This is a genomic window from Escherichia sp. Marseille-Q3837, from assembly GCF_916618735.1.
In the GTDB taxonomy this organism is placed as follows: Bacteria; Pseudomonadota; Gammaproteobacteria; order Enterobacterales; family Enterobacteriaceae; genus Escherichia; species Escherichia ruysiae.
In genome coordinates this window covers 230,685-288,355 of the sequence record NZ_CAKAKC010000001.1, presented here as the reverse complement: position 1 = coordinate 288,355, position 57,671 = coordinate 230,685, and the positions used below count along the sequence as shown (strand labels likewise).

General features: G+C 50.6%; 51 protein-coding genes, 3 tRNA genes and 2 pseudogenes (2 of these 56 cut by a window edge). 23 read left to right on the top strand and 33 right to left on the bottom strand.

What is annotated here, in order from left to right; genetic code table 11:
- The 6 genes and pseudogenes from iadA to LG381_RS01280 all read right to left on the bottom strand — a co-directional run.
- On the bottom strand, nt 1-716 hold the 5' portion of the coding sequence (gene iadA, locus LG381_RS01305; RefSeq protein WP_032227042.1) for a beta-aspartyl-peptidase. 457 nt of this gene lie to the left of the window's left edge; 716 of the gene's 1,173 nt are visible here — the first part of the coding sequence; its start codon is at nt 714-716; the stop codon falls past the left edge of the window.
- A 12-nt stretch (nt 717-728) separates the two neighbouring features.
- A pseudogene (locus LG381_RS01300) lies at nt 729-890 on the bottom strand (hypothetical protein); the annotation flags it as partial.
- A 118-nt stretch (nt 891-1,008) separates the two neighbouring features.
- Complete coding sequence (locus tag LG381_RS01295; protein ID WP_000075229.1) at nt 1,009-2,187, bottom strand: MFS transporter; 1,179 nt, start codon at nt 2,185-2,187, stop codon at nt 1,009-1,011.
- Between the two features lie 66 nt (nt 2,188-2,253).
- Nucleotides 2,254-3,111, bottom strand: a complete 858-nt coding sequence (locus LG381_RS01290; RefSeq protein WP_225762963.1) for an SdiA-regulated domain-containing protein — start codon at nt 3,109-3,111, stop codon at nt 2,254-2,256.
- Between the two features lie 122 nt (nt 3,112-3,233).
- Entirely contained in the window at nt 3,234-3,410 is a 177-nt protein-coding gene (locus tag LG381_RS01285; RefSeq protein ID WP_170967959.1) for a hypothetical protein, read from the bottom strand.
- Between the two features lie 123 nt (nt 3,411-3,533).
- On the bottom strand, nt 3,534-4,814 hold the full coding sequence (locus LG381_RS01280) for a DUF445 domain-containing protein (protein WP_032227046.1): 1,281 nt from the start codon (nt 4,812-4,814) through the stop codon (nt 3,534-3,536).
- Nucleotides 4,815-4,998: 184 nt separating this feature from the next.
- Between LG381_RS01280 and LG381_RS01275 the strand changes: the two genes are divergently transcribed.
- Entirely contained in the window at nt 4,999-5,952 is a 954-nt protein-coding gene (locus LG381_RS01275; protein WP_085460281.1) for an Rpn family recombination-promoting nuclease/putative transposase, read from the top strand.
- 246 nt (nt 5,953-6,198) lie between these two features.
- On the opposite strand, the gene LG381_RS01270 is transcribed toward LG381_RS01275, so the two are convergent.
- Entirely contained in the window at nt 6,199-7,611 is a 1,413-nt protein-coding gene (locus LG381_RS01270) for a PLP-dependent aminotransferase family protein (protein ID WP_225761936.1), read from the bottom strand.
- A 176-nt stretch (nt 7,612-7,787) separates the two neighbouring features.
- Between LG381_RS01270 and LG381_RS01265 the strand changes: the two genes are divergently transcribed.
- Entirely contained in the window at nt 7,788-7,952 is a 165-nt protein-coding gene (locus tag LG381_RS01265) for a DUF1127 domain-containing protein (protein WP_085460283.1), read from the top strand.
- A 75-nt stretch (nt 7,953-8,027) separates the two neighbouring features.
- On the opposite strand, the gene LG381_RS01260 is transcribed toward LG381_RS01265, so the two are convergent.
- From LG381_RS01260 to LG381_RS01245, 4 genes are all read right to left on the bottom strand, one after another.
- A complete protein-coding gene (locus tag LG381_RS01260; RefSeq protein ID WP_225761935.1) occupies nt 8,028-8,741 on the bottom strand; it encodes a hypothetical protein in 714 nt (237 codons plus the stop codon).
- Between the two features lie 64 nt (nt 8,742-8,805).
- Nucleotides 8,806-12,069, bottom strand: a complete 3,264-nt coding sequence (locus LG381_RS01255; protein ID WP_225761934.1) for a DEAD/DEAH box helicase family protein — start codon at nt 12,067-12,069, stop codon at nt 8,806-8,808.
- Nucleotides 12,066-13,448, bottom strand: coding sequence for a restriction endonuclease subunit S (locus tag LG381_RS01250; RefSeq protein ID WP_225761933.1), 1,383 nt, complete (start codon nt 13,446-13,448; stop codon nt 12,066-12,068). The genes LG381_RS01255 and LG381_RS01250 overlap by 4 nt, the downstream gene beginning before the upstream one ends.
- The gene (locus LG381_RS01245; RefSeq protein WP_225761932.1) at nt 13,448-15,793 is read right to left on the bottom strand and encodes a class I SAM-dependent DNA methyltransferase; all 2,346 of its coding nucleotides are present in this window, start codon (nt 15,791-15,793) and stop codon (nt 13,448-13,450) included. The genes LG381_RS01250 and LG381_RS01245 overlap by 1 nt, the downstream gene beginning before the upstream one ends.
- Nucleotides 15,794-16,076: 283 nt before the next feature.
- Between LG381_RS01245 and LG381_RS01240 the strand changes: the two are divergent.
- A pseudogene (locus LG381_RS01240) lies at nt 16,077-16,418 on the top strand (DUF262 domain-containing protein); the annotation flags it as partial.
- A gap of 12 nt (nt 16,419-16,430) precedes the next feature.
- On the opposite strand, the gene yjiA reads toward LG381_RS01240, so the two are convergent.
- The 3 genes from yjiA to btsT are packed head-to-tail and all read right to left on the bottom strand — an operon-like array spanning nt 16,431 to nt 19,807.
- Nucleotides 16,431-17,393, bottom strand: a complete 963-nt coding sequence (yjiA, locus tag LG381_RS01235; protein ID WP_225761931.1) for a GTPase — start codon at nt 17,391-17,393, stop codon at nt 16,431-16,433.
- Nucleotides 17,394-17,403: 10 nt separating this feature from the next.
- Nucleotides 17,404-17,607, bottom strand: coding sequence for a YbdD/YjiX family protein (locus LG381_RS01230; RefSeq protein ID WP_000467859.1), 204 nt, complete (start codon nt 17,605-17,607; stop codon nt 17,404-17,406).
- A 49-nt stretch (nt 17,608-17,656) separates the two neighbouring features.
- Nucleotides 17,657-19,807: a pyruvate/proton symporter BtsT gene (btsT, locus tag LG381_RS01225; RefSeq protein WP_001314407.1), complete on the bottom strand. Its 2,151-nt coding sequence runs from the start codon at nt 19,805-19,807 to the stop codon at nt 17,657-17,659.
- A gap of 545 nt (nt 19,808-20,352) precedes the next feature.
- On the opposite strand from btsT, the gene tsr reads away from it, so the two are divergent.
- The gene (tsr, locus tag LG381_RS01220; RefSeq protein WP_225761930.1) at nt 20,353-22,014 is read left to right on the top strand and encodes a methyl-accepting chemotaxis protein; all 1,662 of its coding nucleotides are present in this window, start codon (nt 20,353-20,355) and stop codon (nt 22,012-22,014) included.
- 49 nt (nt 22,015-22,063) lie between these two features.
- On the opposite strand, the gene LG381_RS01215 is transcribed toward tsr, so the two are convergent.
- Together LG381_RS01215 and LG381_RS01210 are read right to left on the bottom strand one after the other, a co-directional pair.
- Nucleotides 22,064-23,425 (bottom strand): MFS transporter, encoded by a 1,362-nt coding sequence (locus LG381_RS01215; RefSeq protein ID WP_225761929.1) that lies wholly within the window; start codon nt 23,423-23,425, stop codon nt 22,064-22,066.
- 216 nt (nt 23,426-23,641) lie between these two features.
- Nucleotides 23,642-24,556 (bottom strand): GntR family transcriptional regulator, encoded by a 915-nt coding sequence (locus LG381_RS01210; protein ID WP_032227054.1) that lies wholly within the window; start codon nt 24,554-24,556, stop codon nt 23,642-23,644.
- A 138-nt stretch (nt 24,557-24,694) separates the two neighbouring features.
- Between LG381_RS01210 and LG381_RS01205 the strand changes: the two genes are divergently transcribed.
- The gene (locus tag LG381_RS01205; RefSeq protein ID WP_001124254.1) at nt 24,695-25,717 is read left to right on the top strand and encodes an alcohol dehydrogenase catalytic domain-containing protein; all 1,023 of its coding nucleotides are present in this window, start codon (nt 24,695-24,697) and stop codon (nt 25,715-25,717) included.
- Nucleotides 25,718-25,836: 119 nt separating this feature from the next.
- On the opposite strand, the gene opgB is transcribed toward LG381_RS01205, so the two are convergent.
- The 6 genes from opgB to LG381_RS01175 form a co-directional block, all read right to left on the bottom strand.
- Entirely contained in the window at nt 25,837-28,128 is a 2,292-nt protein-coding gene (gene opgB / locus LG381_RS01200) for a phosphatidylglycerol--membrane-oligosaccharide glycerophosphotransferase (protein WP_225761928.1), read from the bottom strand.
- Between the two features lie 254 nt (nt 28,129-28,382).
- Entirely contained in the window at nt 28,383-28,877 is a 495-nt protein-coding gene (gene yjjA / locus LG381_RS01195) for a DUF2501 domain-containing protein YjjA (protein ID WP_077629660.1), read from the bottom strand.
- 48 nt (nt 28,878-28,925) lie between these two features.
- The gene (gene dnaC, locus LG381_RS01190) at nt 28,926-29,663 is read right to left on the bottom strand and encodes a DNA replication protein DnaC (RefSeq protein ID WP_000799918.1); all 738 of its coding nucleotides are present in this window, start codon (nt 29,661-29,663) and stop codon (nt 28,926-28,928) included.
- 2 nt (nt 29,664-29,665) lie between these two features.
- Nucleotides 29,666-30,205, bottom strand: coding sequence for a primosomal protein DnaT (dnaT, locus tag LG381_RS01185; protein ID WP_010346632.1), 540 nt, complete (start codon nt 30,203-30,205; stop codon nt 29,666-29,668).
- A 106-nt stretch (nt 30,206-30,311) separates the two neighbouring features.
- The gene (locus tag LG381_RS01180; protein WP_032227057.1) at nt 30,312-30,785 is read right to left on the bottom strand and encodes a threonine/serine exporter; all 474 of its coding nucleotides are present in this window, start codon (nt 30,783-30,785) and stop codon (nt 30,312-30,314) included.
- Nucleotides 30,776-31,546 carry a threonine/serine exporter ThrE family protein gene (locus LG381_RS01175; RefSeq protein ID WP_010346629.1) on the bottom strand — a complete coding sequence of 257 codons (771 nt, stop codon included), beginning with the start codon at nt 31,544-31,546 and terminating at the stop codon, nt 30,776-30,778. Before LG381_RS01175 ends, LG381_RS01180 begins: the two co-directional genes overlap by 10 nt.
- A 617-nt stretch (nt 31,547-32,163) precedes the next feature.
- On the opposite strand from LG381_RS01175, the gene LG381_RS01170 reads away from it, so the two are divergent.
- Nucleotides 32,164-32,889, top strand: coding sequence for a response regulator transcription factor (locus LG381_RS01170; protein ID WP_000936647.1), 726 nt, complete (start codon nt 32,164-32,166; stop codon nt 32,887-32,889).
- A complete protein-coding gene (bglJ, locus tag LG381_RS01165) occupies nt 32,847-33,524 on the top strand; it encodes a DNA-binding transcriptional activator BglJ (protein WP_024165170.1) in 678 nt (225 codons plus the stop codon). The genes LG381_RS01170 and bglJ overlap by 43 nt, the downstream gene beginning before the upstream one ends.
- Before the next feature lie 36 nt (nt 33,525-33,560).
- On the opposite strand, the gene fhuF is transcribed toward bglJ, so the two are convergent.
- Nucleotides 33,561-34,349 carry a siderophore-iron reductase FhuF gene (gene fhuF / locus LG381_RS01160; RefSeq protein WP_225761927.1) on the bottom strand — a complete coding sequence of 263 codons (789 nt, stop codon included), beginning with the start codon at nt 34,347-34,349 and terminating at the stop codon, nt 33,561-33,563.
- A gap of 140 nt (nt 34,350-34,489) precedes the next feature.
- Here fhuF and LG381_RS01155 point away from each other — a divergent pair, with 140 nt between their 5' ends.
- Nucleotides 34,490-34,726: a DUF1435 domain-containing protein gene (locus LG381_RS01155; protein ID WP_225761926.1), complete on the top strand. Its 237-nt coding sequence runs from the start codon at nt 34,490-34,492 to the stop codon at nt 34,724-34,726.
- A gap of 38 nt (nt 34,727-34,764) precedes the next feature.
- On the opposite strand, the gene LG381_RS01150 is transcribed toward LG381_RS01155, so the two are convergent.
- From LG381_RS01150 to rsmC, 4 genes are all read right to left on the bottom strand, one after another.
- Nucleotides 34,765-34,851, bottom strand: a tRNA-Leu gene (locus LG381_RS01150).
- A 33-nt stretch (nt 34,852-34,884) separates the two neighbouring features.
- Nucleotides 34,885-34,971: transfer RNA gene (locus LG381_RS01145), tRNA-Leu, on the bottom strand.
- Between the two features lie 28 nt (nt 34,972-34,999).
- Nucleotides 35,000-35,086 (bottom strand) — tRNA-Leu (locus tag LG381_RS01140).
- A 300-nt stretch (nt 35,087-35,386) separates the two neighbouring features.
- Nucleotides 35,387-36,418, bottom strand: a complete 1,032-nt coding sequence (gene rsmC, locus LG381_RS01135) for a 16S rRNA (guanine(1207)-N(2))-methyltransferase RsmC (protein WP_225761925.1) — start codon at nt 36,416-36,418, stop codon at nt 35,387-35,389.
- A 102-nt stretch (nt 36,419-36,520) separates the two neighbouring features.
- Between rsmC and holD the strand changes: the two genes are divergently transcribed.
- From holD to LG381_RS01095, 8 genes are all read left to right on the top strand, one after another.
- Nucleotides 36,521-36,934, top strand: a complete 414-nt coding sequence (holD, locus tag LG381_RS01130) for a DNA polymerase III subunit psi (protein ID WP_000204010.1) — start codon at nt 36,521-36,523, stop codon at nt 36,932-36,934.
- A complete protein-coding gene (gene rimI, locus LG381_RS01125) occupies nt 36,903-37,349 on the top strand; it encodes a ribosomal protein S18-alanine N-acetyltransferase (RefSeq protein WP_001092448.1) in 447 nt (148 codons plus the stop codon). The genes holD and rimI overlap by 32 nt, the downstream gene beginning before the upstream one ends.
- 14 nt (nt 37,350-37,363) lie before the next feature.
- Complete coding sequence (gene yjjG, locus LG381_RS01120; RefSeq protein ID WP_000870704.1) at nt 37,364-38,041, top strand: pyrimidine 5'-nucleotidase; 678 nt, start codon at nt 37,364-37,366, stop codon at nt 38,039-38,041.
- Nucleotides 38,042-38,131: 90 nt separating this feature from the next.
- The gene (prfC, locus tag LG381_RS01115; RefSeq protein ID WP_000175941.1) at nt 38,132-39,721 is read left to right on the top strand and encodes a peptide chain release factor 3; all 1,590 of its coding nucleotides are present in this window, start codon (nt 38,132-38,134) and stop codon (nt 39,719-39,721) included.
- Nucleotides 39,722-40,123: 402 nt separating this feature from the next.
- Nucleotides 40,124-40,729, top strand: a complete 606-nt coding sequence (osmY, locus tag LG381_RS01110) for a molecular chaperone OsmY (RefSeq protein WP_032224325.1) — start codon at nt 40,124-40,126, stop codon at nt 40,727-40,729.
- 115 nt (nt 40,730-40,844) lie between these two features.
- Nucleotides 40,845-41,006: a DUF1328 domain-containing protein gene (locus LG381_RS01105; protein ID WP_000490275.1), complete on the top strand. Its 162-nt coding sequence runs from the start codon at nt 40,845-40,847 to the stop codon at nt 41,004-41,006.
- Between the two features lie 121 nt (nt 41,007-41,127).
- Nucleotides 41,128-42,201: a patatin family protein gene (locus LG381_RS01100; RefSeq protein WP_010345506.1), complete on the top strand. Its 1,074-nt coding sequence runs from the start codon at nt 41,128-41,130 to the stop codon at nt 42,199-42,201.
- Nucleotides 42,198-42,986 (top strand): metal-dependent hydrolase, encoded by a 789-nt coding sequence (locus tag LG381_RS01095; protein WP_085460292.1) that lies wholly within the window; start codon nt 42,198-42,200, stop codon nt 42,984-42,986. The genes LG381_RS01100 and LG381_RS01095 overlap by 4 nt, the downstream gene beginning before the upstream one ends.
- Before the next feature lie 114 nt (nt 42,987-43,100).
- Here LG381_RS01095 and LG381_RS01090 read toward each other — a convergent pair whose 3' ends face one another.
- Both LG381_RS01090 and LG381_RS01085 read right to left on the bottom strand, forming a co-directional pair.
- A complete protein-coding gene (locus LG381_RS01090; protein ID WP_001088440.1) occupies nt 43,101-43,964 on the bottom strand; it encodes a YjjW family glycine radical enzyme activase in 864 nt (287 codons plus the stop codon).
- The gene (locus tag LG381_RS01085) at nt 43,936-45,486 is read right to left on the bottom strand and encodes a YjjI family glycine radical enzyme (protein WP_032224330.1); all 1,551 of its coding nucleotides are present in this window, start codon (nt 45,484-45,486) and stop codon (nt 43,936-43,938) included. The genes LG381_RS01090 and LG381_RS01085 overlap by 29 nt, the downstream gene beginning before the upstream one ends.
- A gap of 257 nt (nt 45,487-45,743) precedes the next feature.
- Here LG381_RS01085 and deoC point away from each other — a divergent pair, with 257 nt between their 5' ends.
- The 4 genes from deoC to deoD all read left to right on the top strand — a co-directional run bounded on the left by deoC (nt 45,744) and on the right by deoD (nt 50,061).
- Complete coding sequence (gene deoC / locus LG381_RS01080) at nt 45,744-46,523, top strand: deoxyribose-phosphate aldolase (RefSeq protein WP_001298497.1); 780 nt, start codon at nt 45,744-45,746, stop codon at nt 46,521-46,523.
- 141 nt (nt 46,524-46,664) lie between these two features.
- Nucleotides 46,665-47,987 carry a thymidine phosphorylase gene (deoA, locus tag LG381_RS01075; RefSeq protein ID WP_000477816.1) on the top strand — a complete coding sequence of 441 codons (1,323 nt, stop codon included), beginning with the start codon at nt 46,665-46,667 and terminating at the stop codon, nt 47,985-47,987.
- 51 nt (nt 47,988-48,038) lie between these two features.
- Nucleotides 48,039-49,262: a phosphopentomutase gene (gene deoB, locus LG381_RS01070; RefSeq protein ID WP_000816471.1), complete on the top strand. Its 1,224-nt coding sequence runs from the start codon at nt 48,039-48,041 to the stop codon at nt 49,260-49,262.
- 79 nt (nt 49,263-49,341) lie between these two features.
- Nucleotides 49,342-50,061 (top strand): purine-nucleoside phosphorylase, encoded by a 720-nt coding sequence (gene deoD, locus LG381_RS01065; protein ID WP_000224879.1) that lies wholly within the window; start codon nt 49,342-49,344, stop codon nt 50,059-50,061.
- A gap of 148 nt (nt 50,062-50,209) precedes the next feature.
- On the opposite strand, the gene LG381_RS01060 is transcribed toward deoD, so the two are convergent.
- Genes LG381_RS01060 through LG381_RS01050 form a run of 3 tightly spaced genes read right to left on the bottom strand, consistent with a single transcriptional unit; the run spans nt 50,210 to nt 52,193 of the window.
- Nucleotides 50,210-50,473: a helix-turn-helix domain-containing protein gene (locus tag LG381_RS01060; RefSeq protein WP_000999212.1), complete on the bottom strand. Its 264-nt coding sequence runs from the start codon at nt 50,471-50,473 to the stop codon at nt 50,210-50,212.
- 31 nt (nt 50,474-50,504) lie between these two features.
- Complete coding sequence (gene lplA, locus LG381_RS01055; RefSeq protein WP_032224336.1) at nt 50,505-51,521, bottom strand: lipoate--protein ligase LplA; 1,017 nt, start codon at nt 51,519-51,521, stop codon at nt 50,505-50,507.
- A gap of 27 nt (nt 51,522-51,548) precedes the next feature.
- On the bottom strand, nt 51,549-52,193 hold the full coding sequence (locus tag LG381_RS01050) for a YtjB family periplasmic protein (protein ID WP_000124613.1): 645 nt from the start codon (nt 52,191-52,193) through the stop codon (nt 51,549-51,551).
- Between the two features lie 105 nt (nt 52,194-52,298).
- Here LG381_RS01050 and serB point away from each other — a divergent pair, with 105 nt between their 5' ends.
- The 3 genes from serB to nadR are packed head-to-tail and all read left to right on the top strand — an operon-like array spanning nt 52,299 to nt 55,951.
- A complete protein-coding gene (gene serB / locus LG381_RS01045; protein WP_225761924.1) occupies nt 52,299-53,267 on the top strand; it encodes a phosphoserine phosphatase in 969 nt (322 codons plus the stop codon).
- A 48-nt stretch (nt 53,268-53,315) separates the two neighbouring features.
- Nucleotides 53,316-54,698, top strand: a complete 1,383-nt coding sequence (gene radA / locus LG381_RS01040) for a DNA repair protein RadA (RefSeq protein ID WP_001029698.1) — start codon at nt 53,316-53,318, stop codon at nt 54,696-54,698.
- Nucleotides 54,699-54,718: 20 nt separating this feature from the next.
- Nucleotides 54,719-55,951, top strand: a complete 1,233-nt coding sequence (gene nadR, locus LG381_RS01035) for a multifunctional transcriptional regulator/nicotinamide-nucleotide adenylyltransferase/ribosylnicotinamide kinase NadR (RefSeq protein ID WP_000093819.1) — start codon at nt 54,719-54,721, stop codon at nt 55,949-55,951.
- Nucleotides 55,952-56,070: 119 nt separating this feature from the next.
- Here the strand turns inward: nadR and ettA are convergent, their stop codons facing one another.
- Nucleotides 56,071-57,671, bottom strand: the 3' portion of a protein-coding gene (ettA, locus tag LG381_RS01030) for an energy-dependent translational throttle protein EttA (RefSeq protein WP_000046760.1). The gene runs 67 nt beyond the window's last position; the window shows 1,601 of its 1,668 coding nt (coding positions 68-1,668); its start codon lies off the right edge, out of view — the gene reads right to left on this strand; its stop codon occupies nt 56,071-56,073.

Here is a 57,671-nt window from a genome sequence, read left to right as displayed (position 1 = left end):
TCAAACAAAGGAACGTTACGGTTAACGTGCGTCGGCAGTAACTTGCTGATTGGCACATCGCAGTTTTCCAGGAGGTCATAGATTGGCTGTAACGCCTTTTTGCTGTCGCCCATGTGGAACACGGTGACGCCAGGTTTACCGCCGAGCAAGCCACCAACGCGGGATTCCGCCGCCATATTGGCCAGATGATAAACATCCGGTGCGGCAGAGCGGTGATCAGAAATGGCACATTTCACACCAATCACCCGATCGATAATCGCCACATCTTTTTCCACGGAACCCGTAATGGTGCGGGAAGGTACATGATACGCACCGGTCAGCATCCAGGCGCTGATACCTTCTTCATTGAGCGCACGGGTCTTGGCAAGGAGGGATTCCGGGTGGCGAGAGATAGAGTCGGTGCCAAGCAGGCCAACCACCGATGTGACGCCCGCTTCCGTCAGGCGGCTTAACGCCACTTCCGGCGTGCGTGTCGTGGGACCAGCTTCGCCGCCGCCGCCAATCAAATGAACGTGTTGATCAATAAAGCCAGGGCAGAGGATCTGCCCACTGAGATCGACAACCGTGCAGTCCGGTACGATGTCAGAAGGGATATTGCTGGCAACGGCGATAATCTTGCCGTTAGCGATAAGGACATCGCAAACTCCCCGATCTTCCGGCGCATACAAATGCGCTCCCTGCAGCAGGATGAAACCGGCTGCGGAATAATCAATCATGTAAACTCCTTGTTAAATAATAAACTGCATAACCCAGATCGACAGAAAAGCGTTAATCACGCCGACCGTAATGATATGCAGATGGTATTTAGCATTCACTTCGGCTGTCTCCAGGCTGCGACCGACATTTTGCACCGTGCTGGCCATTAAATACATTGCGGGCAGTAAAACGGTGTTAATGGTCAGGCTGACAGCAACTGTTGCGGTTGAGTTTCTTGACTGGCAAGGGAAATGCCCCAAAGGAAAATACCAGGGCGCTCTTCTCTGGTATGGCGGGGAGAAAAATCCCCCCTTATGAAGTCGCCGTTTGCAGCTTAAATAATTGCACTGTGCTGATGAGCGCGGCAATAAACAGCGCCGCTGCGCCACAAAGCGTGGAGTTGGCGAGCGCCGACGTTCCGTTGCCGAGCATACTGGTCAGTGCCGGGCCGAGAATTTGCCCAATGCCATAAATAAGCGTCACAAAGCCTAACAGGTTGAGATTTCCCGGCACACTAAGCTGGCGGGCGATGGTCATCACCAGCGAGGTCGTGCCCATAAAGGTGCCGCCAAAGCCAATACTGCTGATGATGAGTAATAAAGGAGAACTGCTGGCGAGGGTTAACAGTACGCAGATAGCCTGTACCAGCAAATTCACCGTCAGGCAGGGTAACGCCCCCCAATGTTTTGCTGCCCACAACCAGCCAAAGCAGCCTGGCACAATCGACAAGCCGACCAGCGTCCAGAGATGGGCGGTCAGTAACGGCAGGCCGGCGTCTTTCGCCATGAGCGGCAGATAAGTGGCAACGATGATATAACCAAAACCCGCCAGACCGTACAGAATAGCCAGCAACCACCAGCTCATAGGTTGTTGATTGGTTTTTGCTAACGGCGCAGGCGTGATGGTGTTTTTTTTCGAGGGGATCAAAAGCGCCAGTACAATCAATATCATGCCAGAAAGCGCCCCGGCACCTTGCCATAGCGTTTGCGAGGAGAGGGCAAAATGCAGCCCAGCCAGCACATATTCATTGCCTAGTGCGATGCCAACACCAACGCCAGAAAACAGTGCCGCAAGTACAAAAGGATGGCGGGTATGTTGCATGATGAGCGTCGAGCCGAAAATCAACATCCCGGCGCTGGCGATACCCGCCAGAAAGCGAACCAACAACACCAGAATAAACGACGGCAACCACGCCATCGCGAGGATCAACAAGCCGGTTGCCAGGGCGCAAGCCAATAAAAACGGGCGCAGACGTGAGGGTAAATGAAATGCGCCGAATGAAAACAACAGGCTTCCAGCCAGATACCCAGCGTAGTTGCCGCTGGCAATCCACGATAGTTCGTTAAATGAAAACTGCCCCTCCGCCAGCATAACTGGCAGCATCGGCGTATAAAGAAAGCGACCTAACCCCATACCTAAGGTCAGAACCAGCATCCCGAAAAGCGCGGTGCTGAAGGAAAAGCGTTCTACGGGATGCGATGACGGGGACATGTTTTACCTTGCTTGTCTTTTTGTTGTTAACAAGTTAATAACAAAAAGGTGAAACATGCCAGTCTGTTAATGTGATGATGTAGGGGTAAAGCGATAAAAACGATTCGGTTCGCCAACGATATAAATATTGCCAGAGGCATCCATCGCAATCCCTTCAGCCTGTTTGATGTTATGTGACAAACCCCGACTGCCTTTGGTTAGTGACATTTCACCGATAACCTCGCCAGCCAGCGTTACTTCCTGGAGTGCGCGTGATTCATGAGACAGCACCAGAAGCGTATTTTTTTGTTGGTTAAATTCTGCGCCGGACACATCATCTAAAGTAAATTGACGTTGTAGTTCCTTGTCTTTGCTGATGTGCAATTCATTGCTACTTAGTAGCCCGTTAACTTTGTAGACCTCAATCGGATTTTTCTCTTTAAAAAACCAGAAGGTGTGATCCTGGCGAGAATAAGCCAGCCCTTCAAAACCACTATTGGTTGGCGTTTCCTGTAACGGAATTTTTATTTTTTTGAGGATTTTTACTTCTGACTTTTCATTAAGTGAAATCACATAAATGGCATAATCGCGTTCATCACTGATGACGAATTTATTATCACCAATATATTCGATAGTCTCGAGATCTTTCACAAAATCCAGAGAAATGGTGCGGAGCAGATCCCCATTCGTGGTCATTTCAACAATCGCCGCAGGTTTATTGATAGTGCTAAACAGGGTATTACTCTGCGCAGACCAGGTCAGTGAGGAGATATTATTCGTTACACCTGCAATCTCTTTGCCATCAATAGTCACGTGGTAATTTTGAAACCCTGCGGGATAACTGCTTTTGCGAGCGCAAGATTGCACGAAGAAAGCACACACTGCCACAATGGCAAAAAGAATAATAATGCTGATACGTTTACTTAACGAAAACCTTTTTGTCATGGCATATCCATCCAACAAAATCAATAAGATATCGATAAGTATACGTAGTGATCTTAATGAATCCTTAACGCGGAGCCAGAGCGTAATGCGCAATGCATTTCCTGTCGCTGTCTTTCTTCCTGTTACTGACGAATGCAGGCAGATATCGCATTCAGCTCGTTGCGCAATGACAAAGATTGCGCAGGCTCTTTCTCTGCTTCTTCGAGAGTTTCAGTTGAGGTGGAGCAACCGCATCGCAGGCCGTTAGCATCTTCTGCGGCATAAACGTGCAGTAAGTGCCGACCAGCGGAATGCCGCATTTCGGAGAACTGCTCGAAAATGGCGACAAATGGAATGATTTTCCTTCCCCGTACACGGGAGACAATGAAAAAGGCCGCATTATTACCATGATTTGAGTTTGCTTTATTTGTTCTCTCTCGCGGTTAAAAATTGCCGAGGGGTAACAAAGTCGGGATTTGCGATAAAAGATACAGTATCAATCCAATACAACCACCAACCAGCGTACCGTTGACGCGGATAAACTGGAGATCTTTGCCAATATTTAACTCGATTTGCCGCGACATATCCCGCGCATCCCAGCTTTTCACCGTGTCAGTAATGTGGCGTGTCAGGAATGCCGAAAACTCTGGTGCGACGCGGTGCGCAGCCTGTTCGAGATGACCATTTAACGACGCCCGCAAGGCATCATCGGCAATTAACGTCTCGCCAAACCATTGACCCGCCCGCGCGATACGTTCCTTCACGCGAGAATCTTCGCTATTGATATCGGCCTTCAACCATTCCCGCAAATCCCCCCACAATTCACCGAGATAGCGGTTAAACGCTTCATCTTCTTTCAGATACGCTTTGATATTGTCGGCGCGCGCCGCCATTTCCGGATCGTTTTTCAGCTTATCGATCAGCGCAAAGGTAGCGCGATCAAACGCATGGCGGATCTGATGCGCGCGATCGCGGCTGATATCATCAAGCAAAGAATTAACTGCGTCAGAAACCAGCTCTGCGCTATGTTCACCCAGCCATTCAGTCGGCAAAATTTTCGCTTTCAGCGGATGCTCGCTCTCCAGCCAGCGGACGATCTGTTGGGCGATAAATTTGCGTGATTTATCGCGCTGGAGCAGGGCGATCAGTTGTGCGATCAGAGTATCCAGCAGCACCTGATGACGATCGTTTTTGGTCATGCTCTCCAGCATTAACGCACTGGTGCCGGAAAGATCCACTTTATCAATCGCCCGATGCACCGCGCGCTTAAGCAGACGCTGAATACGCGCATCATCGGTAAGTTCGAGAAAACCACTCATGATCTGCAAAAGATGCTGCCCAACGCGGCGGGCGTTTTCCGGCTGACTAAACCAGTTACCGATTAACAACGCCGGTTCATGACGACGAATTAACGCCACCAGGGATTGGGTATCGAGAAATTTTTCCTGTACGAACTGACCGAGATTTTCGCCAATCCGGTCTTTATTACGCGGGATAATCGCCGTATGGCGAGAAATAATCGGAATCGGCACGCGGCGAAACAGCGCCACCACCGCAAACCAGTCAGCCAGAGCGCCGACCATTGCCGCCTCCGCAATCGCCTTCACGCCGCTCACCCAAAAATTGGGGGGCAAAAAAAGCGTAACGATAAAAGTCGCGGCAGCAACGAGCAGTAAAGAGAGCGCCAGCATTTTGGCGCGTCGGAGTTCAATGATTTTATTCATATCGTAAGAATAGAGCCTGACGGCAGGTTCACGCAAAAATCGAGATACCTTCCAGAAAAATGTATCGCTTGCAGGAGAACAAAAATAGCCTGGAAAGCGCCTCGGGGAATGAGATATTGCCGGGTGTGAGCGGAATTAGGAATCGCTAAAGTCGGACTATCTCTTCAACAGGTGACGGATCGCCATGACAAACTTCACGACCAGTACGCCGCATGACGCATTATTTAAATCCTTCCTCACGCATCCTGACACCGCGCGGGATTTTATGGAGATCCACTTACCAAAAGGTTTACGTGAACTGTGCGATCTCGACACCTTAAAACTGGAATCAGCCAGCTTTGTCGATGAAAAATTGCGGGCGCTGCACTCCGATATTTTATGGTCGGTAAAGACCCGCGAAGGCGATGGTTATATCTATGTGGTGATTGAACATCAGAGCCGCGAGGATATTCATATGGCCTTTCGCCTGATGCGATATTCCATGGCGGTGATGCAGCGTCATATAGAGCATGATAAACGCCGACCACTACCGCTGGTCATTCCGATGCTGTTTTATCACGGCAGTCGTAGTCCTTACCCCTGGTCTTTGTGCTGGCTGGACGAATTTGCCGACCCGATTACCGCTCGGAAACTTTATACCGCTGCGTTCCCGCTGGTGGATATCACTGTGGTGCCGGACGACGAGATTGTTCAGCATCGCAGAGTTGCCCTACTGGAGTTGATCCAAAAGCATATCCGCCAGCGCAATATGATGGGGCTGATTGATCAACTGGTAGCATTACTGGTTACAGAGTGCGCTAATGACAGCCAGATAACCGCGCTGTTAAATTACATTTTACTGGCTGGTGATGAAGCGAGTTTTAAGGAGTTTATCAGCGAACTTACCAGGCGAATGCCACAACACAGGGAGCGAATCATGACGATTGCAGAGCGAATTCATAATGCGGGATGGCTGTTGGGAAGGGAAGAAGGGAGGATCGAAGGCAAAGAAGAAGGGGAACAGCGCCTTCTCCGATTATTTTTGCAAAATGGTGCAGATCCTGAATGGATACAAAAGATTACCGGACATTCATCAGAGCAAATACAGGCATTAGGTCAGTCTTTGCCTGACAGTTACCGCGATTCAGGGATCGAATAATAATCAGAGACTGATGACAAACGCCAAACTTCCTGATGCGCTACGCTTATCAGGCTTACATAGCCCATGCAATATATTGAATTTGCAATATTCTGTATGCCGGATAAGGCGCTCGCGCTGCATCCGGCATGAACAAAACGCTTTTTGCCTAAGCCATGCTGGAACGTAGAGATGTTGCTATAGAGACAAAACGAGCCACAAGCTATTCGTCAGAGGAAATTCAGGCGCGTCGTCACGATGCCGTATTTATTCCATTGCCCGATACACGGCCTCGCCAATTTGCTTCAGTGCTTCGCGGTAGGTTTCGCTGAGCGGCAAAGCGCAGTTGATGCGCAGGCAATTACGGTATTTACCGGAAGCTGAGAAAATCGAGCCTGCCGCCACCTGGATTTTCATGCGGCACAATTGCCGCGCGACGCAGACCATATCGACCTGTTCAGGCAATTCTATCCACAGTAAAAATCCGCCTTTCGGGCGCGTAATACAGATTTCGCAGGGAAAATATTCCCGTATCCAGCAGGTATAAAGCGCCATATTGCGCTGATAATTCTGCCGCATCCGCCGGATATGGCGATGATAGTGACCTTCCTGCACAAACGTCGCCGCCGCCATTTGCGTGGACGGTACATTAAAGCTGCTGGTGGCGTATTTCATATGCAGCAGTTTATCGTGATATCGCCCCGGCGCGACCCAGCCCACGCGCAGGCCTGGCGCAATGCTTTTACTGAACGAACTGCACAGCAGCACCCGACCATCGATATCCCATGAATGAATAGTACGCGGGCGTGGATACTCCGTTGCCAGTTCGCCGTAGACATCATCTTCAAAAATCACAATATCATGACGCTGAGCGAGAGAGAGAACGGCTCGTTTGCGGGCGTCCGGCATAATAAATCCCAGCGGATTATTGCAGTTTGGCACCAGAATGATGCCTTTAATCGGCCACTGTTCCAGCGCCAGTTCCAGAGCTTCAACGCTGATACCGGTTTCTGGATCGGTTGGGATTTCAATCACTTTCACGCCCATACCGCGCAGCATCTGCATTGAACCGTAATAACACGGGGATTCGACCGCGACAATATCGCCCGGTTTACACACCGCCATTAACGCCAGCGACATCGAGTTATGGCAGCCGCTGGTGATGATGATGTCATCGGCGGTGACCACCGAGCCGCTGTCGAGCATCAGACGGGCAATCTGCTCGCGCAATACCCGCTGACCGGCTAACAAGTCATAACCGAGAACGGTTTGCAGATTATGCTGCACCACCCGGCTTAGCTCCCGCCACAGCGGTTTCAGGCTGGGCGTTTCGACATCCGGCGTGCTTTTGCTTAACGGAACAATGGAACTGTCGCTATGCGCCACCAGCATATCCAGCACCTGATCCCACTGGGTAATTTCCACCGGGCGCTGCACCGGACGCGTCATCGGCGGTACAGGCGGCTGGGCTTTACGTTGTGCGACAAAATAACCCGAACGCGGCTGCGGAGTGATGAGCTTCATCGTTTCCAGCGTCTGGTACGCCTGCTGCACGGTGCTGATGCTGACGCCGTGCTCCTGACTTAAGCTGCGCACCGACGGCAATTTCTCCCCGTGACGATACAGCCCTTGCTCAATCCGCTCGGCAAGTAGAGTCGCCAGATGTTGATAACGCGTCATGCTGTACTCCTTATTTGGACCATACAGAGAGAAAAACCGGTACAGATGAGGCTAAAAAACCGGATGCAGATGCTGTTTTAACCTGTCTGTATGTTAAATAAAAGTAATATTTGCATCTGTATTGTGAACTGCCAGAAGGCGGATGATTAAGCCTCTGAAAGATGAGGAGGCAGCAGATGGAATTTCACGAAAACAGAGCCAAAGCGCCGTTTACTGGCTTCGTACAACTCTGGCAGGCAGTGAGAAGCTGGTGGCTGAAAAAGCAGACCCGGCGGGTGTTACAGCAGATGAGTGATGAACGGTTGAGGGATATTGGGTTACGCAGGGAGGATGTGGAGTGATGGAGGATGTTGAGAATAAATCAGGATATTAACTTTTTATATGTACCCAGGAAGAAACCAGGGTACATATAGATATTAGTTGAATTTAATATCAGCAATCAATTTTTTGATATAATCTTCTGGTTTCATCTTTGTTTTTTCTTTTATTTGCTGATAAGTTTCTTTCTTAATATTGATTTCAATTGTTTTATTTTTATTGAGAGTGTACGTAATCGGTAATAATATCGATATTGTAATTATCACAATTATAAAAAATATTTTTGAGTTTCCATGTGAGTCAGATTCTTTAAGTTTTTGGAACGTTCTTCTTATTACTGGATTAACTGCTGAAGAAATTATAATAATAATGATAAAAGCAGCTAAAAAATTTAATGTATATTTTGCGTAGTAACTTTCATTATTCATATCAAAAAACAGCAACCACACCAGTGCACAAAACAAAGTCATGCCAAAGCATATAAATGAAATAATAAAGCCAATTTGTTGTGTTCTTTTATCAAGTTCAGAGAGGAATTTCTCACTAACTCTTTGACATTTATAAGATGAAATAAGAGCATGAACGGCATTGAAAAATATATTTGTGCAAATCAAAACAAAGAATATATTGATTGGCATAAATCCTATAAGTGTATCAAAGAAGAAGTCTTGTTGAAGATAGTACGGTAATCGATCATCAACTTCCATCAATAATGTTAATATAAACCCGAAAGAAACATAAAAAAACAAACCTTCCTCACGTAGTTTTTTAATGTAATTTTTGAATTTAAAATCTTTAATCATCTTCAGCATAGCTATTCCTTATTGTAAATAATATGGCCGGGGTAGAAAATGCGACCCCGGCTATCAACGTATTTTATGTTGGCAAAGCAATTTTCCCCGTTAGCATATCAAACATCAGATAAGCAAAGCCCTTTGCCCGAGCTGGATCGGATAAATATTGCAACATAAATTCTTGCCGAGCGTCATTACTGTCCATTACAGCATTATCAACTGCCTGGAGGAAATCACCAAGAATAGCTTGTTCTGGCGGATTGTTTTTAATTTGTGTCATAACATTTTCATTTTCAGTTATTTTGTTATACACCGCAAAAACATTGCTGATCATATCTTTGTCGGTCAAATGGTCGCTAATGAATAATTCATTCATCCGAGAAAGAACCTGAGATAAAAACTCCTCTTTTTTATCTTTCGCTTTTGCCGTACCAATATCATTACTTGCATCCAGCGTATAGTCAGGCGTTTCTTCCTGTAAGCGTAAATCTTGCTCATGGATTTTCGATAAACGATAGTGACTCATCTCCACATTACTGAGATCAATTTCATCCTCTTCCAGACGTTGCTCATGCAGCAGCGGGCGCAGGTGGCGGGCAAACAGACTTAGCTTTTCCAGATCCTTGTCATCGTACTCGACGATCTGTGACATAAATTCGTAGAAGCGAACAAAGCTGCCGAGATCTTTTTTGAATATTTCCAGACGATCCTTTTCCTGCTTACAGGATTTAAAACTGTTTTCCGCATTGGTAATTAACACCGTGTCGCCCGTTTTTTTGGTGCGCTCGAACATCTCTTTGGCAGTCAGATAAGCATCTATTGCCATCAGATAACGCTTTTTCCAGCGTTCTACCGCCGGTTTACAGATATTACTGATCGCCGCATTCGATTTATTTTTGGTGAAGAAAGCCTCGCAGAACTGCTCGACTTCATGCCACTGAAAAATCTGCGTGGCGCGCAGTTTTTCAAACAGATCGAATACTTGTTGCGGATCGCTGACATCGGTCAGTTCCGCCGTCTGGTAATAGGGCTGGAATGCGTCGAGGATCTCGTTCGGATCGTTATAAAAATCGAGGACAAAAGTGCCCGATTCCGCTTTGCCCGGATAGGTTCGGTTCAGGCGGGAGAGCGTCTGCACGCACTCGACGCCGCCGAGGGCTTTATCCACATACATTGCGCACAGCTTCGGCTGGTCAAAACCGGTCTGGAATTTATTGGCGACCAGCATGACCTGATAATCGTCGCTGTCGAAGGCTTCGCGCATATCCCGTCCTTTCAGGCCGGGGTTCATGTTTATTTCAGTAAATTTCTGGTTTAACAACGCGAGGCTGTTGTGGTCGCCTTCCTGAAATTCAACTTCCCCGGAAAACGCCACCATTGCGCTGATTTTCTGGTAATTGTTCTCTCTAAGGTATTTATCAAACGCCAGCTTGTAGCGCACGGCAGCTTTACGCGAACTGGTGACCACCATCGCTTTGGCCTGGCCGCCAAGCAGATGCATCACATGTTTGCGGTAGTGCTCCACAATCACCTTCACCTTCTGCGAAATATTGTGATCGTGCAGGGTCACCCACTGGTGAAGCCTGACCTTCGCCCGTTTGCTATCGACTTCGCGGTCTTTGTCTTCCAGCTTTTGCAGCAACTGATACGCCACTTTGTAGTTGGTGTAGTTTTTCAGCACGTCGAGGATAAAGCCTTCTTCGATTGCCTGGCGCATCGAGTAGACGTGAAAAGCCGCAGGTTTATTGGTTTTTGACGCCGGTTCATCCGGACGCGGGCGGCGGCCAAAGAGTTCGAGGGTTTTGGATTTTGGCGTAGCAGTAAAGGCGTAGTAGTTCAGGTTACTGCTGCCCTGACGTGCGGCGATGGTCGTATCCAGAACATCTTCTGACGAAAGCACCACGTCATCATCCAGCTCTTCGCTCATCAGCACTTCTTTAAGCTGACGGGCGGTGGAACCGCTTTGCGAGGAGTGCGCTTCATCGGCGATCACCGCATATTTACGCTGTTTCAGGCTGACGCTGTTTTCGATTGCTTTGAGTACGAATGGGAACGTCTGGATGGTGACGATAATTATCGGCTGCGAGTTTTCCAGCGCACTGGCGAGCTTTTCTGATTTGGAGCCGTCGCCCTCTTTGTTATTGATGCGCCCGACCACGCCGTCGACATGTTCAAACTGCCAGATGGTGTCCTGAAGCTGGTCGTCCAGCACCGTGCGGTCCGTCACCACGATAACGGAGTGGAACTGCTTTTCCCCGTTTGTGTCGTACAGACGAGAAAGCTGGTGGGCGGTCCAGGCAATGGAGTTCGATTTACCGGAACCGGCGCTGTGCTGGATCAGGTATTTATTGCCGGTTCCTTCAATCGTCGCGGCTTCCAGCAGTTTGTTGACCACATCCCACTGATGATAGCGCGGGAAGATCAGGCTCTCTTTCTTCGCTTTCAGCCCGTTCCACTCCTCTTTTTCTTCAATCTCCAAATGGACAAAACTGGCGAGGATTTTTAATAAGTTATCCGGTAGCAGCACTTCATTCCACAGATAATCCGTGGCGTAGCGGCTGGCATCTTCAGGGATTTCGTTGCCCGCACCGCCATCTTTGGTGCCTTTGTTAAACGGCAGGAAGAAAGTGCTGTCACCCGCGAGTCTGGTGGTCATAAAGACGTCATACTGGCTGACGGCAAAATGCACCAGCGCGCCGCGCTTAAAGGTCAGCAGCGGTTCGGGTTTATTGGTCGCGGGATCTTTCGGCAGGCGGGTCTTTTTGTACTGCGCAATGGCGTTCTGCACCGCCTGTTTAAATTCGGATTTCAGTTCCAGTGTGGCAACCGGCAGGCCGTTGATAAACAGCACCAGGTCGATGCGCCATTTTTGGGCTTTTACGCCCGTTTCTGCAAAGACGTTATTTGAGGCATACGGGCTGTAGACCAGTTCTGGCACGATACGGCAGATATTCTGCTGATAGCGCGCCAGCGTTTCCGGGTTGAGGTTGTGTTCTGGCTTAAACTGGCACAGCGAAAAACGGGCGTTGCGAATTTTCAGGCCGTGGCGCAGTACGCCAAGCGTACCCCAGGTGCGCGACTGGATATCGGTGGCGTTGCTGTCGGCTTTTTGAAGCTGCGCGACCAGCGCGTCGAGGAAATGGCGCTCGGTATCGTTGGGGTAAACGCGGGCGAATTTCTCCCACTCCTGCGGTTGGGTGGTTTGAACGAAGTTTAAGGTATCCTGTGCGTATAGTGCTCGTTCCCGGTCGTAGCCGTCACCTTTGCCGACAATCCAGCCTTTTGTCACCATCTGGGCGATGATGTCGTTTTGCAGGTTGACCTCTTTTGTAATGTCGTGGCTCATGCGCTGGCCTCCGTGGGGGCTTCTGCTTCGGGGATGGGGGCGGTCCAGTTGCGGAGGTCTATTTTGCCGGTGACGGCGGCAGAGATAAGGGCGGAGCGGCATTCTTTAAGAAGTTCGATTTGTTGGAGTTGTTTATCGATTAGGATGTCGATTTTTGTGGTTTGACTATCCAGATATACAACTATACGTTCCTGTTCTTTAGGTAAAGGGAACCATATTGAGATACCTTTTAGAATTGCTTGAGTAACACTAAATACTTTTACTCCCTTTACTGTATTGCGAATTTGTGTTCGCAACTCTTTGCTATCTAAGAGATAGGCGTAAAATCTAAAACATTCTTTATTTAGAGGACGAGTGATAATAGTGTGATAGCCTGCAAAAATTGTTTCTTCAATAATTAATTGTGTGAAATTCCCAGCACCTTCGGTATCTTCTGATGTGTCTGCAAAAACAATGTCACCTTTTTGGATTAATGATGATGAGTTATTTTTAAGATGAGATATGTCTACACATTTCAATGCATGGACTTGAGGGTTAACTTCAAATCTATATTTAGAGTGTATTTCACCATAATTCACACAAGGTATACCTTCATCCTGAAGGTTTTCTTTGGTAATTGTTAATCCCTTTCCAAAGCTAAACATGTAGCGCAGTTTGCTTAATCGCCAGTGCGCGGGTATTTCCCCCAACCACTCAACCCCAGAATCTTTCATCGGCACATCAGGATTTAGCCCTTTGGTCACCGCATGGCTAATCACTGCCTGACGTTTTTCTTTTAGTAGCTCAATAAGTTGTTGTTGTTTCTCGATCAGTTTGTCGATTTTTGCGGTTTCGTTGTCGAGAAATAGAGCAATTTTCTCCGCTTCGTTATGGCTAGGTGTAAGCAAAAAGGAGTTTCTTATAAGCTCCTGATTTAATATTTTAGCACCATAAATGTTGGTTGAGGAATTCTCTATTATGAATTTTGGAAGCGCATAATATAAGTATGATAGTGGAAGTTCTGCCTTATTTAGAAACGAGGCAATTGCTTCATTTGTATATAAATCACAGTCAGCAAATGAAATAGCACCAACAGATAATTTAAAACTGTATAACAGTGACCCTCTAGGGGTTATCTCCATAGAGGCTTCTTTTGCCGCTTGATCTGAGATGCATTTTGCTGTGCTCGAAATAAATTTACCTTGCAGGTCGGAGATGTTGACCCATAAATTATTACCAATAAAATTAGCATCATTTTTAGTCGAAGGAGTCCAGCCAACTTGAAAGGGAGCTATATGTTTTACTCGACTTAATTTCCATTGGTAAGGTATCTCCCCCAACCACTCCACCCCAGAATCCCTATACTCCGGATACGCCTGATACTTATTTAACCCCGCCATCAGGAATGTACCTCCTGCAGCAGTTTCATAATCTCGGCACTTACCGCATCCAGATCCGCATCAATCTCCTCCAGCGGCCTTGGTGGCTGATAAACATAAAAATGACGATTAAACGGAATTTCATACCCCACAATCCCGATATCTCCATCTTTCGCATCGCGCTTATCGGCGTTAATCCATGCATCCGCCACATGCGGCAACACTTCTGCTTTGAAGTAACCCTCGATCAACTCGCTGGTCGATACCGCCGGGTTCAGCGGCACATTTTCGTTATCGCGCAGGTCGCCATCCGGCTCAAACTCCACAACCTTTCCGTGGTACTCAAACGCGCCGTAAAGCGGTTGAGCCGCCTCTTTCAGTACCTTGCTGATTACCGGTTTGGCGTCCGGGTTTTTGCGGGTAATGGCATCGATAAACTGTTTGTTCTCTTTCGCATCCAGCTTCACGCCTGCGGTTTTGAACGCCTCTTTCAGCGTCAACTGGAACTGATTAAAGTCATTGCTGATAGCGTCTTTGCCACCCGTCTGCATACCCATCGCAACCTGAATACGCTGCGCTTTTTCCATTAACTCACGCTGGGCCAGCCATAATTTACTGTCGAGCAGATCTTTAATTTGCTTCTCTTTCAGCTCGGTGAAATCGGCTTTAAGAATGGCGCGGGCTTCACTTTCTATGCCAGTGAAGTCACCGTAGTTACCGTCATGCCACTGGAAGGCAAAGGCGTCATACAGTTGCACCATCGGTGCGTTAAACGGCTTCGGCGCAAAGCGCAATGTGGCAATAGCGTCATCGGTCATCTGAGCCGACAGGCGTAACGGGCGCTCAACGGTTATGCGACGATAGCCAAACTCTGTGCTGTGAAAGACTTTGCTGGCAAAGGTTTTTGCTGCCTCGGTTTTGGTTGTTGCGGACTGGCGTCCCCGGCTGGATTTTGGCTCTGGTGCTTTCTCCAGGCCTAACGCCGCAAGCGTGGTGGTGGCAACGGATTCGAAATCGCCAAACGTGCGGGTGATTAAGCGAATATCTTCATCCCCGAGAATATTGCGTTTTGACCCCAGCGATTTACGCATCTTGCCGCAAAGATTGCTGCCGTCAATTAGCTGAACTTTGCCTTTACGCTCTGGCGCTTTTTTGTTGGACAGCACCCAAACATAGGTGGCGATACCGGTGTTGTAAAACATGTCGGTGGATAGGGCGATGATGCCTTCCAGTAAATCCGCTTCCAGAATGTAGCGACGGATCTCGCTTTCGCCGCTGCCCGCGCCGCCGGTGAATAACGGGGAACCGTTAAGAATGATGCCGATCCGCCCGCCACCGCTTTTGGCATCGCGCATTTTGCTGATCAGGTGCAGCAGAAACAGCAATGAACCGTCTGAGACGCGGGGCAGGCCAGGGCCAAAGCGGCCATCAGCACCTTTGAGTTTGTGCTCGTCGTTGATGTCACCTTCGATCTTTTTCCAGTCCACGCCGAAAGGTGGGTTAGAGAGCATGTAATCGAATTTTTCAGCGGGGAGTTGATCGTTTGAAAGGGTGTTGCCGAGTTTGATAAGGCTGACGTCCTGACCCTTAATCAGCATGTCGGCTTTACAGATGGCGTAGGATTCCGGGTTTAACTCCTGACCAAACGCGCGCATCACGGCATTGGGGTTTTGTTTGTGGACGTACTCCATACCGGAAGAGAGAAAGCCGCCGGTTCCCGCCGTCGGGTCGTAAAGGGTGCGGATGATGCCGTCTTTGTTGAGCGCATCATCATCATCGAAAAACACCAGCGAGGTGGTCAGATTGACGATATCTCGTGGGGTAAAGTGCTCCCCGGCGGTTTCGTTAGAACTCTCGGCAAAACGTCGGATCAGCTCTTCAAATACCAGCCCCATGTCATGGTTGGTGACGTGCTCCGGGTATAAATCTGCTTTAGCGAATATTTGCACCACTTTAAACAGTAAGTTCGCATCAGCCAACTGCCCGACAAACTCGCTGAACTTGAAGTGTTCGAAGATCTCGCGGGCATCTGAAGAGAACGACTGGATGTAGTTTTCCAGGTTGTCCTGTATACCATTTTGCCCCATTTTGCTGAGATCCATCGCTGAGGCATTGAAGAACGTGAGGCCATTGGTCGCCCGCAGGATCATTTTCTCCTGGGCTTCCTCCGGCAGTTTCATAGCTTTTACTTTTTGCGCCTCGGCAATGACCGCGTCTTTACTTATTTCGAGTACGCATTCCAGACGACGAAGAAGTGTGAAAGGGAGAATAATTCGCCCATATTGTGATTGTTTAAAATCGCCGCGTAACAGGTCGGCGACAGACCAGAGAAAGGCCGCAATTTGGCTGAAATTAGGTAATGACATAAAAAGCATTCCTTGCCCTGCATGAGAGGGGATTTTCAATGTGAAGTGAATGCTTTGTTATATCAAATTACCATCAACAATATCAAAAATATGATCTTTTTCAATAGGTTATATGTATGTGTTTGGCGTATAAATTATTCCACTGAATGTGTTCTTGGGAATTTCTTAATATGCTTTGAATTATCCTGAAATATTGTCTTTGCAGCAGTAAAGTCGCTGACTTTTATTTTTTATTCGAAGCATAATGACGCAGTTTGCCAGCGCAATTTGACAGGCGTCATTCATGAAAGCCACCGAAGCCCGATTACTCGATTTTCTAAAACGCTCTCAGCAATTCGTTATTCCCATTTATCAGCGTACTTATTCATGGTCAGAGGAACAGTGTCGCCAATTCTGGGACGATGTAATACGGGCCGGACTACGCGAGGACATCTTGGCACACTTTATTGGCTCGGTGGTGTACATCGAACAGGGTCTGTATCAGGTTTCGGGGATTTCGCCGTTGCTGGTGATTGACGGACAACAACGTCTGACAACGGCGATGTTATTGCTGGAAGCATTGTCCAGACATCTTGGTGATGAAGAAGTGATGGATGGTTTCTCCACCATGAAATTACGAAACTACCAGCTCAACCTTTCACGCAGACTTCCTCAACCCCGCAAACGCCGCCCTTATCTCTTCCTCTGGCAGCTGAATCCCGATAAACACCATCGTGCTATGCGGTTTTTCATCGCCCCACGGGCGATCCCAGTCGGCGCTGTAGAGGCGCTGGACGCCCTGGAACAGCAGGCGGTTAGGTTCGCCGTCAATCCATAGCATCCCTTTGTAACGCAGTAGTTTATCCGCCGACTCCAGCAGCAGGTTTTCCATCACCCGTGAAACTTCGCTGATATCTACCGGGTAGTCCAGTTCCACCACAATCGACGAAATATCGTTTTGTTTATCAGCGATGAAGTGGAAGCGTGGTTTGGTGCTGACGACGTTCTCTTCCAGCATAAAACCGTTGGTGTTGAACAGCAGACCCAGGTCGATGTCGCCGTGAGTGACGGTGTAGACCGGTGCGCGGGCGTTGATGCGCGCCAGACGTTCACGCAGTTTTTCTGCTTCGCCTGCGATGTCGGTTTTGGTCAGCAGAATACGGTCGGCGTAGCCAACCTGTGACTGGGCGATGGTGAACTGGTTCATCTGCTCATCGGCATGTACCGCATCCACCAGCGCAATCACGCCGTCCAGCAGGTAACGCTGGCATAAAATCTCATGGGAGAAAAAGGTCTGAATAATCGGGCCGGGATCGGCCATGCCGGTGCATTCAATCACCAGACGGTCGAACTGAATATTGCCCTTGTCGAGATTATCCAGCAGGTCGAGTAGCGCGTCTTCCAGTTCGTTGGAGCGCGAACAGCAGATGCAGCCGTTGGTCAGCGTTTTGATCTGCGTGGCGCGGTCGCCAATTAACTGATCATCAACGGAGACTTCGCCGAATTCGTTTTCAATCACGGCAATCTTGTAGCCGTGTTGTTCGTTAAGAATATGGCGCAGCAGGGTGGTTTTGCCCGCGCCTAAAAAACCGGTGAGTAGGGTAACTGCAATCGGGTTCATGCTCTCTCCATTAACAACAGCGCATACCGCCTTTACCATCGCCGCCGTAGCGTGCGTTCTGGCGTTCGCGGAAGAATTCTTCATAGCTCATGTACGGCTTGTCGGGATGGTTGGTCTTCATATGCTCGACGTAGTTGTCGTAGTCTGGAATGCCAATCAACATCTTCGCCGCCTGGCCGAGATATTTTTTTGCCTGTCCTAAGTTACCAAACATAGTTCACTCTGATAAGAACAAAGCCCCGCCGAAGCGGGGCTAAACACGGTTAGTGGTGCGAAGAGATCTTCACGCCGCCTTCCGGGATTGGAACGTACGGCGTTTCTTTGTCAGTACGTTTGTCGCTGTTACGCACCTTCAGCCAGGTTTTGAAACCGTAGAAGATGATGCTGTACACCACAATCAGGAACAGAATACTCAGACCCGCGTTGGTGTAGTTGTTCACAACGATGTGGTTCATGTTGGCAATCTGCTGCGCCGTCAGGTCAGTACCGTTAGCAATCTTCTCTTTGTACTGGCTTGCCATGTAGAAGAAGCCTTCCATCTGCGGGTTGGTGCTGAACAGTTTCAGGCCCAGCGCCCAGGTGGTGCAGATAAGCAGCCATACAGCCGGAACAACAGTTACCCAGATGTATTGGGTGCGCTTCATCTTAATCAGCACAACTGTGCCCAGTACCAGCGCCACGGCTGCCAGCATCTGGTTGGAGATACCGAACAGCGGCCACAGGCTCTTAACGCCGCCCAGCGGATCGACCACGCCCTGATACAGCAGGTAGCCCCACAGACCCACACAGCCCGCTGTACCGATGATACCGGCAACCAGAGAGTCGGTTTTTTTCAGGAACGGGATGAAGTTACCCAGTAGGTCTTGCAGCATAAAGCGGCCAGAACGCGTACCGGCATCCAGTGCGGTCAGGATGAACAGTGCTTCGAACAGAATACCGAAGTGATACCAGAAGCCCATGTCAGCCATCGGCAGCACTTTGTGGAACACGTGCGCGATACCTACCGCCAGCGTCGGCGCACCACCTGCACGGTTCAGGACAGAAGGTTCACCAATGTCTTTCGCGGTTTGCAGGATCTGCTCTGGCGAAATCACGAAGCCCCAGGAGCTGACGGTTGCTGCCGCGTGTGCGGTAACGTCTTTCAGCTGCGCCATGATGATCGGCGCGTTCTCGCCACCCATTTCATGCAGGTTAGGCATGGTGATGCCGAGACCCGCAGGCGGGGTATTCATCGCGAAGTAAAGACCCGGTTCGATGATGGACGCAGCAACCAGCGCCATAATCGCCACGAAGGACTCCATCAGCATTGCGCCGTAGCCAATGAAACGCGCGTCGGTTTCGTTAGCCAGCAGTTTCGGCGTCGTACCGGAAGAGATCAGTGCGTGGAAGCCAGATACCGCACCACAGGCGATGGTGATGAACAGGAACGGGAACAGAGCGCCTTTCCACAGCGGGCCAGTACCGTCAATGTACTGGGTCATCGCAGGCATTTTCAGTTCCGGGTTCAGTACCACGATACCCAGCGCCAGGCCGACGATAACGCCGATTTTCAGGAAGGTTGCCAGATAGTCGCGCGGTGCGAGGATCAGCCACACCGGCAGCAGTGCAGAAACAAACGCATAGCCAATCAGCGCGAAGGTAATGGTGGTGTCTTTAAAGGTCAGTGCCGGCCCCCAGTACGGATCGTGAGCAATCACGCCACCGAAGTAGATAGATGCAACCAGCAGCACGATACCAATGACAGAGACTTCACCCACACGCCCCGGACGGATAAAGCGCATGTAGATACCCATAAACAGCGCAATCGGCACGGTTGAGCAAACGGTGAAGACACCCCACGGACTTTCGGCCAGGGCTTTAACCACAATCAGCGCCAGGACGGCAAGGATGATGATCATGATTAAGAAGCAGCCAAACAGCGCGATAGTTCCTGGTACTGGCCCCATCTCTTCTTTGATCATCTCACCGAGAGATGCGCCGTTACGGCGAGAGGAGATAAACAGCACCATAAAGTCCTGTACCGCACCGGCCAGCACCACCCCCGCCAGCAGCCACAGCGTACCTGGCAGGTAGCCCATCTGCGCGGCGAGAACCGGACCAACCAGCGGACCGGCACCGGCGATAGCGGCGAAGTGGTGACCAAACAACACGTAACGGTTGGTCGGAACGTAGTTCAGACCGTCGTTGTTAATAACCGCAGGCGTCGCGCGCGTGGGGTCGAGTTTCATCACTTTCTGGGCGATGTATAGGCTGTAGTAGCGATAAGCCACCAGATACACCGACACAGAGGCGACCACGATCCACAGGGCGCTGACGTGCTCCCCCCGACGTAATGCAACTACCGCGAGGCAGAATGCACCGATGATTCCAAGAATCACCCAGGGTATGTGCTTGAATATCTTTTTAGTATCCATAGTAAAACCTGGCATGTATTGATTAATAGTTGGCCGAAGCCGTTCTAGGTTTGCGTTGCGTTTGAGGAGGTAAATTGACCGCTATCCTGCAGTGATGTTGCCAGAGTTACGCGCGCGTAAAGTAAGGTAAATAACTGAGTGGTTAAATTAGGGACGTAAGCGGTCAGTTTTGCGGTTGAGCGGTATTGAGCAAGGTTTATGAAGGTTGTTTATGTGATATTGATCACAACCGAAGCGATTTTTAGCCCTCAGTTGTGTTACTCATATAAAAATTATATTCATGCTATATATATTAAAACCCCATTTCCTCACTGATAATATTATTTTGGCCAATAATATTAATCTATTGGCAAATATCCTCACGTTCAAAATAGATACAGCTAATGTGAAAAATAAGAAAGAAAAATATATCAATACGCGGTTATTGTATTTTTGAACAAAAATAAAAAAGTGAGGTAAATTTAATCAATTTCAGGTCGCTACCTATAAAGTTTTCTCATTCCAGGCCGAAAATTCTGCTATCGGTCAACAGGAAAAGAGAAACCATGTTAAAACGTATCAGGATCGTGACCAGCTTACTGCTGGTTTTGGCCGTTTTCGGCCTTTTGCAACTGACATCAGGCAGCCTGTTCTTTAACGCTTTAAAAAAGGACAAAGAAAATCTCTCCGTCTTACAAACCATTCGCCAGCAGCAATCTACGCTAAATGGCAGTTGGGTTGCGTTGTTGCAGACGCGTAACACCCTCAACCGTGCGGGTATCCGCTACATGATGGATCAGAACAATATTGGCAGCGGTTCAACCGTCGCCGAGCTGATGCAGAGTGCCACTATTTCGTTGAAACACGCGGAAAAAGACTGGGCAGATTACGAAGCACTACCGCGTAACTTGCATCAGAGCACAGCGGCTGCTACGGAGATCAAACGTAATTACGATATCTATCACAATGCACTGGCGGAGCTGATCCAGTTGTTAGGGGCGGGCAAAATCAACGAGTTTTTTGACCAACCTACTCAGGGATATCAGGACGGTTTCGAGAAGCAGTATATGGCGTACATGCAGCAAAACGATCGTCTCTATGACATCGCCGTCGCTGATAATAATGCTGCCTTTAACCAGGCAATGTGGGTGCTGGCGGGTGTTCTGATCGTCGTACTGGCGGTCATCTTCGTCGTCTGGTTTGGTATTAAAACGTCGCTGGTAGCGCCGATGAATCGCCTGATCGACAACATTCGTCATATTGCTGGCGGCGATCTGGTGAAACCGATCGAGGTAGATGGCTCCAATGAAGTGGGGCAACTGGCAGAGAGTTTGCGCCATATGCAAAGTGAACTGGTACGTACCGTGGGTGATGTGCGTAATGGTGCAAATGCCATCTATAGCGGAGCCAGCGAAATCGCTACCGGTAATAACGATCTCTCTTCACGCACCGAGCAGCAAGCCGCTTCGTTAGAAGAGACGGCAGCCAGCATGGAGCAATTGACTGCGACAGTGAAACAGAATGCCGAGAACGCGCGACAGGCAAGCCATCTGGCGTTAAGTGCTTCCGAAACGGCACAACGTGGCGGTAATGTGGTCGATAGCGTGGTACAAACTATGCGCGATATATCTACCAGTTCGCAGAAAATCGCCGATATTATCAGCGTTATCGACGGTATTGCTTTCCAGACTAATATTCTGGCCTTGAATGCGGCGGTCGAAGCAGCGCGTGCGGGTGAACAAGGGCGTGGTTTTGCGGTGGTCGCGGGAGAAGTGCGTAATCTGGCTCAGCGTAGCGCCCAGGCGGCGCGTGAAATTAAAAGTCTGATTGAAGATTCGGTTGGCAAAGTGGATGTCGGATCGACACTCGTCGAAAGCGCCGGGGAAACTATGGCGGAGATTGTCAGCGCCGTGACCCGCGTGACCGATATCATGGGCGAAATTGCCTCCGCTTCTGATGAGCAGAGTCGCGGTATCGATCAGGTTGGTTTAGCGGTTGTTGAGATGGACCGGGTAACGCAACAGAACGCTGCGCTGGTGGAAGAGTCAGCCGCTGCTGCTGCCGCGCTGGAAGAGCAGGCCAGCCGCCTGACTGAAGCTGTGGCTGTATTTCGTATTCAGCAAGAGCAACAGCGTCAGCGCGAAGCGTTGGCGGTAAAAACGGTGACGCCGGTGGTGTCGCGTAAAGCGGTAGTGGCTGATGGCGGGGATAACTGGGAAACGTTTTAATTGCCACAAAAAATGCCCGATAAGCGATGACTTATCGGGCAAGGGGAGATTACTCTTTATGCGGATCGCTAATGGGTTGATGTACTATGAAGATGTACGCCAGCGCGCCTGCTGCGGTGACGCAACCGCAGATGAGCAGCGCCAGACGGAATGAGTGAGTGGTATCGACAATAAAACCGGTAATAATCGGCGCTAATGAGGCGCAGATGAAGCTGGCAAAGTTCTGGATACTGCCCACTGACGCGGTCATGCGAGAAGCGACCGCTACGTGAACCAGTCCCCAGCAGGATGTACTGGCAAAGTGAAGGCAGAACAGCGCCATGCCAATCAGCAGAACCGCACTCATGGGGGTTGTCGCTTGCGGTACTACCAGAGTAAAGGCGGCTGAACTGAACATCCCGGTAACAATACAGAGCTTACGGTTCTTAATCGGCTTCATCCCGCCTTTGACCAGCCAGTCGGTTACATATCCGTTGAGTAGCATCCCGATCCCACCGAACAGGAAAGGTATTGCCGCCATCAAGCCCGTACTTTTTAAATCCAGATGATAGGCTGTTTGCAGGTAACCCGGCAACCAGGCAATGTACAGCCATGCAGCATAGTTGATACCACTGAAACCGAGCATCATTCCCCACATTGTGCGGTTACGAAACAGGCTGCGCCATTCGGTAAAAGTGAGTGGGTCGCGGCGGGTATTGACGCTACCGGCGTTGAGATAGGTTTGTTCAACGGCGGTCAGCACCACCTGCTCGCGGTTGCGATAGAGCATAAACCAGGCGATGGCGAGAAAAATGCCCAGTGAGCCGATGGTTATAAACATTCCACGCCAGCCGATAGCCAGCATTATCGCCGCCAGAATCGGCGGGCTTATGGCAACACCAATGATGGCGGCTGCGTTAAAAAAGCCCATCGGACGTCCACGTTCTTTGATGTTGTACCAGTCGTTAATCACTTTAACACCGCACGGGTTCATGGGAGCCTCACCGATCCCCATACCAATACGTACCAGCACGAACTGCGTAAAGCTGTGTACCATGCCAGACATTGCCTGGAACAGCGACCAGACTAGCATCCCTAGCCCCAACATCAGACGTGAACCTTTGCGATCCAGCAGTGCGCCAGCGGGCAATTGCGCAATCCCATAAGAGAGCGAGAACACGGAGAGTAAAGCGCCCATCTCGGTGGCGTTTAACCCCAGCTCTCCACGAATAGTTACATTTGCTACCGACAGCGAACTGCGATCGAGAAAATTTATTACCGCAGCAATAAATAATAACAACATGGCGGTGGTTTGAATGTGTTTAATTCGGAGACTGCGTTGAATTAATCCATTTGGTGGCACGGGGATATCTACCGACGACGATGAGCGAAAGGACGAATGCGGATCGAGGGTAATATTTTCTTTTTCCACGCCGAACTCCTGTATTTATAATATTTTAATTATTGCGTAATTATGTATTGCGCAGGGTTAATATTAATGGCAGATGAAATTTTTAGGATTTCACTACCGCTCACAAAAAACATTTATAGTCGACTGGTTGCGAGCATAGGTAAGCCGGAAATTTCGGGCGTTTATATTTTGATAAAACCGTGCACAATCTAATAGTTTGCTGTTTTTAATCTGTATTTAATAAACGTACCGCTTGTTCTTCTTGATGGAACGAATCATCGCTTGTTTAGCTGAATTCAAATGGTTACGTAGTGCAAGCGTTGCATCCACATAGCTGCGGCAAACCAAAGCACTGAGAATAGTCATATGCTCATCTATGGCAATAATATTGCGCTGCCTGCGATCGTTTTCGTCCCATTGATAGTGGAAGTGGAAGATGACGGAGATAATATCAATGGATTGATTGAAAAAGATATTGTCAGTGGCTGAAAGCAATAAGGAATGGAACTCTCTGTCCAGTTGCGAGAAGGTGTGAAAATTACTGCCGATGTTGTCACGCAGCATTCGGTGGCGTTCGAGCATGGTTTTCACCTGAAACCAGCGCGGATCATTATCAGGCAGAGTGAGAAAACGCTGGATTGAGCGCGTTTCCAACATTTCGCGCAGTTCAAAAAGCTGCTCGGCGTAGGATTGATCGAAATGCTTTATCCTCCACTGACCGCGTTTTTCGCTTTGGGTGAGGTTATAGCACCATAATTTTAAAAGATATTTTCTTGCCGTAATCGAGCTGACACCTGCCGCTCGCGCCAGTTGTAGCTCAGAAAAAGTTTCACCAGGCAACAACTGACGCTGATTTATCATCGTGAAAAAAAACTGCTCAAATACTTTATCCTGCTCACTTATCGAAGCTGCGGGACAGGCAAAACCATCGTTGTGATCAGGTTTACGCGTGATGACGTGGTCATTTCCGACCTGCGTCAGGACACCGCATTCGCGTAAGTGGCTGAGAACATGACGCACCGTGGTGCGACTGACGTTGTACATTTCCGCTAGTGAGCTTTGCGATGGGAGTGGGGAAGGGATATGACCACATACCATCTCATCAATAAACTGGTTAACTACATTATGGCGTAAATTTTGTGAGCGACTCATATTTTTCTCCTTGTCGCGCTATTAAAACCCGATTTAAAACATTTTTATGCGTGTATTTTCACAAAATAGATTTTCTATTTCACTGGCATTTTTCATTTTCATTGATATCTAAGACAACAAAAAATGGAGAGCAGAATTATGCCTAAGATAAATACATTAATTTGCCAGAAACCGAAAGAATTAGTCTGGAAACAATATGAAATGCCTATTCCCGGTGGCGATGAAGTATTGATAAAGATTAAGTCTGTCGGAATTTGTGGTACTGATATTCATGCCTGGGGTGGGAATCAACCATTTTTTAGTTATCCACGTGTGTTAGGCCATGAAATATGTGGCGAGATTGTTGAATTAGGTAAAGATATTGCTGATCTCAAAAATGGTCAGCAAGTTGCCGTGATCCCTTATATTGCCTGCCAGAAATGCCCGGCGTGTAAAAGTGGTCGCACCAACTGCTGTGAAAGCATTTCGGTCATTGGCGTGCATCAGGATGGCGGTTTTAGTGAGTATTTAAGCGTGCCAGAGGCGAACATTTTGCCCGCAGATGGCATTGACCCGCAGGCGGCAGCGTTGATTGAACCCTTCGCCATTAGTGCTCATGCGGTACGTCGCGCGGCAGTTGCGCCTGGTGAGCAAGTGCTGGTGGTCGGGGCGGGGCCAATCGGTTTGGGAGCTGCGGCAATCGCTAAAGTTGATGGCGCACATGTGGTGGTGGTGGATACCAGTCCGGCGCGGCGTGAGCATGTGATAAGGCGTCTGGAGCTGCCCGTGCTTGATCCGTTCGCAGAAGATTTTGATGACCAACTACGTGCGCAATTTGGCGGCTCTCTGGCGCAGAAAGTGATCGACGCGACAGGTAACCAACATGCGATGAATAACACTGTTAATCTGATTCGCCACGGTGGCACGGTAGTCTTTGTCGGCCTGTTTAAAGGCGATTTGCAAATCTCTGATCCAGAATTCCACAAAAAAGAGACCACAATAATGGGTAGCCGTAACGCTACGCCGGAAGATTTTGCGAAAGTCTGGCGGCTGATGGCGGAAGGGAAAATCACTGCTGACATGATGTTAACCCATCGCTATCCGTTCGCCACGCTGGCAGAAACCTATGAGCGCGATGTGATTAACAATCGTGAGTTGATTAAGGGCGTGGTTACTTTCTGAGAATGAGTGACTGGTAAAGTGGCTATGCAGTGTTGGACACTATTTTTATTTATCAATAATGTTTTGTTGGTCGGATAAGACGTTTACGCGTCTTATCCGACCTGTAAATCCGTCAGTGTTTACCCTTCACGCGCCACCACTTTAATTTCCACCATCCCGATACCGAGTTTACGCGGCGAGTGACCGAGAATATTCCCCTCGTTGGTTGCGACAGGTTCCGGCGGCACAATCACCAGTGTGTCGGCATCGGTTGGGTTATCGAAATACAGCGTAGTGGTGGTTACTTCGTTGCCCAGCACGATGGTTTGTTCTTCATTGCCAACGCGTACCGGAATGGGGCGGCTGGCGTTATTACCGTAGGCTTTGGCGGTAATCACCAAATCAAATTTCTTCGGCAGCGGATGCTTGTACTCGATTTTCACTTCATCGCCAAGCTGTGCGTTGGACCAGCGTCCCCACGACTCCGGACGGGAAATCCCGCTAAACTGTTTTACCTCTTCCGGCGCACCCGCGACGTTAAAGATGAAACTGTCTGCTTTGTAGCGAATATCGTTATCGACAATCTTCAGTGTATCGACATTGCCTTTGTAGCGTTCCATGTCGATGACCGTGTCCTTAAATGCCGTTTTACCTTTCCATTCTGGCTTATCGACATGCTGCACTGTTTGTTGCCCGCCAAGTTGCCCCTGTGAAACACACCAGTCGGTAGAAAGCGCCAGTTCCGGCGCCCACAACTGCCCCATTTTGTAGCAGCGGTCAACCCAGATGAAATTATCACGTGGGGCGAAATCGGCCAGTTGGAAACGCAGTGGTGCGGAGTATTCACTTTCTGGCAGTGGTTCCACTCGTTTGTCTGAAACCCGCAACAGCAGCGGCAAACGGAAATGACTACCTGAGAAGGCGATCATATTTTTATTCTGATTGATGGTAAATTCTTTTATCTCGGTGGGGAATTTCCACAGACGAACGATATCCGGTTTCCACGCCAGTACTTTCTCTTTCATGTTGAGGAACACTTCTGACATTGACTGACCAGAAAGGCTACTGCGTCCGAGGCCGATAAAATTATCACCACCAAGGATATCCAGTACCGTAGCGCCGTTATCCATCGTGTTGCGCTTCACCGCCAGCGTCTCTTGCTGCGGTTTGTCGCCACGGATGACAAAAAACAGGTTATTGCGATCCTGCTTATTGAGGTATTTCCATGCCGTGTTGTTCATCGCCAGATGGTCGGAAGAGACGACAATGACGGTATCTTTAAACCACGGAGAGGCTTTGATTTTATTGATAAACGCCGCAATGTTCTCCTGGCTGCAACTTACCGCGCTGAATGACTGGTTCGGTTTACCGTCAAAATCATATTTTTTGCGATTACAGGTACGAGAGATAAAACCATCCGGGTGATGGGTATCGACCGTCAGGGTAAACAGTGAGAACCGTTGACCGGAGCGAGACAGCTCCTCAAATTTTTTCCATGCTTCATCCAGCACGGTATCGTCGTAGAATCCCCAGTCGTTGCGATAATGTGGGTCTGCGACCACGCTTTTCAGCTCTTCCGAGCCGTACAAATGGTCGAAACCGTGTGATTTCAGGAACACATCTTTACCAGCAAAACGCAGATTGGCTCCCTGTACGAAATAGTTCTGATAACCCGAGTTTTTCAGAATATCGCCCAGACAGATGTTCTGCGGGAAGAAGCTGGAAACGGATGCAGAAGCGTTGCCTTCAAATGGAGCAAAAAGCGGAATGCCACACTGGGAAGCCACCATGCCCGCAATCGTGTAGTCCGTTCCCGGCAACTGCTGCGTGTGGCTGAAATCCAGACTTTCATTTTTCAGCGCGCCCAATTCAGGCGTGAGATCCGGGAAAGCATCGTTGTCAAAATAGGTGCGCTCGAGGCTTTCTCCGTAGATATAAACCAGGTTGAGTTTCGGGTCAGGAATGGTTTTCGACGGTTCTTTATAATAAGCCGCAAAGTCCGGATCGCCATCGCGTGACTGTGATTTCACCAGTTCCGTTATCTGACGAAACGCCGGGCTGGCATCGACAGAACCCAGTGCCAGCAAGAGCGCCAAAAGGCTGTAACCAAAATGGTGCGGATGATGACGGCGGCGGCGCAGGATCCAGCCCAGTGCACCGAAAACGACTGCCAGTGCCAGTACAATGCCAATACCTGGCAGGATATATTTGCTGACGCCTGCACCGGTCAGGCTGTTGGTTAAGGTATAGAGAACCGCGTCGTTAATGCCATCGCCAGTAAAGTAGTCACTGGCAAAAAGGGTGATATTTAAAACGACAAATAGCCCCAGCACCGTTAATGTGGCGGCAAACCACCAGGTGTTACGTCCCGCTTTCCATGCGTAGATCAGCACAGAGGCGAGAAACAAGGCAAATGAGAGTAGTTCTGACAACGGGCGATCCTCACTAAACCAGGCTGTGTAGCCGATGCTTAAGATTTTTTGAGAAACACAATGTAATGGCGCTGCCATATTGCTGCAATTCTAGTGTCAAAAAAATGCGATGTTGTTAGGAATTAGTTTATAAACAGACTTTTTTGATCGGGGTTGTTTCCCGCATAGCAGGGGATGAAAGCGTCAGAAGCGGGAAAAAGAGAAGGGGATTGCCGCGCCAGCCGATTAACAGCTAAAACGCGGCGTTATGCGGATCAAGAGATAAAGTTCAGACCTTGCTTTAATACCAGATCGCAGGCTTTGGTTTTCACTTTCTCCGCCAGCGGAGTCGTACCGATGTTATCCAGATTAAGCTGCTGGCCATCTTTGGTTTTCAGCAAACCCTGAATACCGTCCAGATAGTTGGTGTCTTCTTTCTGCTCTTCGCTGTTCAGACCTAACTTTTCCAGCACCTGGTTTTTGATGTTTTCCGCATCGGTCACCGAAGCTAGCTTTTGCTTCGCGCAGTATTGCAGAATGCCTGCGGCATTGTTCATGTTATCTGCGCTTAATGCCTGGTTGCCGCTACTAAGCAGGTTAGTTAATGAAGCGAGCGACCAGCCGCCTTCCTGTGTAGTGCTGTTTTGATTGCTTAACTCGCTGGCGGCACTGGAGAGCGCATCTTTCCAGGAAGCGGCATTTACCCCGGTGGAAATTAATGCGCTGGCGGTAATTGCACAGCACAGAAGGTGTTTAACAGTTTTCATCATCATTACTCAAGGTGGAATTGTGTCGCAGTATAACGCCGGGAATGGGGATTAATACTCTTTACCCGTTACCCGACTACGATAACTGTCCCAGTTGAAGATCACCCACAGACTGTTACCCAGGCGCATACGATCCATAACACGCTCGCCCAGCAACTTCGTCATTTCTTCCATATTGCTGTTCGTCAGCATTCCGGTTGGGCGCTTGGAAGAAGAACGACGATCGACGATCTGATTGATGATCACTTTTTCGTATTTAGATTCGGTCTGCACGCCGATCTCGTCGATCACCAGTAGATCAACGTTGCTCAGATCGTTGAGCAGTTGTTCTTCACTGACGCCGCTATTTCTGAAGGTATCTTTCATCGCCGACATAATATCGGCAACAGTAATAATCAATACCGATTTGCCGCGCAGCAGTAGTTCGTTGCAGATTGCCGCCGCCAGATGGTTTTTACCGGTGCCCGGCTTGCCAGAAAAGATAAAGCTGGCGATGTTGCCGTCGAACTCTTCGACATATTGACGCGCTTTGCTCAACGCATTCATCTGCCCTTCGCATTCAACACGATAGTTCTCAAAGGAACAGTTCTGATGCAGCGGACGAATGCCGGAGCGGTTAAAGGTGCGCTGCATTTTCATCGCCCGATTCTCGCGCTCCAGAGCGGCGGAGCGGAGCGCCCCTTGTTCTTTCTGCCACGCCAGAAGTTCTTCACCCGTTTTGAAGGCGGGTTTGATATGGGCAGGCATCATTTTTTGCAGGCGTTGCATCAGGTCGCCAACGTTTTTCATCGTTACCCTCTGAATCCTGGTGGAATTTGGCTGTCAGGTTCGCTGACCGTGTTCACATCTCGTTTGGCTAGTCCGCCGTTGCTGGCGCGGCCAATTTGCAGACTGCGCGCCAGTTTTTGCTGCCACTGCACATGGTGAAAAACTTTACCTTCCGCCTGCCAGTAGGCAATGAATGAGGCTAGTTCTTCGGCGGTAGCGGGTTCTCTTAGTGCCACGCCCCATAATGCGGCCTGGCGGGTAAAGTCGGCATCGGGTCGCCAGTCTGGGTACATGGCAAATTTCCCCATCGGTACGGCAACGGGGGCAGTTTGCGGTTCCTGATAGAGTTGATCGTCCAGAGCGATATCGCTTCCCGGACGTGCCAGCTTTTCTTCCAGCGCCAGCAGTTCAGCAAGACGCGCGGGCGTGACGGCATAAAACGCCGGAGCGTTGTTAGCAAATACGGCAACCATTCCGCCTTCAGCTTTTGCCAGAACGGTCTGGTGATCGTGTACCAGGGCGTCAATACCAACGACGTCCGGGGTCAAAACTCTGGAAGACATACTGTTTCTCAATATGGAACGATGAACGAGAAGGGAGATTACTTTTATAGTAACACACGGATGAAAGGAGGCTGTCTCTCATCCGTGTGCTTTAAGCGAGGCAATTTTATACGCGAGGGCGCTTGCGGTACAACCATAATCCAGGAATGGAAAGGCCGATGGATAATGCTCCAACAATTGATGACGCTGTAAGAAAGTTGGTTAACAGGGTAATCATCAACGGCTCGCTGTAACCTAACTGACTGATTTTTACAGCTGAAATCATTGCTGTATAAGCAGAGATGCCAGGGAACATAGGGATAACGGCCGCCACGGTAAAGACTTTTGGATGCGCCAGATACCAGCGCGACCATTGAATTCCAATGGTGCCGACCAGCATAGAGGCCATAAAGGTTGACCACTCAATATTCAGCCCGGTAGTCATTAAGATCATTCGTGAACCATGACCAATCGCGCCAAGCAGCGCACACCAGCGTAACGCTCGAACCGGAACGTTGAATACCATCGCAAATCCGACCGCAGGAATTGCCGCGAGGATCATATCCTGCACCAACGCTATGAGAAATTCGATCACACCCATCCGCGTAGCCCCCAAATCGTCAGTGCCATCACTACGCCGACGCAGGTAGCCAACGTCAACAGGCTGGCAATTGCCCAGCGTGCCAGCCCGGTATTGATATGGCCTTTAAACATATCGGCGACGGCATTAATCAACGGAAAGCCCGGCACCAGCAATAGAACGCTGGCCGCCATCGCGATGGTAGGCGTATGACTGAATGTCGGAAGTTGTAAAAGGAGGCCGGAAATCGTGGTGGCGGCAAATGCGGTAATGCAAAAGTTTATCTGTGGGTGAAGATGGCGTTGTGCCAGCAGTTGGCGGATATACATGGCGATCATGCTGGCGAAGAACGTAATTAGCGCGCCGTCCCAGCCACCGTTATTCAGTTTGCAGAAACAGGCGCAAGAAAGTCCTACCATCAAGGCTACCAGCCAACGCGGATAGCGCAGAGGATGTATTTGGCTAAAACGCTTCTCCACACCTTTGTAATCCAGCAATTTGTGTTCCGCCAGAATCACAATGTGTTGTACTTCAGTAACCACATGCATATTAATGCCGCGATCCTGATTTTTACGTGTCGAGGTTAAACATTGACCATCTTTAATGGTGGTTAGCACAATTGCGTTGGAAGAGATGGAGCTTTCAACGCAGTCCATCCCCAGCGCGCGCCCAAGTCTTGAAGAAAGCTCATCCACCAGTGCGCTTTCCGCCCCGTGCTGCAAAAGAAATAATCCGCACTGGATACATAACCGTGTTACGGCTCGCTGTTGCTCAGTTTGCATAACTCGCCCTTTGTCATAGACGCGCTGCGTATTGTTCAAATAATGAGACCCCATTTGTATCATGAAGCGCGGTTGTTTTGGGGTTGGTTAAGATCAAAATTGCGCTGATTAATTCTGGTTATGGCGACAGGAAGCGATCTGCGTCAGAGGTCAAATAAATATCCTCATGAATATTATCACTGAAATGAATTTATAGTTTTGTTTTTACTCGTTTGGCTAATAGCAGGGAAAATCAATTTTTCGAATCTGGATAAGAAATATCTTTCAGTTTTTATTGATTTTTTTGTTGCTCTTTCGGTCTAAAGGTCTTGATTTTCGCCTTTGACCATTATTTTGAATGATATCGTAAACTGATTGGATTTGTGGTTTTTGATTAAGTATTTCTAACAACATAATTTAGATATTTTAAATGTGTCAGAGGTATTTTACCAGGTTATTATTTGATGCTAGCCTCCTGAAACATACAAAGGATTTTTGGTGTGTCAGGGGTAAACTGATATGGAAGTGAATGCTAAGGATAATTTATTCGCTAGAGCTATTAATTTGTTGGATTAATTTAGGGGATGAATATCCTGAATTAACCATCATGATTTATAGAGAGTGGATATGGAGGATATATGTTGCCAGGATGCTGCAAAAATGGAATTGTTATCAGTAAAATACCCGTTATGCAGGCAGGATTAAAAGAGGTCATGAGGACCCATCTACCTGAATATGAAATAACGAGTAGCGCCTCTGCGGAGGAGTTAACCTTATTACAATTACGTCGTGCTGGGTTAGTGGTTGCCGATTTATCCGGCGAAACGGAAGACCCGCGTTCCGTTTGTGAACATTACTATTCATTGATCTCACAATACCGGGAAATACATTGGGTTTTCATGGTTTCGCGTGCCTGGTACTCCCCGGCAGTAGAACTACTAATGTGTCCAACAGCGACGTTACTGTCGGATATTGAACCCATTGAGAATCTGGTTAAAACCGTTCGTTCCGGTAATGCGTATGCGGATCGTATCAGCGCGATGCTGACCTCTCCGACAATGGCTGAAACTCAGGATTTTAGCTATCGCACCGTCGTTCTGACGCTTTCAGAGCGTAAGGTACTGCGGCTGTTAGGCAAAGGATGGGGCATCAACCAGATAGCTTCATTGCTCAAGAAAAGTAATAAAACTATCAGCGCACAAAAAAACAGTGCGATGCGTCGGCTGGCAATTCACAGCAATGCTGAGATGTATGCATGGATAAATAGCGCACAGGGTGCAAGAGAACTTAACTTGCCTTCTGTTTATGGAGATGCCGCAGAATGGAACACAGCCGAATTAAGAAGAGAAATGTCGCACTCGTAGAAAAATGCGTCATGAGCAGTATCGGTATTGAGAGTTTATTCAGAAAGTTTGCGGGTAACCCTTATAAGCTCCACACCTATACCAGTCAGGAGTCGTTTCAGAATGCAATGTCGCGGATCTCGTTCGCGGCGGTCATTTTTTCTTTTTCTGCCATGAGAAGTGAGCGCAGAGAAGGATTATCTTGCCTGACTGAGCTGGCGATTAAATTTCCGCGTACCCGACGTTTGGTTATTGCAGATGATGATATTGAAGCACGGTTGATCGGTTCATTATCTCCATCTCCGCTGGACGGAGTATTAAGTAAAGCATCGACGCTGGAAGTTTTTCATCAGGAGTTGTTTCTGTCATTAAATGGTGTGCGTCAGGCGACCGATCGGCTGAATAATCAGTGGTACATTAACCAAAGCCGGACGTTAAGCCCAACGGAGAGAGAAATATTGCGTTTTATGTCGCGTGGCTACTCAATGACACAAATTGCCGAGCAGCTTAAACGCAATATTAAAACGATCCGGGCGCATAAATTTAATGTGATGTCGAAACTGGGCGTCAGTTCTGATGCGGGGTTGTTGGAGGCCGCAGATATTCTGTTATGTATGCGGCATTGCGAAACAAGTAACGTGTTGCATCCCTTTTAATATGCTTAATGCCGGGTTATCGTCCCGGCAAAGTTTTTATTTCAGCGTACAGTCACCACATTGCTGCACATCCGGTAGGCGATAACGCTGGCAGCAGGTACGGCGTACCAGCAGACCATCGCGTAGCACTACTGTACGCCAGAGTGGATTATCTTCACCTGTAGTGAGCGTTTTCTCAAAAAACAGGGCATGACGCAGCGATTCAACCGCTGCCTCGCCGAGCAACTGCTTCATCTCTGTCAGATACCAGTTGATCAAATAACCGGTATTACTCCAGATGAGTTTGCCGTTGATCTCTCCAGTTGCTTCTAATGTCTGCACTACCGGGACAAGCGCCTGGCTGATTAACGTTTCCATTCGTTGTTGTGGAGAATGCGTTGTTGCGTTTTTATCTTCACATACATCGACCCAGAAACAGGCTGCGCGCCCGGTTTCGTGAAACTCAACGTGGAAATGTTCTGGAGAAAGGTCTAACGCTTTTTCCTGCGTCAGCAGCGCCAGCATTAAGGGTGGCACCATCAGGCCGATATACCATTGCGCCCAGAGTGAGATCAGCGGTTTGTTCTCACGGATCATCATCGGTTGATTACGGTAGATATGATCGGAATAGACCGCCAGTAGAGAACGTAGCGCATTCGGTGATGACCATTGCGCCAGTGTCATGGCGTTAAGCGGGGCGGGTTCATCCAGACGGATAAACTCCAGCAAATGTTCACGATGTTCTGCGATCGTCGCCCGTACTGATTCCGCAAGCCCAGCGTCCTGCGGCTGGAGATGCGTTCGCCAGATAACATCTTCATAGAGCGGTGCAGAACGATAGGCCATAATCGTGATAGTAATCTAAATGATAATGATTGCTAATCCTAGCGATAGGTTTGCCCGATAGCAAGGGATTTCTCTGGCTTGCAAATGATAAAAATTATCATATGATATTGGTTATCATTATCGCTTTGAGAGATTAAACCATGTTGCAACGTATGCTGGGCAGCGGCTGGGGAGTGTTGCTGCCGGGATTGCTGATTGCAGGGATGACGTATGCGGATTTATCGCCGGATCAGTGGCGGATTGTCATTCTGATGGGATTAGTGTTGACGCCGCTGATGCTATATCACAAACAGTTACGGCATTACGTTTTACTACCATCGTGCCTGGCGCTTATTTCTGGCGTCATGTTAATGATAATAAACTGGAATCAGGGATGAAAAAGCAGGGAAGAAACACGAAAGGAAGTAAAGATAATTGGTGCGAGGGGGGGGACTTGAACCCCCACGTCCGTAAGGACACTAACACCTGAAGCTAGCGCGTCTACCAATTCCGCCACCTTCGCACAGTCATCTTACTTTTTTGATATCGCCTCGTTTGGTGCGAGGGGGGGGACTTGAACCCCCACGTCCGTAAGAACACTAACACCTGAAGCTAGCGCGTCTACCAATTCCGCCACCTTCGCCCAGTGCGAGCAATATCAACGTGGTTTTTGGTGCGAGGGGGGGGACTTGAACCCCCACGTCCGTAAGGACACTAACACCTGAAGCTAGCGCGTCTACCAATTCCGCCACCTTCGCATACCATCAATTCTTAAAAAGAATTGCTGCCACGGAGGCGCATTCTAGTGGTTTTCAGCTTTTCGTCAATAGTTAATTATCGCCTGATGTGTAATTGCTGGAAAAATGGTCATCAGGAGGCTAACGTGCAGGTTTTGTATGTCGGATAAGGCGTTCACGCCGCATCCGACATGGTATGTGGGTGCAGATGCCAGATGCGACGCTGGCGCGTCTTATCTGGCCTATGAAGGGCTAATGTGCAGTTTTTGTAGGTTGGATAAGGCGTTCACGCCGCATCCAACAAGGCTTGCGGCGAGAGACTTAACCTTTCTTCGCCTGGCGGGTCATAATGGCGCGATACACCTTGAAACGCCCGGTTTGCGCAATGACTTCGTGGAAGCCAAATGTCTCATCCAGCACGTCCGGATAAGGCAGGAAGGCGTTCGCTACAATTCGCAGCTCGCCGCCGCTATTAAGATGACGCACCGCGCCGCGAATCAGCGTTTGCGCGGCATCCAGGCTGGTTTGCATCCCATCGTGGAACGGCGGGTTGGAGATGATCATATCAAAACGACCTTTCACCTCAGAAAAGACGTTGCTGGCAAAGACTTCACCTTCAACACCGTTGGCCGCAAGTGTTGCGCGGCTGGCTTCTACCGCCGGGGCAGAGACATCGCACAAGGTGAGACGAATTTTCGGCGAATGGCGCGCAAAGGCAACTGAAAGCACACCTGCACCGCAGCCGACATCCAGCACTTTACCTTTCGTGTGCGGGGTTAACGTCGAGAGCAGCAGCTGGCTGCCGACATCCAGACCGTCGCGGCTAAACACGCCCGGCAGCGTTTTGACCGTCAGTCCATCTACGTTATATTCGCCCCAGAATTTATCCGCATCGAACACTGGCTGCTTTTCCAGACGACCAAAATAGAGGCCGCAGCGACGGGCGCTGTCTACCTTATTCAATGGCGCATAATCTGCCAGCATTTGCTCGGCGCTGCGCACGCCGCTACGGTTTTCGCCAACGACGAAAATGTCAGTGCCCACTGGCAGCAGAGAAAGTAAATTCATCAACTGGAACTGAGCTTCCGGTTTGTTCTTCGGCCAGTAGTAAATCAGCGTATCGCAATCTGCGATGTCATCCGCCGTGGCGACCAGACTAAAACGGGCGTTATCACCCATCTGGCGGCTTAACACCTGCCAGTGGTGGAATTGTTGGGTATGAGCACGACTGGTTGCGGTATCTAAACGCGCGGGCAGGTCATCCTGTAAGTCACCGGCAAACAGAATACGGCTTTGTTCGAAATCATCACTGTGGCGCAGCAAGACTTCACTTGCCGGGGTAAATGCAGACATGGAATGCTCCTCAATTGATACTGGCGGCGATTATAGCCATATGTTGGCGCGGTATCGACGAATTTGCTATATTTGCGCCCCTGACAACAGGAGCGATTCGCTATGACATCCCGACGAGACTGGCAGTTACAGCAACTGGGCATTACCCAGTGGTCGCTGCGTCGCCCTGGCGCGTTGCAGGGGGAGATTGCCATTGCGATCCCGGCACACGTCCGTCTGGTGATGGTGGCAAACGATCTTCCCGCCCTGACCGATCCTCTGGTGAGCGATGTTCTGCGCGCATTAACCGTCAGCCCCGATCAGGTGCTGCAACTGACGCCAGATAGGATCGCGATGCTGCCGCAAGGCAGTCGATGCAACAGTTGGCGGTTGGGTACTGACGAACCGCTGTCACTGGAGGGCGCTCAGGTGACATCACCGGCGCTCACCGAATTACGGGCAAACCCAACGGCACGCGCCGCGTTATGGCAACAAATTTGCACATATGAACACGATTTCTTCCCTCGAAACGACTGATTTACCTGCGGCTTTCCACATTGAACAACGCGCCCACGCCTTTCCGTGGAGTGAAAAAACCTTTGCCAGCAACCAGGGCGAACGCTATCTCAACTTTCAGTTGACACAAGATGGCAAAATGGCTGCGTTTGCGATTACGCAAGTGGTGCTGGATGAAGCTACATTGTTCAATATTGCGGTCGATCCCGACTATCAGCGTCAGGGACTGGGAAGGGCGTTGCTGGAACATCTGATCGACGAGCTGGAAAAACGCGGCGTGGCGACGCTATGGCTGGAAGTCCGTGCCTCTAACGCCGCCGCCATTGCTCTGTACGAAAGTTTAGGCTTTAACGAGGCGACGATTCGCCGCAATTACTACCCCACCACGGACGGTCGCGAAGACGCCATCATCATGGCGTTGCCAATCAGTATGTAAGACAAGGTGGAATAATGAAGTGGGACTGGATTTTCTTTGATGCCGATGAAACGCTGTTTACTTTTGACTCGTTCACCGGCCTGCAGCGGATGTTCCTTGACTACAGCGTCACCTTTACCGCTGAAGATTTTCAGGACTATCAGGCCGTTAACAAACCACTGTGGGTGGATTATCAAAACGGCGCGATCACTTCATTACAGCTCCAGCACGGGCGTTTTGAAAGCTGGGCCGAACGGCTGAACGTCGAGCCGGGTAAACTCAACGCTGCCTTTATTAATGCGATGGCGGAAATCTGCACACCGCTGCCTGGCGCGGTTTCCCTGCTTAACGCCATTCGCGGCAATGCCAAAATCGGCATCATCACCAACGGTTTTAGTGCCTTGCAGCAAGTGCGTCTTGAACGAACGGGTTTGCGTGATTATTTCGATTTGCTGGTGATTTCCGAAGAAGTTGGCGTTGCCAAACCGAATAAGAAAATTTTCGATTATGCGCTGGAACAGGCGGGCAATCCTGACCGTTCACGCGTGCTAATGGTTGGTGACACTGCTGAGTCCGATATTCTCGGTGGCATCAACGCCGGGCTTGCTACCTGCTGGTTGAATGCGCACAATCGCGAGCAACCAGAAGGCATTGCGCCCACCTGGACCGTTTCTTCGTTGCACGAACTGGAGCAACTCCTGTGTAAACACTGATTGCCTCCCCCCCGTTGATGGGTAAAATAGCCGCAATTTTTCGTTTTCAACAAGCGCGGCGCGATGCCGCTTACTCAAGAAGAAAGAATTATGACGTTGTCTCCTTATTTGCAAGAGGTGGCGAAGCGCCGCACCTTTGCCATAATTTCTCACCCGGACGCCGGTAAAACCACCATCACCGAGAAGGTGCTGCTGTTCGGACAGGCCATTCAGACCGCCGGTACAGTAAAAGGCCGTGGCTCTAATCAGCACGCCAAGTCGGACTGGATGGAGATGGAAAAGCAGCGTGGGATCTCCATTACCACGTCTGTGATGCAGTTTCCGTATCACGACTGCCTGGTTAACCTGCTTGACACCCCGGGGCACGAAGACTTCTCGGAAGATACCTATCGTACCCTGACGGCGGTGGACTGCTGCCTGATGGTTATCGACGCTGCAAAAGGTGTTGAAGATCGTACCCGCAAGCTGATGGAAGTTACCCGTCTGCGCGATACGCCGATCCTCACCTTTATGAACAAACTTGACCGTGATATCCGCGACCCGATGGAACTGCTCGATGAAGTTGAGAACGAGCTGAAAATCGGCTGTGCGCCGATCACCTGGCCGATTGGCTGCGGCAAGCTGTTTAAAGGCGTTTACCACCTTTATAAAGATGAAACCTATCTCTACCAGAGCGGTAAAGGTCACACCATTCAGGAAGTGCGTATCGTTAAAGGGCTGAACAACCCGGATCTCGACGCTGCGGTCGGTGAAGATCTGGCACAGCAGCTGCGTGACGAACTGGAGCTGGTGAAAGGCGCCTCTAACGAGTTCGACAAAGAATTGTTCCTTGCGGGCGAAATTACTCCGGTATTCTTCGGTACTGCGCTGGGTAACTTCGGCGTCGATCATATGCTGGATGGCCTGGTGGAGTGGGCACCTGCGCCGATGCCGCGTCAGACTGACACCCGTACCGTAGAAGCGAGCGAAGACAAATTTACCGGCTTCGTATTTAAAATTCAGGCCAACATGGACCCGAAACACCGTGACCGTGTGGCGTTTATGCGCGTGGTATCCGGTAAATATGAAAAAGGCATGAAGCTGCGCCAGGTGCGCACCGCGAAAGATGTGGTGATCTCCGACGCGCTGACCTTTATGGCGGGTGACCGTTCGCACGTTGAAGAGGCTTATCCTGGCGATATCCTCGGCCTGCACAACCACGGCACCATTCAGATCGGCGACACCTTTACCCAGGGTGAGATGATGAAGTTCACCGGTATTCCGAACTTCGCTCCGGAACTGTTCCGTCGTATACGTCTGAAAGATCCGCTGAAGCAAAAACAGCTGCTCAAAGGGCTGGTACAGCTTTCTGAAGAGGGCGCAGTGCAAGTGTTCCGTCCGATCTCCAATAACGACCTGATCGTCGGTGCGGTTGGTGTGCTGCAGTTTGATGTGGTGGTATCGCGCCTGAAGAGCGAATACAACGTTGAAGCAGTGTATGAGTCAGTCAACGTTGCCACCGCCCGCTGGGTAGAATGCGCGGACGCAAAGAAATTCGAAGAGTTCAAGCGTAAGAACGAAGGTCAACTGGCGCTCGATGGCGGCGATAACCTCGCTTACATCGCCACCAGCATGGTTAACCTACGCTTAGCGCAAGAGCGTTATCCGGACGTTCAATTCCACCAGACCCGCGAGCATTAATTCTTGCCTCCAGGGCGCGGCAGCCGCTGCGCCCTGTCAATTTTCCTTCCTTATTAGCCGCTTGCGGAATGTTCTTAAAACATTCGCTTTCGCTTATGTTTGCTCGCTTTTTAGCCGATACGGCGGGCGGTTTCAAAATTGTGATCTATATTTAACAAAGCAATGACATTTGTGTCGGCTTTAAATACCGTTATGTGAGTAGGTAACAGTATTTAAAACCGTTAACTGTCATTCGATTGATATTAATAACTGATTAAGAAGTTGTAACGGTCGTTATTCATCACCTATCGCTTTTGTGATGGCGACCATTGACTTCTGTCGAGGGTGAAGTCTCTCCCTATTCAGCAATGCAACCTCGTGTTGCCTGGCTCAAATTACGAGCAAATATACAGGAATAAATCGATGACTATGACAAGACTGAAGATTTCGAAAACTCTGCTGGCTGTAATGCTGACCTCTGCCGTCGCGACCGGTTCTGCCTACGCGGAAAACAACGCGCAGACCACCAATGAAAGCGCAGGGCAAAAAGTCGATAGCTCTATGAATAAAGTCGGTAATTTCATGGATGACAGCGCCATCACAGCGAAAGTGAAGGCGGCTCTGGTGGATCATGAAAATATCAAGAGCACTGATATCTCTGTCAAAACCGATCAAAAAGTCGTGACTTTAAGCGGATTTGTTGAAAGCCAGGCACAGGCCGAAGAGGCAGTGAAAGTGGCGAAAGGCGTTGAAGGCGTGACCTCCGTCAGCGACAAACTGCACGTTCGCGACGCTAAAGAAAGCTCCGTGAAGGGTTACGCCGGTGACACCGCCACCACCAGTGAAATCAAAGCCAAACTGCTGGCGGACGACATTGTTCCTTCACGTAAAGTGAAAGTTGAAACCACCGATGGCGTGGTTCAGCTCTCCGGAACCGTAGATTCTCAGGCACAAAGCGACCGTGCTGAAAGTATCGCCAAAGCGGTAGATGGTGTGAAAAGCGTTAAAAATGATCTGAAAACTAAGTAATTCGTCGTAATTCGTCCTCCCGAACTTTGTCGGGAGGCGCGATGTGCACCACACTAAAAATATCGCATTGAGTGAATATCAAGCGGTGACATTAACTATGGTAAAGGAGAGGCTTATGTTTCGTTGGGGCATCATATTTCTGGTTATCGCGTTAATCGCCGCCGCTCTTGGGTTTGGTGGTCTGGCCGGTACTGCAGCGGGTGCTGCAAAAATTGTCTTTGTCGTCGGGATTATTCTGTTCCTGGTGAGTTTGTTCATGGGCCGAAAACGACCCTAGATTTCAGACGATTAAGAAAATTTTATACAAAGCCAGTCCAGCGGACTGGCTTTTGCGGTTTTAGCGAATAATAAATTGCGTTACTTTGTCATTCTTTCACAACAAAAACAGGAAGGCAGAGGTGGGGCAGCGAATACCTGTAACGCTTGGTAATATTGCGCCGTTGTCGCTAAGGCCGTTCCAGCCTGGACGAATTGCGTTGGTGTGCGAAGGCGGCGGGCAGCGTGGAATCTTTACGGCTGGCGTGCTGGATGAGTTTATGCGCGCGCAGTTTAATCCTTTCGATCTCTATTTTGGCACGTCCGCCGGGGCGCAGAACCTTTCGGCGTATATTTGTAATCAGCCCGGTTACGCGCGCAAAGTCATCATGCGCTATACCACAAAGCGCGAATTTTTCGATCCAGTGCGCTTTGTCCGTGGAGGAAATCTTATCGATCTCGACTGGCTGGTGGAAGCGACTGCACGCCAGATGCCGTTGCAGATGGATACCGCCGCGCGGTTGTTCGATAGCGGCAAATCGTTTTATATGTGTGCCTGTCGTCAGGATGACTACACACCAAATTACTTTTTACCAACCAAACAAAACTGGCTGGATTTGATTCGCGCCTCCAGTGCTATTCCAGGTTTTTATCGCACCGGGGTTTCACTTGATGGGATTAACTATTTTGATGGTGGCGTCAGCGATGCGATTCCGGTTAAAGAAGCGGCAAGACAGGGGGCGAAAACGCTGGTGGTAATCCGCACCGTGCCGTCGCAAATGTACTATACGCCGCAGTGGTTTAAACGCATGGAACGCTGGCTGGGAGACAGTAGCCTACAACCGCTGGTCAATCTGGTGCAGCATCATGAAACCAGCTATCGTGCCATCCAGCAATTTATTGAGAAACCGCCAGGCAAGCTACGCATTTTCGAAATTTATCCGCCGAAGCCGCTGCATAGCATCGCGCTTGGCAGTCGGCTTCCGGCGCTACGTGATGACTATAAACTTGGGCGTTTATGCGGTCGCTATTTCCTGGCCACGGTCGGTAAAATGCTAACCGAAAAAGCACCGTTCACTCGCCATCTGGTGCCTGTGGCGATGCCGGAACCGATCGTCATTCCGCCAGCGCCAGTCGCCAACGATACGCTGGTTACCGAGGTGATAGACGCCCCGCAGGCGAATGACCCGACATTTAACAACGAGGATCTGGCTTGATTTGCCGTTTTATCGACACCCACTGCCATTTTGATTTTCCGCCGTTTAGCGGTGATGAAGAGGCCAGCCTGCAACGCGCGGCACAAGCGGGCGTAGGCAAGATCATTGTACCGGCAACTGAGGCGGCAAATTTTGCCCGCGTGCAGGCGTTAGCGGAAAATTATCAACCGCTGTATGCCGCCTTAGGGTTGCATCCGGGGATGTTGGAAAAACATTGCGATGCGTCGCTGGAGCAGTTACAGCAGGCACTGGAAAGGCGCTCGCCGAAGGTGGTGGCGGTAGGGGAGGTAGGCCTGGATCTCTTTGGCGACGATCCACAATTTGATCGCCAGCAGTGGTTACTCGACGAACAACTTAAGCTGGCGAAACGCTACGATCTGCCGGTGATCCTTCATTCACGGCGCACGCATGACAAACTGGCGATGCATCTTAAACGCCACAATTTGCCGCGTGCTGGCGTGGTTCATGGTTTTTCTGGCAGCCAGCAACAGGCCGAGCGGTTTGTGCAACTGGGCTACAAAATTGGCGTTGGTGGAACTATCACCTATCCGCGCGCCAGTAAAACCCGCGATGTCATCGCAAAATTACCGCTGGCGTCGTTGTTGCTGGAAACCGACGCGCCGGATATGCCGCTAAATGGTTTTCAGGGGCAGCCCAACCGCCCGGAGCAGGCTGCCCGGGTATTTGCCGTACTGTGCGAGTTACGCCCGGAACCCGCAGATGAGATTGCCGACGTGTTGCTTAATAACACGTATGCGTTGTTTAACGTGCCCGATGGCTGGTAAGGCCGTCCGTAAGTGAGCAATGGTGCTGCTTGTTCCCCTCACCCTAACCCTCTCCCCAGAGGGGCGAGGGGACTGATTGTGCTTGATGTTGAGTTTTGCGACATCTCTGGCATGTCACAAATACAGCGCCGGAAATATCAATCGACTTACCCCGCGCTCCCGTAACGCACCAGCCAACTGCTCAACGTCTTCCGGTGTGGCGCTCGCCCAGCTTTGCGCTTCGCCATATACGCCGTGGGCATGAAACGCGTTCAAGCGTACCGGAACATCGCCAAGTCCCTTGATAAACGCCGCCAGTTCTTCAATGTGTTGCAAATAATCCACCTGATTGGGGATTACCAGTAAACGCAGTTCTGCCAGCTTGCCGCGCTCTGCAAGCAAACTGATGCTGCGCTTAATCTGTTGATTATCGCGTCCGGTTAACTGTTGATGACATTCGCTCCCCCACGCTTTGAGATCGAGCATTGCGCCGTCGCACACCGGAAGCAATTTTTCCCAGCCGGTTTCGCTCAACATGCCGTTGCTGTCCACCAGACAGGTGAGATGGCGCAATTGTGGATCATTTTTGATAGCAGTAAACAGCGCCACCACAAACGGCAGTTGGGTCGTGGCTTCGCCACCGCTCACCGTTATCCCTTCAATAAACAACACCGCTTTGCGGATATGACTAAGCACCTCGTCCACGCTCATGGTTTGCGCCATCGGCGTGGCATTCTGCGGGCACATCTTCAGGCAGGTATCGCACTGCTCGCAGACTGCAACGTTCCACACCACTTTGCTGTCAACAATCTGCAACGCCTGATGCGGACACTGTGGCACGCATTCCGCGCAATTATTACAGCGCCCCATCGTCCACGGATTGTGACAGTTTTTGCAGCGCAGATTGCACCCTTGTAAAAACAGAGCCAGACGACTGCCTGGCCCGTCAACGCAGGAGAAGGGGATAATCTTACTGACTAAAGCGCATCTGCTGTTCATGGCTTATCACGCGCGGCTGGCGTTCCAGAATACGAGTGTTACGTGCAGCTTCTTCGCCCAGCCATGTTGTGTTGGTACGTGAACCTTCGGCACGATATTTTTCTAAATCCGACAAACGCACCATATAACCGGTAACGCGAACCAGATCGTTACCGCTGACATTGGCGGTAAATTCACGCATTCCGGCTTTAAAGGCACCGAGGCAAAGCTGTACCAGCGCCTGTGGATTACGCTTGATGGTTTCGTCGAGCGTCAGAATGTCGCTGATCCCAGAGTAATAATATGCATGATGCGGGGCGACGGTTTGCAGATGGGTGATTGGATCTGGCTCATCGCCATACGGCAATCGCGCCCCCGGCGTGGTGCCGATATCGGAACTGATCCCCGACTGTGCGTGTAACATGGCGCGTTTTTGCCAGCCATATTTCACGGGAGTATTGGCGACAAACTCCGCCAGTTGCGCGCTGATGCGATAACCGACTTCATTTGCGGCGGCTTCTTTACCGTAGCGCGCGGCAATCCCTTCTTTCTCGCACAGCAAGTTAACCGCTTCCGCCAGCCCGTACATGCCAAACATCGGCACAAAACGTTCAGGATCAATCAACCCTTCTTTTACCAGGAAGCTATTCTCAAAGAAGTGTGATTGTTGATAGAGAAATTCACATCGCGCATCGATGATGGCGATCTGCTGCTGGCAGTAGTGCGGTAGAGTGCGCGTAAAGAAGTCATCCAGCGATTCACTGCGCTCTGCAATGGCTTTCAGGTTAAGGCGTACTAGCGTGCTGCCACCACCAGCCAGCGGCAGTGAGTTGTAACAGCTCACGATCCCGTAGCCCCCTTTTGTGAAAATTTTATCATGCACCGGACCGTTGGCGATGTGCGGTTTGCTACATTCACAAATGTTTTTTGCCACTTCCAGCAGCAGATCATCAGGGGTGATTTCAGGATCGTAGATAAAGGTCAGATTTGGAGAAACCTGCTTCAGCTCAGCATCTGCGCGTAAAATTGCACGGGTGATGGGGGAGTCGGACGGGCCGATATTGGCATGCATAAAAGCGTCTGGCAGGGTTCTGTCGAGATAACGCCAGAAACGTTTTATTCGAATATCGATTTCGTCTTGTGTTAGAATTTTAACATACGGTTGCAACAACGCATCCAGTTGCCCCAGGTAGACCGGCATTGATGTGACTGACGGGACATGGTGATAAAGAATGGTCAGCAGGGAGAGCGCATCATCAAGATCTTTCGCGCCTTCCAGCTCCAGCCATTCAGAACCGTTCGCCAGAAAACGGGCGTAATCGGGTAAGACATAGCGCGGTTTGTACGGCGCATGACCTTCAAACATATCGCAGATTACGCCTTCATCCAGCGCGCGGCGGGCTTCGGCAGGAAGCTGTGGGTAAGGCAGATTGTTTTCTGCTTCCAGTGCCAGAAAATGGCGCTTCTGCTCCGGGCTAAGTACCGGACTGGTGACAATTTGCTGGCAACGTTGTTGCAGTGCCATTTCATGAGAAGTGGGCATCTTCTTTTCCTTTTATGCCGAAGGTGATGCGCCATTGTAAGAGGTTTCGTGATGTTCACTTTGATCCTGATGCGTTTGCCACCACTGGCGCATTCATTTGAAAGTGAATTATTTGATCCAGATCGCATTACCATAATGCAAATTTGTAAGTAGATTTTCTTAATTGTGATGTATATCGAAGTGTGTTGCGGAGTCGATGTTAGAATACTAACAAACTCGCAAGGTGAATTTTATTGGCGACAAGCCAGGAGAATGAAATGACTGATCTGAAAGCAAGCAGCCTGCGTGCACTGAAATTGATGGACCTGACCACTCTGAATGACGACGACACTGACGAGAAAGTGATCGCCCTGTGTCATCAGGCTAAAACTCCGGTCGGCAATACCGCCGCTATCTGCATCTATCCTCGCTTTATCCCGATTGCTCGCAAAACGCTGAAAGAGCAGGGCACCCCGGAAATCCGTATTGCTACGGTAACTAACTTCCCACACGGTAACGACGACATTGACATCGCACTGGCAGAAACCCGTGCGGCAATCGCCTACGGTGCCGATGAAGTTGACGTGGTGTTCCCGTACCGTGCGCTGATGGCGGGTAACGAGCAGGTTGGTTTTGACCTGGTGAAAGCCTGTAAAGAGGCTTGTGCAGCGGCGAATGTGCTGCTGAAAGTGATCATCGAAACCGGTGAACTGAAAGACGAAGCCCTGATCCGCAAAGCATCTGAAATCTCCATCAAAGCGGGTGCTGACTTTATCAAAACCTCTACCGGTAAAGTCGCGGTGAATGCGACGCCTGAAAGCGCGCGCATCATGATGGAAGTCATCCGCGACATGGGCGTAGAAAAAACCGTTGGTTTCAAACCGGCGGGTGGCGTGCGTACTGCGGAAGATGCACAGAAATATCTCGCGATTGCAGATGAACTGTTCGGTGCTGACTGGGCAGATGCACGTCACTATCGCTTTGGCGCTTCCAGCCTGCTGGCAAGCCTGCTGAAAGCTCTGGGCCACGGCGACGGTAAGAGCGCCAGCAGCTACTAAGCTGCCTTTTGCCAGAGGGTGGATGCCGGATGCTACGGGGCGAGTGCCGTGTAGGCATGATAAGAAGCGGTCAGCATCAGGCAATAACAACATCCGCCATCTGGCAACAACGCCTTCAAACTTATTCCACGGGAGGTTACCTTGTTTCTCGCACAAGAAATTATTCGTAAAAAACGTGATGGTCATGCGCTGAGCGATGAAGAAATTCGTTTCTTTATCAACGGCATTCGCGACAATACTATCTCCGAAGGGCAAATTGCCGCCCTCGCGATGACCATTTTCTTCCACGATATGACAATGCCGGAGCGTGTCTCGCTGACGATGGCGATGCGAGATTCAGGAACCGTTCTCGACTGGAAAAGCCTGCATCTGAATGGCCCGATTGTTGATAAACACTCCACCGGCGGCGTCGGCGATGTGACTTCGCTGATGTTAGGACCAATGGTCGCTGCCTGCGGCGGCTATATTCCGATGATCTCCGGTCGCGGCCTCGGTCATACTGGCGGTACGCTCGACAAACTGGAATCAATCCCTGGTTTCGATATCTTCCCGGATGACAACCGTTTCCGCGAAATTATTAAAGACGTCGGCGTGGCGATTATCGGCCAGACCAGCTCACTGGCTCCGGCGGATAAACGTTTCTACGCAACCCGTGATATCACCGCAACCGTGGACTCCATCCCGCTGATCACTGCCTCTATTCTGGCTAAGAAACTGGCGGAAGGGCTGGATGCGTTGGTGATGGACGTGAAAGTCGGTAGCGGCGCGTTTATGCCGACCTACGAACTCTCTGAAGCCCTTGCCGAAGCGATTGTTGGCGTGGCAAATGGCGCTGGCGTGCGCACCACTGCGCTGCTCACCGACATGAATCAGGTGTTGGCCTCCAGTGCCGGTAACGCGGTTGAAGTGCGTGAAGCGGTGCAGTTCCTGACCGGTGAATACCGTAACCCGCGTCTGTTTGATGTCACAATGGCACTGTGCGTGGAGATGCTTATCTCCGGCAAACTGGCGAAAGATGACGCTGAAGCGCGCGCGAAATTGCAGGCGGTGCTGGACAACGGTAAAGCGGCAGAAGTCTTTGGTCGTATGGTGGCGGCACAAAAAGGCCCAACCGACTTCGTTGAGAACTACGCGAAGTATCTGCCGACAGCGATGCTGACGAAAGCAGTCTATGCTGATACCGAAGGTTTTGTCAGTGAAATGGATACCCGCGCGCTGGGGATGGCAGTGGTTGCAATGGGCGGCGGTCGCCGTCAGGCATCTGACACCATCGATTACAGCGTCGGCTTTACTGATATGGCGCGTCTGGGCGACCAGGTAGACGGTCAGCGTCCGCTGGCGGTTGTCCACGCGAAAGACGAAAACAGTTGGCAGGAAGCGGCGAAAGCGGTGAAAGCGGCAATTAAACTTGCCGATAAAGCACCAGAAAGCACACCAACCGTCTATCGTCGTATCAGTGAATAATTGTATACTGATCTGATCATTTAAATTTGAAGCACTGAGTACGGAGAACATATGAAACGTGCATTTATTATGGTGCTGGACTCATTCGGCATCGGCGCTACAGAAGATGCAGAACGCTTTGGTGACGTCGGGGCTGACACCCTGGGTCATATCGCAGAAGCTTGTGCTAAAGGCGAAGCTGATAATGGTCGTAAAGGGCCACTGAATCTGCCAAATCTGACCCGTCTGGGGCTGGCGAAAGCACACGAAGGTTCTACCGGTTTCATTCCGGCAGGAATGGACGGCAACGCTGAAGTTATCGGCGCGTACGCATGGGCGCACGAAATGTCATCCGGTAAAGATACCCCGTCTGGTCACTGGGAAATCGCCGGTGTACCGGTTCTGTTTGAGTGGGGATACTTCTCCGATCATGAAAACAGCTTCCCGCAAGAACTGCTGGATAAACTGGTCGAACGCGCTAATCTGCCGGGTTACCTGGGTAACTGCCACTCTTCCGGTACGGTCATCCTGGATCAACTGGGCGAAGAGCACATGAAAACCGGCAAGCCGATTTTCTATACCTCCGCTGACTCCGTGTTCCAGATTGCCTGCCATGAAGAAACCTTTGGCCTGGATAAACTCTACGAACTGTGCGAAATCGCCCGTGAAGAGCTGACCAACGGCGGCTACAACATCGGTCGCGTTATCGCCCGTCCGTTTATCGGCGACAAAGCCGGTAACTTCCAGCGTACCGGCAACCGTCACGATCTGGCTGTTGAACCGCCAGCACCAACTGTGTTGCAGAAACTGGTTGATGAAAAACACGGCCAGGTGGTTTCTGTCGGTAAAATTGCAGACATCTACGCCAACTGCGGTATCACCAAGAAAGTGAAAGCGACCGGTCTGGACGCGCTGTTTGACGCCACCATTAAAGAGATGAAGGAAGCAGGTGATAACACCATCGTCTTCACCAACTTCGTTGACTTCGACTCTTCCTGGGGGCACCGTCGTGACGTCGCGGGTTATGCTGCGGGTCTGGAACTGTTCGACCGCCGTCTGCCAGAGCTGATGTCACTGCTGCGCGATGACGATATCCTGATCCTCACCGCTGACCACGGTTGCGACCCAACCTGGACTGGTACTGACCACACCCGTGAACACATTCCGGTACTGGTGTATGGCCCGAAAGTAAAACCGGGTTCGCTGGGTCACCGTGAAACCTTCGCGGATATCGGTCAGACTCTGGCAAAATATTTTGGCACTTCTGATATGGAATATGGCAAAGCCATGTTCTGATAATGGGTGCGGCTTGATGCCCTCACCCCGACCCTCTCCCACAGGGAGAGGGTGAAAACATGTTGATAAGGATAAAACAATGGCTACCCCACACATTAATGCAGAAATGGGCGATTTCGCTGACGTAGTTTTGATGCCAGGCGACCCGCTGCGTGCGAAGTATATTGCTGAAACTTTCCTTGAAGATGCCCGTGAAGTGAACAACGTTCGCGGTATGCTGGGCTTCACCGGTACTTACAAAGGCCGCAAAATTTCCGTAATGGGTCACGGTATGGGGATCCCGTCCTGCTCCATCTACACCAAAGAGCTGATCACCGATTTCGGCGTGAAAAAAATCATCCGCGTGGGTTCCTGTGGCGCTGTTCTGCCGCACGTAAAACTGCGTGACGTAGTTATCGGTATGGGTGCCTGCACCGATTCCAAAGTTAACCGCATCCGTTTTAAAGACCATGACTTTGCTGCTATCGCTGACTTTGACATGGTGCGTAACGCGGTAGACGCGGCTAAAGCACTGGGCGTTGATGCTCGCGTTGGTAACCTGTTCTCCGCTGACCTGTTCTACTCTCCGGACGGCGAAATGTTCGACGTGATGGAAAAATACGGCATCCTCGGCGTGGAAATGGAAGCGGCTGGTATCTACGGCGTCGCTGCAGAATTTGGCGCGAAAGCCCTGACCATCTGCACCGTGTCTGACCACATCCGCACTCACGAGCAGACCACTGCCGCTGAGCGTCAGACCACCTTCAACGACATGATCAAAATCGCACTGGAATCCGTTCTGCTGGGCGATAAAGAGTAATTGTTTTTCGCTGAAAGGCGATTGTCGTGTTAAGCCGGAGCGGGAGACTGCTCCGGCTTTTTAGTATCTATTCATTAATAGCGACTGATTTATAGATTTACTATTATTTTTCATGTGGATAGAAAATAAAATCCATTCAAGTATCTATTCATGTATGTTCAGCCGTCATCCATGAAGGGCATATCAGCAACTCTGGTGGACAACCATAAATTCCTGCCATTTTGTTTTTGATGTTTGAGCTAAGCCGCTCCGTCTTTTCTATCCGTTTTAGAGAGTTAATCGAGATACCTAACATTTTACTTAATTCAGCAAGCGATAATTTATGCATGATACGCACAGCGGCTAGCCAGGAAATACGCTGGCTGAACATTAAGTTGATAATCTCCCGTTTCTGCTTTTCCATATCGTTCATATTCGCTTCCTTTGGTATTTTACTCAGCAAGTTACCGCACTGCCCCAGCCATCCACGCCGACAATTCCCGTAGCTCTTTTTCCTGTTCAGGGAAGTCAACCAACAGAGCTTCGCATTCCTGTTGCAGCATATCTGCGCGGTACAGGCAGCCTTGCAGTCGCCCGGCGAGGGCTTCCAGCGGCGCGGGGTTAAGACTGTCGGTAAATACCTGGGCGCGGGTGATATGGCCTTTTTCAACGTCGAAATGCAGTTCTACGCCGCCCCAGGTAAAGCGTTCATCCAGCAGATGCGAGAACGCCGGAGCCTGACCGAAGTTCCACTCCCAGCTACTCTGGCGGGCAAAGGTTTCAGCGAAATTTGGCAAGTCTGGCGTTTTGTCCGGGGAGATGATTTCCGCTTCCACGCTCTCGCCATAATGGGCGAAAAAGGCCTCGGTTATGGCCTCGCAAACCTGCTCATGGGTGATCCCCGGCAGCAGCTCGGTGAGGTTGGTCACGCGGGAACGCACTGAGGTAATGCCTTTCGCCGCCAGTTTCTTTTTATCCGGGTTGAGATAGTTTGCCAGGCGGCTAAGGTCGGCATTGAGCAGCAAGGTGCCGTGGTGGAAGCCACGATCTTTGGTTTCGCGATAGGCCGAGCCTGAGACTTTGCGGTCGCCTTCGGCGGTTTTCACCACCAGATCGTTACGTCCGGAGGCTTCGGCGCTGACGCCAAGCGCGTTCAGCGCATTGAGCACAATCGATGTGGAGATGGTTTTATCGTACTCCGGCTTGCCAGCCATAAAGGTAAAACAGGTATTGCCGAGATCGTGGAACACCGCGCCGCCACCGCTACTGCGCCGCGCCAGTCGGACGTTATCTTCTTCCATCCGCCGGGTATTACACTCTTTCCACGGGTTCTGTGCACGACCAATCACCACGGTGTCGGCATTGCGCCAGAGAAACAGAACGCGCTGCGTGGCGGGCATCTGGCGAAAAATACATTCCTCAACCGCCAGGTTAAACCACGGGTCGTAAGAGTCAGAGATAAGCAGGCGTAATGTGGACATAACGATTTCCTTTCTTGTAGTAATGGGTCACTCTTTTTTCTCGCCTTCTTCCTCTTCCGGCACCGGTTTGCTGGCGGTTAACAGGAAGGGAGATTGCTGCCAGCGGGTGCGCTTACCCTGCAACAACGTGCGGGTCAGCACTACGCCGATTGCCAGTGAGAGCAGCAACATCAGGCGTAAAATGTTAGTGGTGTTATCCACCTGTTGGGCTTCGGTGGCGAGCGTATGGGTGTCGAGTGTCAGGCGCAGATAGCCGAGCGGGCCGTTTTTACCCGCAATTGGCTCGACAATCTGCTGGTTAAAATAGCCGCCTGCTTTTTTACCGTCGAGCGCCAGCCGGTCGCGCACTTCGACGCTTTCGCCAGAACGTGCGATAAGATCGCCTTGTTCGTCATACACACCCGCGTCGAGGATGCGGCTTTCATCCGTTAACTGATCGAGGATCGCCTGAATGCGTTTTTCATCCGGTGAGTCGGTACGCATCAGCGGTGCAACGTTCAGCGTCACCTGACGCGCCAGGGTGCGGGCCAGTTCTTCCAGCTGTGGATTACGCTGTCGCTGGTGGTTTTGACTAAACCATGACGCCCCCTGCATCAGCGCCACTAACAAGGCGAGGCAGAACAGGACAATCACTGCCCGATGCAGCCGGAATTTCAGTTTTGTGCGAGCCATCTTCCACCCTTTGAAAATTTGAGACTTAATGTTGCCAGAAGCAATGGATACAAGGTAGCCTCATGCGTTATTTTCCCTGCTTCGAACGATTTTACAGGAGCCTTAATGCCTAACATTACCTGGTGCGACCTGCCTGAAGATGTCTCTTTATGGCCGGGTCTGCCTCTTTCATTAAGTGGTGATGAAGTGATGCCACTGGATTACCACGCAGGTCGTAGCGGCTGGCTGCTGTATGGTCGTGGGCTGGATAAACAACGACTGACCCAGTACCAGAGCAAACTGGGCGCGGCGATGGTGATTGTTGCCGCCTGGTGCGTGGAAGATTATCAGGTGATTCGTCTGGCTGGTTCGCTCACCGCGCGGGCTACGCGCCTGGCGCATGAAGCACAACTGGATGTTGCTCCGTTGGGGAAAATTCCGCACCTGCGCACGCCGGGTTTGCTGGTGATGGACATGGACTCCACCGCTATCCAGATTGAATGTATTGATGAAATTGCCAAACTGGCCGGAACGGGCGAGATGGTGGCGGAAGTGACAGAACGGGCGATGCGTGGAGAACTTGATTTTACCGCCAGCCTGCGCAGTCGCGTGGCGACGCTGAAAGGCGCTGACGCGAACATTTTGCTTCAGGTACGTGAAAATCTGCCGCTGATGCCAGGCTTAACGCAGTTGGTACTCAAACTGGAAACGCTGGGCTGGAAAGTGGCGATTGCCTCCGGCGGCTTCACCTTCTTTGCCGAATACCTGCGCGACAAGCTGCGCCTGACCGCCGTGGTAGCTAATGAACTGGAGATCATGGACGGTAAATTTACCGGCAATGTGATCGGCGACATTGTAGACGCGCAGTACAAAGCTAATACCCTGACCCGACTGGCACAGGAGTATGAAATCCCGCTGGCGCAGACCGTGGCGATTGGCGATGGTGCCAACGACCTGCCGATGATCAAAGCGGCAGGGCTGGGGATTGCCTACCATGCCAAGCCAAAAGTGAATGAAAAGACGGAAGTCATCATCCGTCACGCTGACCTGATGGGGGTGTTCTGCATCCTCTCCGGCAGCCTGAATCAGAAGTAATTGCACACCCGTCATCCTGCGGGCGGCACAGCATTAACGAGGTACACCGTGGCAAAAGCTCCAAAACGCGCCTTTGTTTGTAATGAATGCGGGGCAGATTATCCGCGCTGGCAAGGGCAGTGCAGCGCCTGTCATGCCTGGAACACCATCACCGAGGTGCGTCTTGCTGCGTCGCCAACGGTGGCGCGTAACGAGCGTCTCAGTGGCTATGCCGGTAGCGCCGGAGTGGCGAAAGTCCAGAAACTGTCGGATATCAGCCTTGAGGAATTGCCGCGTTTTTCTACCGGATTTAAAGAGTTCGACCGCGTATTAGGCGGCGGGGTGGTGCCGGGAAGCGCCATTCTGATTGGCGGTAACCCTGGTGCCGGTAAATCCACGCTGCTGCTGCAAACGCTGTGCAAACTGGCGCAGCAGATGAAAACGCTGTATGTCACTGGCGAAGAGTCGCTGCAACAGGTGGCAATGCGCGCTCATCGCCTTGGCCTGCCGACCGATAATCTTAATATGCTGTCTGAAACCAGCATCGAACAAATCTGCCTGATTGCCGAAGAAGAGCAACCGAAGCTGATGGTAATTGACTCGATCCAGGTGATGCATATGGCGGATGTTCAGTCATCGCCAGGCAGCGTGGCGCAGGTGCGTGAAACGGCGGCTTATCTGACGCGATTCGCCAAAACACGCGGCGTGGCGATTGTCATGGTCGGGCACGTAACCAAAGATGGCTCGCTGGCTGGTCCGAAAGTGCTGGAACACTGTATTGACTGTTCGGTGCTGTTGGACGGCGACGCCGACTCCCGTTTCCGCACCTTGCGTAGCCATAAAAACCGCTTCGGCGCGGTGAATGAGCTGGGTGTATTCGCGATGACCGAGCAGGGACTGCGTGAAGTCAGCAATCCTTCGGCAATCTTCTTAAGCCGTGGCGATGAAGTGACCTCTGGCAGTTCAGTTATGGTGGTATGGGAAGGGACGCGCCCGCTGCTGGTGGAGATTCAGGCGCTGGTCGATCATTCGATGATGGCGAATCCGCGCCGCGTGGCGGTCGGGCTGGAGCAAAACCGTCTGGCAATCCTGCTGGCGGTGCTGCACCGTCACGGTGGGTTGCAAATGGCCGATCAGGATGTATTTGTTAACGTGGTCGGCGGCGTGAAGGTGACGGAAACCAGCGCCGACTTAGCGTTACTGCTGGCGATGGTTTCCAGCCTGCGTGACAGACCGCTGCCGCAGGATCTGGTGGTGTTTGGCGAAGTGGGGCTGGCAGGGGAGATTCGCCCGGTGCCCAGCGGTCAGGAACGAATCTCTGAAGCGGCGAAACACGGTTTTCGCCGGGCGATTGTTCCGGCGGCCAACGTGCCGAAAAAAGCGCCGGAAGGGATGCAGATTTTTGGCGTTAAAAAACTCTCCGACGCGCTTAGCGTGTTCGACGACTTATAATGAGAGATACGGAGGGAGATATGTCGTCATTTGATTACCTGAAAACCGCTATTAAGCAACAAGGCTGCACGTTACAGCAGGTGGCTGATGCCAGCGGTATGACCAAAGGGTATTTAAGCCAGTTACTGAATGCCAAAATCAAAAGCCCCAGCGCACAAAAGCTGGAGGCGTTGCACCGTTTTTTGGGGCTTGAGTTTCCCCGACAGAAGAAAACCATTGGTGTGGTATTCGGTAAGTTCTACCCGCTGCATACCGGACATATCTACCTTATCCAGCGCGCCTGTAGCCAGGTTGATGAGCTGCATATCATTATGGGCTTTGACGATACTCGCGACCGCGCGTTATTTGAAGACAGCGCCATGTCGCAGCAGCCAACGGTGCCGGATCGTCTGCGCTGGTTATTGCAAACCTTTAAATATCAGAAAAATATCCGCATTCATGCCTTCAACGAAGAGGGCATGGAGCCGTATCCGCACGGTTGGGATGTGTGGAGCAACGGCATCAAAAAGTTTATGGCTGAAAAAGGCATTCAGCCGGATCTGATCTACACCTCGGAAGAGACCGACGCACCACAGTACCTGGAGCATCTGGGGATCGAAACGGTGCTTATCGATCCGAAACGTACCTTTATGAGTATCAGCGGTGCGCAGATCCGCGAAAACCCGTTCCGCTACTGGGAATATATTCCTACCGAAGTGAAGCCGTTCTTTGTGCGCACCGTGGCGATCCTCGGCGGCGAGTCGAGCGGTAAATCTACCCTGGTAAACAAACTCGCCAACATCTTCAACACCACCAGTGCGTGGGAGTTTGGTCGTGATTATGTCTTTTCACACCTTGGCGGAGATGAGATTGCGTTGCAGTATTCCGACTACGATAAAATCGCGCTGGGTCACGCACAATATATTGATTTTGCAGTTAAATATGCCAATAAAGTGGCGTTTATCGACACCGATTTTGTGACAACGCAGGCGTTCTGCAAAAAGTACGAAGGGCGTGAGCATCCGTTCGTGCAGGCGCTGATCGATGAATACCGTTTTGATCTGGTGATCCTGCTGGAGAACAACACGCCGTGGGTGGCGGATGGTTTACGCAGCCTCGGTAGTTCGGTGGATCGTAAAGAGTTCCAGAATCTGCTGGTGGAAATGCTGGAAGAGAACAATATCGAATTTGTGCGGGTTGAAGAGGACGATTACGACAGCCGTTTCCTGCGCTGCGTGGAGCTGGTGCGGGAGATGATGGGGGAGCAGGGTTAAGACCCAATGCCTGATGCGACGCTGACGCGTCTTATCAGGCCTACTGTTTTGCAACCTATTGAAATCACTGGGCTTGTAGGCCGGATAAGGCGTTCACGCCGCATCCGGCATCTTACAAATTACTTCGCAATACGCTTGTACTTGATACGCTTCGGCTCCAGCGCGTCTGCGCCCAGCGTGCGTTTCTTATACTCTTCGTACTCGGTAAAGTTACCTTCGAAGAACTCGACTTTACCTTCATCCTGGTAATCCAGAATGTGCGTCGCGATACGGTCGAGGAACCAACGGTCGTGCGAGATAACCATCGCGCAGCCCGGGAACTCCAGCAGGGCGTTTTCCAGCGCACGCAGGGTTTCGATATCCAGATCGTTGGTCGGTTCGTCGAGCAGCAGCATGTTGCCGCCAACCTGCAGCAGCTTCGCCAGATGCAGACGACCGCGCTCACCACCGGAAAGTTCGCCAACGCGTTTACCCTGATCAACCCCTTTAAAGTTAAAGCGGCCTACGTAGGCACGGCTCGGCATCTCGGTGTTACCGATCTTCATGATATCCAGCCCGCCGGAAACTTCTTCCCAAACGGTTTTGCTGTTATCCATTGAGTCACGGAACTGATCAACAGACGCCAGTTTCACCGTTTCACCTAAAGTGATGGTGCCGCTGTCCGGCTGTTCCTGACCAGAGATCATACGGAACAGGGTCGATTTACCCGCACCGTTCGGCCCGATGATCCCGACGATTGCCCCTTTCGGGATCGAGAAGCTCAGGGAGTCAATCAGCAGGCGATCGCCGTAGGATTTACGCAGGTTGCTGACTTCCAACACTTTATCGCCCAGACGCGGTCCAGGTGGAATAAACAGTTCGTTGGTTTCGTTACGTTTCTGGTATTCGGTGTTGTTCAGCTCTTCAAAGCGCGCCAGACGTGCTTTACCTTTCGACTGACGGCCTTTAGTCCCCTGACGTACCCACTCCAGCTCTTTTTCAATCGACTTACGACGTGCTGCTTCTTGCGAAGCTTCCTGCGCCAGACGCTGATCTTTCTGCTCCAGCCAGGAGGAGTAGTTACCTTCCCACGGAATACCTTCGCCACGGTCAAGTTCGAGGATCCAGCCCGCAACGTTATCGAGGAAGTAACGGTCGTGGGTAATCGCCACAACGGTGCCTTCGAAGTCGTGCAGGAAGCGTTCCAGCCACGCTACGGATTCGGCATCTAGGTGGTTAGTTGGTTCGTCGAGCAGCAGCATGTCTGGTTTTTCCAGCAGCAGGCGGCACAACGCCACGCGACGACGCTCACCACCGGAGAGGTTAGCGATTTTCGCCTCCCAGTCCGGCAGACGCAGCGCATCTGCTGCACGTTCCAGTTGCACGTTCAGGTTATGACCGTCGTGAGCCTGAATGATCTCTTCCAGACGGCCTTGTTCAGCGGCCAGCTTGTCGAAATCGGCATCCGGATCGGCGTATAACGCATACACTTCATCCAGACGTTTCAGGGCGTTAACCACTTCAGAAACCGCCTCTTCAATGGACTCACGCACGGTGTGTTCCGGGTTTAGCTGCGGTTCCTGCGGCAGATAACCAATCTTGATATCCGGCTGCGGACGCGCTTCGCCTTCGATGTCTTTATCGATGCCCGCCATAATGCGCAGCAGGGTAGATTTACCGGCGCCGTTCAGACCCAGGACGCCGATTTTTGCCCCAGGGAAGAAACTCAGAGAGATGTTTT

What these genes read in the sequence shown, in the direction of transcription:
- LG381_RS01295 (WP_000075229.1), bottom strand. Translation starts at nt 2,187, where the DNA reads ATGTCCCCGTCATCGCATCCCGTAGAACGCTTTTCCTTCAGCACCGCG.
- LG381_RS01290 (WP_225762963.1), bottom strand. Translation starts at nt 3,111, where the DNA reads ATGACAAAAAGGTTTTCGTTAAGTAAACGTATCAGCATTATTATTCTT.
- LG381_RS01285 (WP_170967959.1), bottom strand. Translation starts at nt 3,410, where the DNA reads ATGCGGCATTCCGCTGGTCGGCACTTACTGCACGTTTATGCCGCAGAA.
- LG381_RS01280 (WP_032227046.1), bottom strand. Translation starts at nt 4,814, where the DNA reads ATGAATAAAATCATTGAACTCCGACGCGCCAAAATGCTGGCGCTCTCT.
- LG381_RS01275 (WP_085460281.1), top strand. Translation starts at nt 4,999, where the DNA reads ATGACAAACTTCACGACCAGTACGCCGCATGACGCATTATTTAAATCC.
- LG381_RS01270 (WP_225761936.1), bottom strand. Translation starts at nt 7,611, where the DNA reads ATGACGCGTTATCAACATCTGGCGACTCTACTTGCCGAGCGGATTGAG.
- LG381_RS01265 (WP_085460283.1), top strand. Translation starts at nt 7,788, where the DNA reads ATGGAATTTCACGAAAACAGAGCCAAAGCGCCGTTTACTGGCTTCGTA.
- LG381_RS01260 (WP_225761935.1), bottom strand. Translation starts at nt 8,741, where the DNA reads ATGCTGAAGATGATTAAAGATTTTAAATTCAAAAATTACATTAAAAAA.
- LG381_RS01255 (WP_225761934.1), bottom strand. Translation starts at nt 12,069, where the DNA reads ATGAGCCACGACATTACAAAAGAGGTCAACCTGCAAAACGACATCATC.
- LG381_RS01250 (WP_225761933.1), bottom strand. Translation starts at nt 13,448, where the DNA reads ATGGCGGGGTTAAATAAGTATCAGGCGTATCCGGAGTATAGGGATTCT.
- LG381_RS01245 (WP_225761932.1), bottom strand. Translation starts at nt 15,793, where the DNA reads ATGTCATTACCTAATTTCAGCCAAATTGCGGCCTTTCTCTGGTCTGTC.
- yjiA (WP_225761931.1), bottom strand. Translation starts at nt 17,393, where the DNA reads ATGAACCCGATTGCAGTTACCCTACTCACCGGTTTTTTAGGCGCGGGC.
- LG381_RS01230 (WP_000467859.1), bottom strand. Translation starts at nt 17,607, where the DNA reads ATGTTTGGTAACTTAGGACAGGCAAAAAAATATCTCGGCCAGGCGGCG.
- btsT (WP_001314407.1), bottom strand. Translation starts at nt 19,807, where the DNA reads ATGGATACTAAAAAGATATTCAAGCACATACCCTGGGTGATTCTTGGA.
- tsr (WP_225761930.1), top strand. Translation starts at nt 20,353, where the DNA reads ATGTTAAAACGTATCAGGATCGTGACCAGCTTACTGCTGGTTTTGGCC.
- LG381_RS01210 (WP_032227054.1), bottom strand. Translation starts at nt 24,556, where the DNA reads ATGAGTCGCTCACAAAATTTACGCCATAATGTAGTTAACCAGTTTATT.
- LG381_RS01205 (WP_001124254.1), top strand. Translation starts at nt 24,695, where the DNA reads ATGCCTAAGATAAATACATTAATTTGCCAGAAACCGAAAGAATTAGTC.
- yjjA (WP_077629660.1), bottom strand. Translation starts at nt 28,877, where the DNA reads ATGATGAAAACTGTTAAACACCTTCTGTGCTGTGCAATTACCGCCAGC.
- dnaC (WP_000799918.1), bottom strand. Translation starts at nt 29,663, where the DNA reads ATGAAAAACGTTGGCGACCTGATGCAACGCCTGCAAAAAATGATGCCT.
- dnaT (WP_010346632.1), bottom strand. Translation starts at nt 30,205, where the DNA reads ATGTCTTCCAGAGTTTTGACCCCGGACGTCGTTGGTATTGACGCCCTG.
- LG381_RS01180 (WP_032227057.1), bottom strand. Translation starts at nt 30,785, where the DNA reads ATGGGTGTGATCGAATTTCTCATAGCGTTGGTGCAGGATATGATCCTC.
- LG381_RS01175 (WP_010346629.1), bottom strand. Translation starts at nt 31,546, where the DNA reads ATGCAAACTGAGCAACAGCGAGCCGTAACACGGTTATGTATCCAGTGC.
- LG381_RS01170 (WP_000936647.1), top strand. Translation starts at nt 32,164, where the DNA reads ATGTTGCCAGGATGCTGCAAAAATGGAATTGTTATCAGTAAAATACCC.
- bglJ (WP_024165170.1), top strand. Translation starts at nt 32,847, where the DNA reads ATGGAACACAGCCGAATTAAGAAGAGAAATGTCGCACTCGTAGAAAAA.
- fhuF (WP_225761927.1), bottom strand. Translation starts at nt 34,349, where the DNA reads ATGGCCTATCGTTCTGCACCGCTCTATGAAGATGTTATCTGGCGAACG.
- LG381_RS01155 (WP_225761926.1), top strand. Translation starts at nt 34,490, where the DNA reads ATGTTGCAACGTATGCTGGGCAGCGGCTGGGGAGTGTTGCTGCCGGGA.
- rsmC (WP_225761925.1), bottom strand. Translation starts at nt 36,418, where the DNA reads ATGTCTGCATTTACCCCGGCAAGTGAAGTCTTGCTGCGCCACAGTGAT.
- holD (WP_000204010.1), top strand. Translation starts at nt 36,521, where the DNA reads ATGACATCCCGACGAGACTGGCAGTTACAGCAACTGGGCATTACCCAG.
- rimI (WP_001092448.1), top strand. Translation starts at nt 36,903, where the DNA reads ATGAACACGATTTCTTCCCTCGAAACGACTGATTTACCTGCGGCTTTC.
- yjjG (WP_000870704.1), top strand. Translation starts at nt 37,364, where the DNA reads ATGAAGTGGGACTGGATTTTCTTTGATGCCGATGAAACGCTGTTTACT.
- prfC (WP_000175941.1), top strand. Translation starts at nt 38,132, where the DNA reads ATGACGTTGTCTCCTTATTTGCAAGAGGTGGCGAAGCGCCGCACCTTT.
- osmY (WP_032224325.1), top strand. Translation starts at nt 40,124, where the DNA reads ATGACTATGACAAGACTGAAGATTTCGAAAACTCTGCTGGCTGTAATG.
- LG381_RS01105 (WP_000490275.1), top strand. Translation starts at nt 40,845, where the DNA reads ATGTTTCGTTGGGGCATCATATTTCTGGTTATCGCGTTAATCGCCGCC.
- LG381_RS01090 (WP_001088440.1), bottom strand. Translation starts at nt 43,964, where the DNA reads ATGAACAGCAGATGCGCTTTAGTCAGTAAGATTATCCCCTTCTCCTGC.
- LG381_RS01085 (WP_032224330.1), bottom strand. Translation starts at nt 45,486, where the DNA reads ATGCCCACTTCTCATGAAATGGCACTGCAACAACGTTGCCAGCAAATT.
- deoC (WP_001298497.1), top strand. Translation starts at nt 45,744, where the DNA reads ATGACTGATCTGAAAGCAAGCAGCCTGCGTGCACTGAAATTGATGGAC.
- deoB (WP_000816471.1), top strand. Translation starts at nt 48,039, where the DNA reads ATGAAACGTGCATTTATTATGGTGCTGGACTCATTCGGCATCGGCGCT.
- deoD (WP_000224879.1), top strand. Translation starts at nt 49,342, where the DNA reads ATGGCTACCCCACACATTAATGCAGAAATGGGCGATTTCGCTGACGTA.
- LG381_RS01060 (WP_000999212.1), bottom strand. Translation starts at nt 50,473, where the DNA reads ATGAACGATATGGAAAAGCAGAAACGGGAGATTATCAACTTAATGTTC.
- lplA (WP_032224336.1), bottom strand. Translation starts at nt 51,521, where the DNA reads ATGTCCACATTACGCCTGCTTATCTCTGACTCTTACGACCCGTGGTTT.
- LG381_RS01050 (WP_000124613.1), bottom strand. Translation starts at nt 52,193, where the DNA reads ATGGCTCGCACAAAACTGAAATTCCGGCTGCATCGGGCAGTGATTGTC.
- serB (WP_225761924.1), top strand. Translation starts at nt 52,299, where the DNA reads ATGCCTAACATTACCTGGTGCGACCTGCCTGAAGATGTCTCTTTATGG.
- nadR (WP_000093819.1), top strand. Translation starts at nt 54,719, where the DNA reads ATGTCGTCATTTGATTACCTGAAAACCGCTATTAAGCAACAAGGCTGC.